Annotated in this window: 45 protein-coding genes and 4 tRNA genes (1 of these 49 running past the window's edge); 12 read left to right on the top strand and 37 right to left on the bottom strand. The window is 49.7% G+C overall.

From position 1 onward, the window contains the following. On the top strand, positions 1-448 hold a 448-nt coding region (locus DHN43_RS25380; RefSeq protein ID WP_159096987.1), incomplete at its 5' end, for an integrase core domain-containing protein. A 727-nt stretch (positions 449-1,175) separates the two neighbouring features. Then, positions 1,176-6,218: an autotransporter domain-containing protein gene (locus DHN43_RS25385; RefSeq protein ID WP_108820513.1), complete on the top strand. Its 5,043-nt coding sequence runs from the start codon at positions 1,176-1,178 to the stop codon at positions 6,216-6,218. Between the two features lie 428 nt (positions 6,219-6,646). On the opposite strand, the gene DHN43_RS25390 is transcribed toward DHN43_RS25385, so the two are convergent. The 5 genes from DHN43_RS25390 to DHN43_RS25410 all read right to left on the bottom strand — a co-directional run bounded on the left by DHN43_RS25390 (position 6,647) and on the right by DHN43_RS25410 (position 13,264). Further along, positions 6,647-7,252: an IS5 family transposase gene (locus DHN43_RS25390; RefSeq protein ID WP_159096988.1), complete on the bottom strand. Its 606-nt coding sequence runs from the start codon at positions 7,250-7,252 to the stop codon at positions 6,647-6,649. 4 nt (positions 7,253-7,256) lie between these two features. After that, on the bottom strand, positions 7,257-8,030 hold the full coding sequence (locus DHN43_RS25395; RefSeq protein ID WP_057465624.1) for a slipin family protein: 774 nt from the start codon (positions 8,028-8,030) through the stop codon (positions 7,257-7,259). After that, positions 8,027-9,454, bottom strand: a complete 1,428-nt coding sequence (locus DHN43_RS25400; RefSeq protein ID WP_108820515.1) for an NfeD family protein — start codon at positions 9,452-9,454, stop codon at positions 8,027-8,029. The genes DHN43_RS25395 and DHN43_RS25400 overlap by 4 nt, the downstream gene beginning before the upstream one ends. 727 nt (positions 9,455-10,181) lie before the next feature. After that, the gene (locus DHN43_RS25405; protein WP_108820516.1) at positions 10,182-12,011 is read right to left on the bottom strand and encodes a M10 family metallopeptidase C-terminal domain-containing protein; all 1,830 of its coding nucleotides are present in this window, start codon (positions 12,009-12,011) and stop codon (positions 10,182-10,184) included. A gap of 203 nt (positions 12,012-12,214) precedes the next feature. Beyond that, on the bottom strand, positions 12,215-13,264 hold the full coding sequence (locus DHN43_RS25410) for an SDR family NAD(P)-dependent oxidoreductase (protein ID WP_108820517.1): 1,050 nt from the start codon (positions 13,262-13,264) through the stop codon (positions 12,215-12,217). Positions 13,265-13,298: 34 nt separating this feature from the next. Here DHN43_RS25410 and DHN43_RS25415 point away from each other — a divergent pair, with 34 nt between their 5' ends. After that, positions 13,299-13,886, top strand: a complete 588-nt coding sequence (locus DHN43_RS25415; RefSeq protein ID WP_108820518.1) for a TetR/AcrR family transcriptional regulator — start codon at positions 13,299-13,301, stop codon at positions 13,884-13,886. 411 nt (positions 13,887-14,297) lie between these two features. Continuing rightward, a complete protein-coding gene (locus tag DHN43_RS25420) occupies positions 14,298-14,705 on the top strand; it encodes a VOC family protein (protein WP_108820519.1) in 408 nt (135 codons plus the stop codon). Positions 14,706-14,771: 66 nt separating this feature from the next. On the opposite strand, the gene DHN43_RS27320 is transcribed toward DHN43_RS25420, so the two are convergent. The 14 genes from DHN43_RS27320 to DHN43_RS25490 form a co-directional block, all read right to left on the bottom strand. Then, on the bottom strand, positions 14,772-15,338 hold the full coding sequence (locus DHN43_RS27320) for a hypothetical protein (protein WP_208995628.1): 567 nt from the start codon (positions 15,336-15,338) through the stop codon (positions 14,772-14,774). Beyond that, on the bottom strand, positions 15,335-15,637 hold the full coding sequence (locus tag DHN43_RS27325) for an Arm DNA-binding domain-containing protein (protein WP_244277342.1): 303 nt from the start codon (positions 15,635-15,637) through the stop codon (positions 15,335-15,337). The genes DHN43_RS27320 and DHN43_RS27325 overlap by 4 nt, the downstream gene beginning before the upstream one ends. Positions 15,638-16,311: 674 nt before the next feature. After that, on the bottom strand, positions 16,312-17,610 hold the full coding sequence (locus DHN43_RS25435; RefSeq protein ID WP_108820521.1) for a hypothetical protein: 1,299 nt from the start codon (positions 17,608-17,610) through the stop codon (positions 16,312-16,314). A gap of 1 nt (position 17,611) precedes the next feature. Beyond that, positions 17,612-18,169, bottom strand: a complete 558-nt coding sequence (locus tag DHN43_RS25440; RefSeq protein WP_108820522.1) for a hypothetical protein — start codon at positions 18,167-18,169, stop codon at positions 17,612-17,614. A 10-nt stretch (positions 18,170-18,179) separates the two neighbouring features. After that, positions 18,180-19,571 (bottom strand): FAD-dependent oxidoreductase, encoded by a 1,392-nt coding sequence (locus tag DHN43_RS25445; RefSeq protein WP_108820523.1) that lies wholly within the window; start codon positions 19,569-19,571, stop codon positions 18,180-18,182. Continuing rightward, positions 19,555-20,373 (bottom strand): FTR1 family iron permease, encoded by an 819-nt coding sequence (locus tag DHN43_RS25450; RefSeq protein WP_108820524.1) that lies wholly within the window; start codon positions 20,371-20,373, stop codon positions 19,555-19,557. The genes DHN43_RS25445 and DHN43_RS25450 overlap by 17 nt, the downstream gene beginning before the upstream one ends. Then, on the bottom strand, positions 20,373-23,783 hold the full coding sequence (locus tag DHN43_RS25455; RefSeq protein ID WP_108820525.1) for a multiheme c-type cytochrome: 3,411 nt from the start codon (positions 23,781-23,783) through the stop codon (positions 20,373-20,375). Before DHN43_RS25455 ends, DHN43_RS25450 begins: the two co-directional genes overlap by 1 nt. 142 nt (positions 23,784-23,925) lie before the next feature. After that, positions 23,926-25,959, bottom strand: coding sequence for a hypothetical protein (locus DHN43_RS25460; RefSeq protein ID WP_108820526.1), 2,034 nt, complete (start codon positions 25,957-25,959; stop codon positions 23,926-23,928). Between the two features lie 316 nt (positions 25,960-26,275). Further along, positions 26,276-27,034, bottom strand: a complete 759-nt coding sequence (locus DHN43_RS25465) for an iron ABC transporter ATP-binding protein (protein ID WP_108820527.1) — start codon at positions 27,032-27,034, stop codon at positions 26,276-26,278. Beyond that, the gene (locus tag DHN43_RS25470; protein ID WP_063292107.1) at positions 27,031-27,990 is read right to left on the bottom strand and encodes an iron chelate uptake ABC transporter family permease subunit; all 960 of its coding nucleotides are present in this window, start codon (positions 27,988-27,990) and stop codon (positions 27,031-27,033) included. The genes DHN43_RS25465 and DHN43_RS25470 overlap by 4 nt, the downstream gene beginning before the upstream one ends. Then, positions 27,965-28,918 carry an ABC transporter permease gene (locus DHN43_RS25475; protein ID WP_108820528.1) on the bottom strand — a complete coding sequence of 318 codons (954 nt, stop codon included), beginning with the start codon at positions 28,916-28,918 and terminating at the stop codon, positions 27,965-27,967. Before DHN43_RS25475 ends, DHN43_RS25470 begins: the two co-directional genes overlap by 26 nt. A gap of 59 nt (positions 28,919-28,977) precedes the next feature. After that, positions 28,978-29,886 (bottom strand): siderophore ABC transporter substrate-binding protein, encoded by a 909-nt coding sequence (locus tag DHN43_RS25480; protein ID WP_108820529.1) that lies wholly within the window; start codon positions 29,884-29,886, stop codon positions 28,978-28,980. Positions 29,887-30,042: 156 nt separating this feature from the next. Then, positions 30,043-31,599, bottom strand: coding sequence for an alpha/beta hydrolase (locus tag DHN43_RS25485; RefSeq protein ID WP_208995629.1), 1,557 nt, complete (start codon positions 31,597-31,599; stop codon positions 30,043-30,045). Between the two features lie 108 nt (positions 31,600-31,707). Beyond that, on the bottom strand, positions 31,708-33,744 hold the full coding sequence (locus DHN43_RS25490) for a TonB-dependent receptor domain-containing protein (RefSeq protein WP_108820531.1): 2,037 nt from the start codon (positions 33,742-33,744) through the stop codon (positions 31,708-31,710). A 263-nt stretch (positions 33,745-34,007) separates the two neighbouring features. Between DHN43_RS25490 and DHN43_RS25495 the strand changes: the two genes are divergently transcribed. From DHN43_RS25495 to DHN43_RS25505, 3 genes are all read left to right on the top strand, one after another. Then, on the top strand, positions 34,008-34,868 hold the full coding sequence (locus DHN43_RS25495) for a helix-turn-helix domain-containing protein (protein ID WP_208995630.1): 861 nt from the start codon (positions 34,008-34,010) through the stop codon (positions 34,866-34,868). A 145-nt stretch (positions 34,869-35,013) separates the two neighbouring features. After that, a complete protein-coding gene (locus DHN43_RS25500) occupies positions 35,014-35,508 on the top strand; it encodes a ferritin (protein WP_108820532.1) in 495 nt (164 codons plus the stop codon). Between the two features lie 306 nt (positions 35,509-35,814). Beyond that, positions 35,815-37,761 carry a TonB-dependent receptor plug domain-containing protein gene (locus tag DHN43_RS25505; protein WP_108820533.1) on the top strand — a complete coding sequence of 649 codons (1,947 nt, stop codon included), beginning with the start codon at positions 35,815-35,817 and terminating at the stop codon, positions 37,759-37,761. Positions 37,762-37,794: 33 nt separating this feature from the next. On the opposite strand, the gene DHN43_RS25510 is transcribed toward DHN43_RS25505, so the two are convergent. The 3 genes from DHN43_RS25510 to DHN43_RS25520 all read right to left on the bottom strand — a co-directional run bounded on the left by DHN43_RS25510 (position 37,795) and on the right by DHN43_RS25520 (position 39,716). Next, a complete protein-coding gene (locus tag DHN43_RS25510; protein ID WP_108820534.1) occupies positions 37,795-38,253 on the bottom strand; it encodes a MarR family winged helix-turn-helix transcriptional regulator in 459 nt (152 codons plus the stop codon). A 108-nt stretch (positions 38,254-38,361) separates the two neighbouring features. Beyond that, the gene (locus DHN43_RS25515) at positions 38,362-39,123 is read right to left on the bottom strand and encodes an anti-sigma factor (protein ID WP_108820535.1); all 762 of its coding nucleotides are present in this window, start codon (positions 39,121-39,123) and stop codon (positions 38,362-38,364) included. Further along, a complete protein-coding gene (locus tag DHN43_RS25520; RefSeq protein WP_244306974.1) occupies positions 39,120-39,716 on the bottom strand; it encodes an RNA polymerase sigma factor in 597 nt (198 codons plus the stop codon). Before DHN43_RS25520 ends, DHN43_RS25515 begins: the two co-directional genes overlap by 4 nt. A 25-nt stretch (positions 39,717-39,741) precedes the next feature. Here DHN43_RS25520 and DHN43_RS25525 point away from each other — a divergent pair, with 25 nt between their 5' ends. Next, on the top strand, positions 39,742-40,677 hold the full coding sequence (locus DHN43_RS25525) for a c-type cytochrome (protein ID WP_108820537.1): 936 nt from the start codon (positions 39,742-39,744) through the stop codon (positions 40,675-40,677). Positions 40,678-40,733: 56 nt separating this feature from the next. Here DHN43_RS25525 and DHN43_RS25530 read toward each other — a convergent pair whose 3' ends face one another. From DHN43_RS25530 to DHN43_RS25560, 7 genes are all read right to left on the bottom strand, one after another. Continuing rightward, positions 40,734-41,726, bottom strand: coding sequence for a beta-ketoacyl-ACP synthase III (locus tag DHN43_RS25530; RefSeq protein ID WP_108820538.1), 993 nt, complete (start codon positions 41,724-41,726; stop codon positions 40,734-40,736). Beyond that, positions 41,713-42,972, bottom strand: coding sequence for an adenosylmethionine--8-amino-7-oxononanoate transaminase (locus DHN43_RS25535; protein ID WP_108820539.1), 1,260 nt, complete (start codon positions 42,970-42,972; stop codon positions 41,713-41,715). Before DHN43_RS25535 ends, DHN43_RS25530 begins: the two co-directional genes overlap by 14 nt. Then, positions 42,972-43,610, bottom strand: a complete 639-nt coding sequence (gene bioD, locus DHN43_RS25540; RefSeq protein WP_108820540.1) for a dethiobiotin synthase — start codon at positions 43,608-43,610, stop codon at positions 42,972-42,974. The genes DHN43_RS25535 and bioD overlap by 1 nt, the downstream gene beginning before the upstream one ends. After that, complete coding sequence (locus DHN43_RS25545) at positions 43,607-44,746, bottom strand: 8-amino-7-oxononanoate synthase (RefSeq protein ID WP_108820541.1); 1,140 nt, start codon at positions 44,744-44,746, stop codon at positions 43,607-43,609. Before DHN43_RS25545 ends, bioD begins: the two co-directional genes overlap by 4 nt. Continuing rightward, complete coding sequence (bioB, locus tag DHN43_RS25550) at positions 44,730-45,722, bottom strand: biotin synthase BioB (RefSeq protein WP_057465384.1); 993 nt, start codon at positions 45,720-45,722, stop codon at positions 44,730-44,732. The genes DHN43_RS25545 and bioB overlap by 17 nt, the downstream gene beginning before the upstream one ends. A 267-nt stretch (positions 45,723-45,989) precedes the next feature. Next, positions 45,990-46,066 (bottom strand) — tRNA-Arg (locus DHN43_RS25555). A 79-nt stretch (positions 46,067-46,145) separates the two neighbouring features. After that, positions 46,146-46,451 (bottom strand): ETC complex I subunit, encoded by a 306-nt coding sequence (locus tag DHN43_RS25560; RefSeq protein WP_057465385.1) that lies wholly within the window; start codon positions 46,449-46,451, stop codon positions 46,146-46,148. 586 nt (positions 46,452-47,037) lie between these two features. Here DHN43_RS25560 and DHN43_RS25565 point away from each other — a divergent pair. Further along, complete coding sequence (locus DHN43_RS25565) at positions 47,038-48,528, top strand: inorganic phosphate transporter (protein WP_193775952.1); 1,491 nt, start codon at positions 47,038-47,040, stop codon at positions 48,526-48,528. A 354-nt stretch (positions 48,529-48,882) separates the two neighbouring features. Here DHN43_RS25565 and DHN43_RS25570 read toward each other — a convergent pair. The 4 genes from DHN43_RS25570 to DHN43_RS25585 all read right to left on the bottom strand — a co-directional run bounded on the left by DHN43_RS25570 (position 48,883) and on the right by DHN43_RS25585 (position 50,443). Beyond that, positions 48,883-48,959 (bottom strand) — tRNA-Pro (locus DHN43_RS25570). A 22-nt stretch (positions 48,960-48,981) separates the two neighbouring features. Continuing rightward, positions 48,982-49,058 (bottom strand) — tRNA-Pro (locus tag DHN43_RS25575). 21 nt (positions 49,059-49,079) lie between these two features. After that, positions 49,080-49,156 (bottom strand) — tRNA-Pro (locus DHN43_RS25580). A gap of 390 nt (positions 49,157-49,546) precedes the next feature. Next, positions 49,547-50,443 carry a tetratricopeptide repeat protein gene (locus tag DHN43_RS25585; protein WP_208986665.1) on the bottom strand — a complete coding sequence of 299 codons (897 nt, stop codon included), beginning with the start codon at positions 50,441-50,443 and terminating at the stop codon, positions 49,547-49,549. Between the two features lie 593 nt (positions 50,444-51,036). Between DHN43_RS25585 and parE the strand changes: the two genes are divergently transcribed. The 3 genes from parE to DHN43_RS25600 all read left to right on the top strand — a co-directional run bounded on the left by parE (position 51,037) and on the right by DHN43_RS25600 (position 55,937). Further along, positions 51,037-53,127: a DNA topoisomerase IV subunit B gene (gene parE / locus DHN43_RS25590; protein ID WP_063296834.1), complete on the top strand. Its 2,091-nt coding sequence runs from the start codon at positions 51,037-51,039 to the stop codon at positions 53,125-53,127. 207 nt (positions 53,128-53,334) lie between these two features. Beyond that, entirely contained in the window at positions 53,335-54,768 is a 1,434-nt protein-coding gene (locus DHN43_RS25595) for a DEAD/DEAH box helicase (protein WP_057465156.1), read from the top strand. Between the two features lie 110 nt (positions 54,769-54,878). Further along, positions 54,879-55,937, top strand: coding sequence for a GGDEF domain-containing protein (locus DHN43_RS25600; protein WP_108820542.1), 1,059 nt, complete (start codon positions 54,879-54,881; stop codon positions 55,935-55,937). Between the two features lie 13 nt (positions 55,938-55,950). Here the strand turns inward: DHN43_RS25600 and DHN43_RS25605 are convergent, their stop codons facing one another. From DHN43_RS25605 to DHN43_RS25620, 4 genes are all read right to left on the bottom strand, one after another. Beyond that, positions 55,951-56,361, bottom strand: coding sequence for a TfoX/Sxy family protein (locus tag DHN43_RS25605; protein ID WP_108820543.1), 411 nt, complete (start codon positions 56,359-56,361; stop codon positions 55,951-55,953). A 115-nt stretch (positions 56,362-56,476) separates the two neighbouring features. Next, positions 56,477-57,136, bottom strand: a complete 660-nt coding sequence (gene tenA, locus DHN43_RS25610) for a thiaminase II (RefSeq protein WP_108820544.1) — start codon at positions 57,134-57,136, stop codon at positions 56,477-56,479. 42 nt (positions 57,137-57,178) lie between these two features. Further along, on the bottom strand, positions 57,179-57,556 hold the full coding sequence (locus tag DHN43_RS25615) for a HesB/IscA family protein (RefSeq protein WP_057465160.1): 378 nt from the start codon (positions 57,554-57,556) through the stop codon (positions 57,179-57,181). A 65-nt stretch (positions 57,557-57,621) separates the two neighbouring features. Continuing rightward, positions 57,622-57,671 carry the end of an SUF system Fe-S cluster assembly protein gene (locus DHN43_RS25620; RefSeq protein WP_063288640.1) on the bottom strand. The gene runs 346 nt beyond the window's last position, so 50 of the gene's 396 nt are visible here — the last part of the coding sequence; the start codon falls outside the window, past its right edge — the gene reads right to left on this strand; it ends in the stop codon at positions 57,622-57,624.

Consider the following 57,671-nt stretch of genomic DNA (forward strand, 5'->3'; position numbering starts at 1 on the left):
GGCCAAGGATGTCACCGCCACGCTGCAAAAGGCACTGGACACCTCCGGCTGTGAGAGCGCTAAAGTCATTCACAAGCCCAGACTGCTTTCTGACAATGGCAGTTCGTATGTCTCATCAGACTTGGCCAAATGGCTCCGGGACAAGGATATGGCCYATGTTCGTGGCGCTCCCTATCACCCGCAGACACAGGGCAAAATCGARCGTTGGCATCAGACTTTGAAGAACCGCATCCTTCTGGAGAATTATTACCTACAAGGGGATCTGGAGCGGCAAGTTGAGGCCTTCGTTGATCATTACAACAACCATCGCTACCACGAGAGCCTGAACAACATTACCCCTGCCGATGCTTATCTGGGACGGGGCGACAACATCTTACAACATCGCAGTGAGATCAAACGTAAAACTCTGCTCAATCGCAGCTTGAACTACCACGCAAAAGCGGCATAACATCAAAACAACAACGGGCCAAGCATTCCATTATTCAAAAGCCTAATCAGTTCCACTTCATTTGACGACGGACACATGAACGGACAGCTGCATGACGCTATTGTAGCGGCCTATCCCAAAATTGATTTTCGATTTTCTAAAGCCCGTAATGTTTAATTTTTTATCTGATTTGGAGTTGAGGCAATGAGCATTTTCCGCGGTCGTCTTTTTGGCTTTGAAGCACAGCACATCATTCCGAAAGAAGCTGTGAATGGCCTATGAAACAATTGGTTTCAAACGCAATGGTTCCTTTCCCTTGGCTCTCCTAAAAGAACCAATGGAGTTAAAGGCACTCGCGTTAACATAAATCGCCGAGCATCAGCTTTGGTTTGACAGACTCTCCGACACTGAAACTCAGCTTCGTCTGTCAGACCATGCCAATAGCGCACACTTCAATCCCTGATAGAATTTTGTGACTGGCTGCAGTTGGCACGACTTCGCCGGATCGAAGTGTACGGCGAAGGTCGTCTTTGTCCGCTTCGTTGTCGTAGGTTCATAGCCAATTTGTGGGTTTTACTTGTGAATGCTCGATCACCAATCCTTCCCGATTAAAGTCATCCGGAATAGCGAGTGTGTGAAACCGCCTGCCATCGTCTAGCTGATCTGGTATTCTGACTTAAATTTGCATTCACCTTCATCAATTTATCTGCTAATTGCATACTAAATGTTGGGGTGGGCAATCTTTAATATGCAAATAAAGCGTTTGTTTTCTACGACTGCGTTGAGCGGTCTTCTATTTGTTGTGGTTCAGACCGTTTCTGCTGAACCAATTGACAACAACACTACATTGCAAGCGCCTAATGATGCCTACGCGGGGTTTGATGGGTCAGCCAGTGATAAACGGTCGCTGTTTTTTCGCAGGACCTCAGGCTCAACAGATGTACTGACTGGCAGTATCGAAGCGGGAACAACCTCTTCCTTTGACATTGTTCAAAGCTGGAATGGCGTTGATGCTTTTGATGCCTTGACCGGTAAACTGTATCTGTCAGCGCTTTCTTCTTCTGCCTCGATCAACTCCAACGTAGATATCACACTCTATCTTTCACGCCAGACTTCCGCTGCAGCAGAAAACCTGTCTATTGATGCTGTTGGTTTGTGGTCTGAGACAGATGATCAGATTGCCAACTCCGGGAGCATTCTCATTGACTCCGCTGCTGGTGACACGACTTCAAGCGGTGACGCTTCCTCGTCTGCATCTGCAACGGGTATACAGGGCGGAGAAATCCAGAACTCCGGTGATGTCACGCTTTGGGCGCGGGGCGGAAATGGTGCCACCGATGATGATGCAGATGTGTCAGCCGAAGCAACTGGCCTTCAGGGAACGATCGTCGAAAACTCAGGCAAGATTTCTGTTACAGCAATTGCAGGTACGTCCACTTCCACCTCGGCTGGTACAAGCGCCAATGCGCAGGCCTATGGAATTCGTGGTGAGCAGATCACCAACAGGGGTAAACTGAATATAACGGCTTCCGCTGAAACAGGACCTGTTAAAGCCTACGGGATAAGCAGCCGGACCATTGACCTGAACACCGGCGGGCTCAAGGTAAGCGCCAAGTCCACCACACAAAATGCAAACGCTTATGGCATTTCAGGTGCAACGGAATCCAATAGCGGCGACATTCTCATTTCCGCCACATCTCAGCAACGTTTCGCATACACCTATGGAATTCAAGGGAATGTGGGCACCAACACGGGCGTTATTGACGTCGAGAGCACGTCAGTTGATAGCTTCGCCTATGCCCATGGCATTCAGGGAAATACTCAAAAGAACTCCGGTAGAATAAGAGCTGAAGCAACAGCAACCAATGACTTTGCCTATTCATTTGGCATTCAAAACGGCGCCGCTGAAAACACAGGTGATATTCAATCAACTGCAAGAAGCACCAAGGAACAAGCCTACGCCTATTCGATACAAGGGGATGTGGGGAATAACACCGGTGACCTGAGTTCCACCAGTGTCAGTGAAGAAGCCTACGCTTATGCCTACGGCGTTCAAGGTAATGTCACCGCCAACAGTGGTGTTATGGTGATCTCGGCAACTGCATCTGAGCATGCCTATGCCTATGGTGTGCAGGGGGACACTTCCACTAATTCTGGAGCGCTTACTGTTTCAGCGACCTCGACAAATGATTATGCTCAGGCCTATGGCATCAGTGGTGCCGTTAACATCAACGAAGGTGCCATCACGGCCGAAGCTAATGCAGGTACCGACAACTACAGCACATTCGCTCGTGCTTATGGCCTGCATAGCTATCAAAGAGATTCTGTCCCTGACAATATCTCCAGCAACAGCGGCAACATTAGTGTCGCAGCACAAGCTGGCGCTACTCATGATATGAACGGTAATATTGAAGCCTCAGCAAAAGCCTATGGTATCTTTCTAGAGGCTTACAACTCGGATGATCCGATTTACGGAACTATTGCTGAGAACCGAGGCGATATTACAACCACTGCAACTGGCGCGCAACTCACTGCTTCGTCGGAGACCAACACCGAAAATGGCCGCGTGGAAGCGGTTGGTATTCTTGCAAATGTGGGTGATAACATCGGCAATATTACGGTGACGGCGAACGGCTCTTCGGTCACAGGTGCTAGCAACGCTGATCTGATCACCAAAGCCTATGGCATTCAGGGGGATGTCAGCACCAATTCCGGCAGGATCTGGGTTAAGGTAGTTGCAGGAACCAGTGATGGCAGCACCGTCAGATCTTATGTCCAGGCCACGGGCATCAGGGGTGAAGTTGGCATAAACAACGGCGACATTATCGTTCACGGTGAATCTGCAGAGGATTATGTTCAGGCATACGGCATCGATACTTACAAAGGAGACTTGACCGCGAATACTGGCTCCATTGATGTGACAGGGATCTCGGTTGCTGACTCTGTACAGGCTTCAGGAATTGACCTTTTTGAAGGTGACATTGTCACCAATAGCGGAACCATTAATGTCTATGGTCAATCAGAACAGCGCTATGTTCAGGCGACTGGTATTGATGTGTATGAGGGGTCAATTGAAACCAACACGGGAGACATCAGTGCCCGTGGCGTCTCGAAGGAGAGCTACGTCCAGGCAACCGGTATGGACATCACTGGCGGCAACCTAGGAGAGAACACCGGAAAAATTTTTGCCAAGGCTGTTTCCGAACAAGATGATGCGCGTGCAAAAGGTATCGATGGTAAAGTTGACACCAACCGCGGAGATGTTACGTCCATTGCAGTCTCTCAAGCGGATTACAGCCGTGCCTATGGGATCTATGATTACAACGGCGGTTCCACTCCAAGCACTCTTTCTGAAAACACAGGCGATATTCAGGCTTTAGCCCAATCTGGTGATATCACTGAAACAGATAAGGACATTGATGGCACTGCAGATGCCTACGGCATTTACCTGGCAGCTCACAATTCCAATGATCCGATTTACGGTAGTATCACTAAGAATTCCGGCGATATTCGCGTCATCGCAAATGCCGGTGTAATTACGGGGACGTCAAATACTCATAATGTGGATGCAACGGTAAAAGCCTACGGTATTCAGGCAAGCACCACCGAAAACACTGGTGACATCTACGTGGAAGCCAACGGGGCAACCGGTAAAAACCTGAGTGATGGCTCGCTCCTCGCCAGAGCCTTTGGTATTCAGGGGGATGTAGGTGTAAACTCTGGCAATATTACCGTTCTTTCACGTGCCGGGACAATTGATACTGGTGCAGGTAATACAGGCGCTTATGCCTATGGCATTGATGGCGCCACGGGCTTGAACACAGGTCAGATCCACGTTGAGAGCCACTCAGAAGACTTTGTTTATGCAACGGGCCTTAATGATGCCGTTTCACTTGTGAACCAGGGCAAAGTAACCGCTCTTGCAGTGTCCAAAGGCGATTTCGTCTATGCGACTGGCATTGAGGGTGCAGAGGTCACTGAAAATACTCAGCAGGTCAAAGCCCTGTCTCTTAGCGAAACTCGTTTTGCATATGCTTATGGCATCCGCGCAAATGTCGGACAAAACAGCGGCAACATTATTGCCCAAGCGATTAGCGGTACAGCGGATGGCAATTCTTTGGGTGATTTTGTCTATTCTTATGGCTTGAACGGTAACCTTGGAAGCAACAGTGCTACCATCACGGCACAGGCAACGAGTTATGGAGACCGAGCAACGGCCTATGGTGTCGAACAGGCATCTGGAACGCTCACAAACACTGGTACCATTTCTGCGAGGGCTCAATCAGTATTGAATGGTGGCACCAATGCAAAAGCGCGGGCTTACGGTGTTTATCTCCAGAATGACCTGATCCTAGACTCTCAAGGACTTATTCTCGCCAGCGCATCAGGCGATGCAGACAGTGAAGCCTATCAGGTATACACCGATGGTTTTGATTTAAGCATAACCAACTATGGCGTAGTTCTGGCATCTGATCTGCAGCTCACTGATTATGAAGGAACAATACAATCAAACACTGGTGACAATGTTACCTTTGATGACGCGGCTCTATATGTATACGTTGACCCTGCTGATCTGCAGGAAGGCGGTTACACTCTGCCAAGCCTGGTAGAAAACAAGACACTGACAGAAGGTCAGTTTGAGGATCTCGCGAACATCAACCTACTACGTGCCCAGCTTGGCTCTGACTGGACTGTTGAATTTGAGGACCAAACGGCCACAGCAGGTGAACAGAAAATCACGTTTAACTTTACACCAGAAAGCTCCTCCGCACTTATTTCAGCTGTAGCAACACGGCAAATGGCTTTAAACCTGCAAGATCAGATTGATGGACAAAAGCAGCATCTCAGGCTCAACGGCTTGAAATCACCCGCTCAATCAAAGCAGGATTACAACAGCTATGCCTCGGTCCCCAAAAAAACCGAGGGTCAAACTAAAATTGCTAAAGTTGCGCCATCAGATGTGTTTGGTGATGGGTTTGAAAAGACAACGCAGCTGTACATGCAAGGTTCCGTTTCCCAGCAAGCAGCCACTTATGATCCTGTTGGTTATAACTCTCGTTCTCAGGGATTGCTGATTGGACTGAACAGTTCTGTAACTGACAACATTTTTGTTGGCGTAAGTGGTTACTACGGACATGGGAAACTGGATTTCGCAGGTGCAAGGCTTGACGATGGATCTGAAGACATAAAAAGCTATGCCGTTGGCACTCAGATTTCCTATCACTACGGTTCCACACTGCTCGGCCTGAGCTCTCTTTATACGCACTCCGATAACGAGTTTGCCAACACCACAAGTACTGGTTCCAGAGCAGGGGAATTCACAACGAGCACACTCTCCACGCGCTTGTCAGTGATGTACGACGCAGAGCTTGCTGGTAATCATTTCACCCCTGAAGTTGCTTTGACGCACGTATGGCTTAATCAAGATGGTTTCGCCGCATCAGGCACAAGTAGTCTTGATACCCGTTACAGTGCTGTGAATGACAATGATCTCTACCTTTCTGCAAACCTCGCCTGGGCCCACAACTTTGATCTGGGAGATTGGACAGTGCAGCCCAACGCAAAAGTTGGTGTCCTTCACGCTCTGACCGACAACGAAGTTGAAGGTGAGATTTATCAGGCAGGCGGTAATGAAGAACTCAGCTTCGGGGCAGACCGTACATACCTGAATACCTCTGTTGGCTTCACCCTTTCCAGAGGAAACCTAACTGCATCAGTAACCTACGCAGGGAGCTTTTCAGGCAACACCTCGCGTGACACAGTGCAGGGGCGAGCCAGTTACAAATTTTAAGAGGATGCTGCTGTTGGAAAATTTCTTCGTAAAGATGAAACTATTACTTACGACTGATTTTCCAACATGAGTTGACCAACTACAGATTTTCTCTGTTTTTCTGTAAAGGGTCTAAATGAAGTTCCTTTTGGATTTTACGTTCCGCACAAGGTCGTTGGATCCCGCTTAAGTGGATTATCGTCCTCACTAGGCCTAGTGAGGACGCACACAATTAGAAATAGCAAGAACATAAAACTGGTGGGAACCCTGCACTGAACCGAATATCCAGTAATGGTCATAATTTTCCAGATCGCTCATATCTGCTACTGAAGAAGCCTACAGGTGAGCGCGATTCAACTCATAATGGGAACGTCCGATGGTCGAATTCTAGCTCATTCTGAATTGCAGGGCTCATAATTTCTTTACCTCGAGAAGCTCTTAGAGTCTGTTCAAGAATAGCCATATCGAGCAATTCTTCGAACCATCAGCTTGATCATTGCAACGTTCATTAGAGCTTCTGTGGTTTTTGCATATCGTTCCAAATCCTTTGACAACCTGCGGTTTATGCCAAGCCAGGCGAACGTGCGCTCTACGATCCAGCGTTTTGGAAGTACTTGAAACCCTTTCTGGTTTGGCTTGACGATTTGGAGCGGCCGCGGGCTCGCCTTTGCTGCAATTTTCCCCTGATATCCTCCATCAGCACAGATTACTTCAAGAAAGGGAAAGCGGGATGTCACCTTTTGGCAGACACTGGCGAGGCCATCGCGGTCCTGAATACCCGCTGAATGGACCTTGCTATTCAAAACAAGTCCAAGAATATCAACGAGGATATGGCGCTTGCGCCCTTTAACTTTCTTTCCGGCGTCATAGCCGACATCGCCGCGGGCATCCGGGCCGGTTTTCGCTGACTGACTGTCAATAATTGCGAAGGTTGGACTGTCCTCACGCCCTTCCAGCTGGCGAGTTTGCTGATAAAGAGCTTCATGAGCCCGTTTCAGAGTGCCATCACAGGAGAAACGCTTGAAGTAGTAGTGCACGGTGCTACTCGGAAACACTGCCTCATTTTTGCTCTTCGGCAGGACTCTTTGCGATTGGTCGGCCTATCAGTTCCATTGGCATTGGAAAGACAATCGTATTACTTCTATCGCTCGCGATTGTCTGCAGGGTTGTCAGATAACGCAGCTGCATGGCTTGATCGTTCTGAGAGAGAATTCCGGCGGCTTCTAGAAACTTTTCCGCCGCTTGCTGTTCGCCCTGCGCGTCGATGACCTTGGCGCGGCGTAGCCGCTCAGCTTCCGCCTGCTTTGCGATTGCCCGGATCATGCGGTCATCAAGGTCAATGTGCTTCAACTCCACATTTGACACCTTTATACCCCAGGTTTCCGTCTGTTCATCCAGAATACGCTGAATGTCAGCGTTTAACCGATCTCTCGATGCGAGCATTTCGTCAAGCTCATGCTGACCTGCAACCGAGCGCAGCGTTGTCTGGGCCAGTTGGGTGGTCGCCTGAAGGAAATCCTCAACCTGTATAATCGCCCGTTCAGCGTCCACGGCGCGAAAATACACGACGGCATTGACTTTGACGGAGACATTGTCGCGTGAAATTACGTCCTGCTCAGGCACGTCTAAGACGCGTGTGCGCAGATCCACCCGAACCATCTGCATTATACCCGGAAGAACGATGATCAAACCTGGACCCTTTACTTTCCAAAAACGCCCTAGCAGGAAGATCACACCTCGCTCATACTCCCGCAAAATCTTCAATGACGAGAAAACAATCAAGAGTGGAATCAGTACAGTCAAAGTCCAGGAATAATTAAGCAGTTCGTTCATGACTGGTCCTCACTTTTAAGGGGAGAGACGGTGAGGGTTAACCCCTCAATAGCCGATACTTCGACGGTGTGGCCCAGCATTAAAGGCGTTGTACTTGTTGCTTGCCATACTTCACCATGAACTCTGACGTGCCCCTCTCTTCCATTCCAGTCCAAAACCACGGCTTTACTGCTGAGCATTTCTTCCCGCCCTGTTACGACGGCCCGGCCCTTGGAGCGCATAAGAAGATAAAGAATGACGAGAAAAACGCCGGCACTAACAGCTGCGATCGACCCAATCAACATAGGAGATACCTCCAGTTCTGGAGTGTCACTGTCGATCAGCATGATTGAACCCAGCACAAAGGCGACGGCACCACCCAGTCCGAGCACGCCAAAGCCAGGCGCAAGTACTTCAGCGATCATAAGACCAAGCCCGACAAGAATTAAAGCCAGTCCGGCATAGTTGACTGGCAGCAGCTGAAAGGCGTAGAGCGCCAAAAGCAGGCAGATCACACCGGTAATCCCTGCGATGAAAATACCAGGGCTGTAAAATTCCAGAACGATGCCATAGATGCCGATAAGAAACAGGATATAGGCAACACTCGGTTTAGTGATGACAGAAAGAAACTCGGTCCGCCAATCTGGTTCCACCGGAATAATCGTCAAATTATCAGTTTTGAGCGTAATCTGCCCTTCTGGCAACTCCACGGACCTCTCATTTAATTGCTGAAGAAGATCGGTTTGACTATCGGCAATAAAGTCGATGACCCCTTCCTCAAGAGCATCGACCGCCGTTAGGCTGGCAGCTTCGCTGACCGCCTTTTCCGCCCACTCTGAGTTTCGGTTCCTCAACTGGGCAAGGCTCTTGATATAAGCCTTTGCATCGCTGATAGCTTTGTCGGAGGAGGACGGAGCCGCACTTGTCTCTGCGTCCTCGTCGTTGTCAGAGCCTTCTGATCCGGGAAAACCACCACCTACCTGAACCGGTGTAGCTGCACCAAGATTGGTTCCCGGTGCCATGGCAGCAATATGGCATGCGTACAGAATATAGGTTCCGGCACTGGCCGCACGGGCACCGCTCGGTGCAACATACCCAACAACTGGAACCGACGATGCCAGAATGGCATGGACGATGGTGCGCATTGCAGTGTCTAGACCGCCAGGGGTGTTCAAAGTGAGAATGACAAGCGTGGCTCCATCTTCCTGGGCGGATTGGAGGCCACGTGTCACATAGTCAGCAGTGGCCGGCCCTATAGCGCCTTCAATACGGATAAGTGGGGCGGTCCGGTCCGTTTGGGCGTTACAGTAGCTCGTAGCAAAAAGCGCAAAAATGAAGAAGCTACCGATTAGAATTGCCAGAAATACGACACATTGAATACAGGCAAATCCTAAACCTTTAAGATTTGCAATCTGCCATTCCGTTCCTGTTGCCGCCAATCGCATTTTAAGGTGCGTTCTGTTTTTAGTTGGTTACAGATGGATCACTTCACTAACTACATAAGGGAATGTGATGACTAACGTAATCAAGTAAGAATTGCTGTTATAAGTCACAGCCAATTATCGGTATCTATACTGACACAAGCCGCGTGTAATGGGGACTTTGGTGAATAAGACAGTTTCTAAGAGCTTAAGGCACCTCCAAGCTGCTTGCATTTAAAAAGAAAATTACTTGTTCGCGAGTCTGCTTGTTTGAGAGCGTTCGATGAAGGCGACCAAAATCTTGCATTAATAATGGGTGGACTGTCAAAAATTACATGCGACATTTCAATCATTGCTACAAATGAGTTCGGTGAAATATCAGAGCCTCATGGTCATCATAGAGGGGCATCCAGCACCATGCCTCAAAACACAATTCTATATCTTGTGAGCTAATTTTGACTGCAGCAAAGATGCTACGATCCCGCGCAAGTTTAATGACTGACGCAATGCAGCAGGATTTTGAACAGGCTACCGGGCCCTGGCATTTGGAGTAGGCGGCTTTACTTGAATGCTTTGCGTTAACCTCGGAAGCTCTCGTGCAGCCAGCTGTTTTCTCTCTTCATCTGCTCAAAAATAGCGCAGACATGACAGTAGCTCCTCAGATGCTGCCGCACTCTATGCATAACAGCCTGACGTTGAACTGTGCTCCAAGAAAATTGTAAGAAGAACAAGCGCTTGGAGCACACTTTATTTACACGAACATAAAGTCATCAGCGCTGATTAGATCAGCACCGATATCGGACAACACGATGGAACCACCTTGGTAGGAAATGAGCGCGCCATCCTCTGAAGCCAAAATGGTGAGTTCTTCAAGACTGGTGACGCTATTCTTAATAAACTTGATGACATCTAGCCCGCTCGAAAAGTCGGTAATCCTGTCATCTCCAGAGTTAGCCGCAAAGATGAAAGTGTCTTTGCCTTTACCACCGGAAAGTATGTCATCACCGATGCCTCCTGTTAGGAGGTCACTCCCCTTTCCACCATCAAGCTCGTCATTGCCTATGCCGCCATCTAAACGATCGTTTCCATTGCCTCCAAGCAGGTTATCATCGCCTTTCCCGCCGTAGAGCCTATCGTTGCCCACTCCTCCATCCAGAGTATCTCGACCATCTTCGCCGTAAAGCCTGTCCTTGCCTTTGCCACCTTTGAGCTGATCTATCCCGCTGCCGCCATAGAGCCAGTCATTGCCACGCCCACCATCCAGCAAATCGTGACCTTCATTTGCAAAAAGCTTGTTGTGAGCGTCGTTGCCAATCAGTTCGTCATCCCCAGAACCGGTATATGCATTTTCAATCACGGTTCCACGCATAATGGCAAGATTGCCCTTCAAGCCCTGAACATCTGAATAGGTTTCCTCGACAAGAGAAATCCGCTGATCACTAGTCACAGAGCTGAAGTTGATGCTATCGTTGCCACCATCATCCAGAATGGTGAAGGTCACCGGAACCATGCCAGCGATATCATCGTAATATCCTCCAGCATTGGAGTTTTCGCCATAGATGGTGTCGTCAGTACGCAAGTTACCTGCCGTTCCATAAAGATCTTGCATAGCAAGAATGTCGGCGATCATAGGCGTGACCACATACGCATAACTGGCATCGATGTTCGTGTTTCCCTGCTGACTAAAATATGACATGACTGTCGCTTGCCAGGAATCATTGGAATAATGATTGTCTACGCCGAATGTAGCATCTCCGTTATAATGGCCGGCATGCCCCAGCCCCAGCTCATGTCCGATTTCGTGAATATATGTCTGATAGGAGTACGAGTTTAAGTCCGCTCCATATCGATCAACCCAGTCCGCGCTAACATTGACGAATGATCGCTCAATTTCACCATAAAAGGTGTTGGAGCTTGCATAGGCTCCTCCATAATTGTCGTCGAAGTTTATCTTTGCATAGGTATCTGTAAATTCGAAATTGATGCCAGTCATCATTGACCATGCGTCAAGAGCATTCTTTGCCAGGTATTGGCCGGTATCTGTCAAACCAGAAATATTGACCGAGATCGCCTCTCCAGGTTCCACATCAAATGCCCGGCGATATCCCCAATATGCATCAGACAACTGATGTGCAATCTGGTCATTTGAAAAAGCGTCTGGATCTACCGGCACTTCAGTAGAGCCAGCTTCCTCGGTTATACTAAGCTGATAGTCTCCAAAAGAATTTCCCTCTGCACCAATGGTAGCCAAAACATAATAGGTGCCGCGTTCCTCAGGTGTGAAAGTGACTTCGGATCTACTACCATTCCCATTTTCAGTGTCTGACGCGACAGGCCTGGAGTTGGGATCGAACAGGACCAAACTTGTGTCCGATGGCCCATTGGATCCTTCATTGTCCATGGTGATCGTGTACTCAACCCCCGCCTCAAGGACAATCGCAACAAAATCTGAATCTCCGCCTCTTTTCAAAGACCCATAGAAAGTATCCTTCGGGGTAAGAGTGTACGGAGTATCAAAGTGGGCAGGAGCATCTCCCTTTTCCACTAATATAGATTTATTGGAGTTATATCTGGTAGACATGCGAATCTTTTCCGATAATTGAAATTATCGAATTACGATATACACTATCCACATACTATCAATATTCATATGTACATCTTGCACAAGTGATGTATTTTGATTTATACTATAATTTTACTAATTTAGTGCGGAAATCTCAGCCAATATTGCTATATTATAACAAAATTTATATCTACATCTACTTCACTGCAGAGATTGACGGATCATTTGCAGGCTTCTGATAAAGATGCTCTCCATCTAGCCGTTGAAGCATCACTTATCTGCATAAGCTTTGTTCTGATACTTGTGTCTTTCGCTTCCGGATTGGGCTCAGAAATCTTGTCTTCATCTGTATAGGTGCCAGTTACACTGCTGTATCGCGACGAAATAGCGAGCCTTACTATGCGATCAGCTCCTACTTCCGGTGGAGAGGCAAAAATGCGCATGATGAGCCGAAAAATACCTGGAATGCCTTTTAGATCCCGCAGCAAGTTGGAACGAATGAAGCCGGGATTAAGCGCGTTTACAGTGACTCCTGAGCTTTCTAATTGCTCAGCCAGCTCAACTGTAAACGCATTGAGCGCGAGCTTTGCCTGAGCATAGGGTTTTAGCGCATCAAAGCCGTGTTTCGTTTGGAGATCTTCAAAATTAATATGGCCTAGTGCTTCCGTTTCGGAGGAAACATTCACAATTCTTGACGGTGCAGAGGTTTTGAGACGCTCTAGCAAAAGGTTCGTAAGCAAAAAGGGGCCAATATAATTAATCGCCCACATCTTCTCCAACCCATCTGCTGTGATGGTGCGTTTTGGGACTTGAGCACCTGCGCAATTGACTAGGACGTCTATGCGCTTGTGAGTGGCAATGATACGTTCAGCACAACAGCGAATGCTCTCCATTGATGCGAGATCACAGGATAGAAACTGCGCAAACCCTCCATCAATGGCATTTAGCTCGCGTGCAACTGCCATCCCTTTTTCTTCATTGCGACCTAAGATGATCAGGTTTGCCCCGAGCTTATGCAGTGTACTAACAGCGGCTCGCCCCATACCATCAGTTCCACCCGTAAACACAATTGTCTTACCTGATATGTGCTTGTCTTCTTCAGGGATTGCATAGACGGGACTTGGTTTCCTTCGTTGTGGTGTGAAAGTGTTGAGCACCATACTCGCTTGCTTGATAATTGAAGCTTTTTTAGAACTCATGGCCACTCCTATTCGGAAATATATAATTCCGGAATTGTTAGTTACCGAATAAGCGATATAGAAGTTTGACATGGAAATCAACCTTTGCAGTAATTAGGAAGTCTTCATGAATAAGAGATCAGGCCAGCGAGCTGAGCTTACCCGCGGTCGTAAGCGGGATCGTAACAGGACCGACGCTATTCTTGCTGCAACGGCTGAGTTAATTATCGAACATGGGTTTGATAAACTTCGAGTTCAGGATGTGGCAGAAAAAGCCGGAAGTGGGCTCGGTACGATATACCGAAGGTGGGAAACAAAAGAAGCCTTAGTAACTGACGCTATTCGCGCTTTTCCTGACCCTCCACTTCCCTCCAGTGATGACGCCGCAGCGGATTTGGCATCTGTTATTCGGGAGAAAACTGAGTTTTATGCTTCAAAACCAGATTTACTTCCCGGAGTAATCTCAGCATTGAGGGAGGATAAGGGTATTGCTAACGCTATTCGTGATCGATATGACGATAAACCACTTCGCCAGCTTTTTGCCAGGCTATTGGGTTCTGATCATCCTCAATTGGATCTGCTAGCAGAGCTCGTACCAGCAATACTTCTCAACCGAACAGTTTTCCATAACCGCCCAGTTCAATCGGACAACTTTGCCGATGAGATCCTGGCACTTGTCAAAGCTTTATCAAGTGTTCGAGTTGAGAGCCCCTGATGTTACGAATGAACGCATGCAAGGTTATAAGGGCACCTTAGTTACCGGCAGTGAGAGGCTGAGCGAGTGTTCCATGTGAGTGGCTTCTGCCTTGCGAGGCATATTGATCTGATTTGAGCAATCATCATATGCGGTCATCTGTCCGGCGTGTTTAGACGGCAAACATGACTGTTGGTCTTGATGGTTACCGCTTACCAAGTCGCAAACCGGTAAACGAACGACGACGTATCCCAGACATTCCATAGATGTCTGGGTTAATCTTTTCTTTTGGCCGTGCAACAAAGCCATAACCACATAAGTTGATGAGCCAAGCAAGCTCTCTGTACGCACTTGGCTTTTCAGCTCACACTTGTTTAAATTATCGCCAATTTAGAAAGCTAACTCATATTGTAGTTTGATAAGAAGGTCGTTGTGGATGCAGACGCAAAGGATCTGAAGATGACGGTACTGCTCATGCAGCATTTCGCGCTGCCGATCCCACCCGATGGTGTTGAAGATGCGAGGCGGTTTTATGGCACCTTACTAGGTTTTAAAGAAATAGAACGCCCTCAAGAAGCGAGTAGCCATGCCGGTTGTTGGTTCTCATCAGGTTCGGTCAATTTGCATTTGCTCGGCAGTGAACCATTTGCGCCAGTAACAGTTGGCCACCCAGGACTTGTTGTCGATGACCTGGCAGCTTTGGCGAAGAACCTACGGGCAGCGTCTGTCACGGTAACGGATGACACAATCCTCTTCGGCCACGACCGCAAGAAGGTCCATGACCCCTTTGGAAACATGATCGAACTGCTGGAGCCTGTTGATGGCGGCCATAGTTTGTAAGTTCCAAACCCAACAAAGACGCTTAACCTGGCGCAGGCTCTGAAGCTTCACAATGTTAAGCGGACGTTACGTAAGTGGTGAGCTTGATGAATGCCGAAGCTTATTCTTCAGATTCATGCCAGGCACTGCCAACTTGTTGCTTCTAGCTGCCTCGGGCAGTTGATAACTATGCTCGATCTTGACACTTTTCCTCGTCTCAAAGGCTATCGTTTCCCACGCAGTATCATTGGCTAAGCGGTTTAGGTCTATCATCCGTTCGCCATAAGCCAGCGCGATGTTGAAGATCTTCTGGTGACGCAGGGAAGAGTGCTTAGCTATGAGACTATTTGGAGCGAGCTGTAGACGGGAATGGCGATAATCTTGATATCCTTTTGCAAGCGTGTCGCGACAAAAGTTCGCTTTATAAATTTTCAGGCGTTGGAGCATGCCACACGCTCTCATGACAGACAAGAGGTCGCACCAAGTCTTGACCAACCGAACCGGGTTGCTGTGCTCTGGCCTTAGGCCCCATACTTCAGCAAGATTGAACGCCTTTGATAAGACCGCCAGAACTTGATTGGCTTGACGTGGTGTTGCTCTCAACGCGTGATTCAGCTTTGCAATATCTTGTTGTCTGACAGAGCTGAGTTTCATGTATCCCAATCGTGAGCGAACACACCGTTTAAGGAGACGCTCATTGTCTTGGGTTTGTTTTGAACCCGCACATGTTTGCTCATGTAAACATCAAGAAGTACATTCACTGTGGGAGCAGCTCGTTTGTTCTCCCGCTTTAAGAGAGGATCATCTCCGTTACGGACCGTTGCTAGCACGTCGGTCGCCAAGTCCCTGGCTTGATCCGGTGTTAGCTCACCATACCTGCCAAGACTCATACGACGAGAGCGGCCTTCATCTGTGCGATATTGCACAAGGAGTGTTTTTGCACCGCTCTGCATCACTTGAAGGTCAAAGCCTTTGAGTTTGCTGTCCTAGAAGATTTGCTTTTTGCTTGTCGGCCTTACCGCATCCTCCGTTCGCTTCGTTATGTTCGGCATAGACAAACCTCTCCAGCTGACGGCTCCTGACAGGAGCCACCAAACATACAAAAATATCAGTTGAAGTACGTTCCCGATTGTCGCTGTTTCTGACGACCTTTAAGGTTTTCTTTTAGGACCTGTGTAAAACAGAATCTAAATCGTTATCGGTCAAAACCTATCTGCTTACCGTTCTGTGTCAGCACTATGTAAGCAAATGTATGAGATTGAGCGTGAAAAGCAAGGTAGGCAGGCGTAAATATTTTTCTACAACTCTTTGATTTATAGTATTTAATCGATCTTCAACGCAAAAGAGCGCATCCCTCTGAAGCGCTTCTTAATCCGTAGGTCCACGGTTTGAGCCCGTGTGGGCTCACCATTTAACCTCATGGTATATAAAGAGGTTAAGCAAAGCTCCCATTTGGGAGCTTTTGCATTTAGGCTTCGTGTCAGCACTATGTGAGCATTTGAAAACAAGTTCTGACCTTGCTTGTTCCAAGCCATATCTTCCAATTGATTCTGGAGAAGATCTGACTGACGTCACCAATCATGTCGACAGATACGTACTAGAGGTGCTTTCGAAAGTTCATGCGACATCAACGGCACTGCGTTTGTAAACTAAAAACTTTCTCACCGGGCACTCTTGCTGCAAACATCGTTTCTGAGTTGCACCACACATTGCTCATAGCCTTAGACCCGACCAATTTCCAGATTGGTCTATGCCTTTGGCTTTGCAAACCAGATTCCACACTGTCAAAAAAGAATGCATCATGAATCTTATGTTGTGGCAATGAGGCTCGAAGAAAGAAAACGGCTCTATTTGTAACAAGAGTTCCGGTCGGTTGTTGTCCTAAAAAGTCTGCTGCTTGCTTGAGAGGTGAGATAATTACGGGCTTGATTAGAAATTGCGGCCAGATGCCAAGCTGCAAAACGATGACAAGAACCAAAGCAGGTTTTGCCCACTTGCCAGAAGAATTCACTAACCAAATAACTAGCAAAATTGCAGGTAGGAGCACGTGGCGGAGATTTTCGGGATTTTGGGCAAGTAGTGTCCAGAGTACGGCAGCAACTGCTGCTATCAGCAAGGGTGTGAGTTTGGGGCGGGTTAGGAAAGCAAGGGCAGCTATGAAGAGAAAAGAGAGCAAGCTTGCGAGAGCTATGGGTTCTTTTTCAAAGGCATCCAACCAGCTTTCACGTTCGAAGGTTTGCTCAAATGACGTGTTACCCCAGACGGTGAAATGACCTTCGGTGAACCGCAGCGCTTCAATCAGGTAAGCCTCGCCTTCCAGCAGGAATACTCCTCCGAAGAACACGAGCAATGTGCCGGCACTTGCGATAAAGAGTTTTGTGCGAGCCTCTCTTTTCAAATACCACTCAGTGATTAAGGCCAGAGCAACTGGAACAATGAAAGATGGCCGGCAGGCCAGAGCAAACCCTGCAAAGCACCCTGCCCTGATGTGTTTGCCTCTACCCATAAAAGCCAGAGCTGCAAGAAAGAATGCAATACCTGTTGCATCGCTCATCATGCTTAATGCGACAAGCGGAAGGAAAGGCTGCGTCAAAACTGCGAAGAAGGCCAGCAGCACACCTCTATGAGATGCTCCCCAAGCTTGGGTAGTCCATGCTGCAAGAGGAGGTAAAGACAGTGCAGAAAATAGGCTCAGGTAGAAGACCGCTTGCTTCGCACTCAAGCCCATCAAAACAAGCAGTTTGCTCAGCACTATAAATCCCGGATACCCCGGAAAATGCGGTCTGAACTCAAGCACACTGAAGCGAATTGTGCCATTAACAAAGAAATAGGCATCATCACTTGGGATGCTTGGTGTGTGGCGGAGCAACCAAGTAGATAAAGTCACGTAGCAAAAGAGAGATGCGCTCCAGCCAAGTCGCAACATACTAGTTTGCCAACGCCTTTAAGACGTCCTCAACAGCTGCATTGTAAGCGGCAGGATCTGCCTCTCGCTTACCCACCCCAAAAACACCAGGGTTTCCGATGGCTTCAAGTGCTTGACGGAGGCTTTGATCGGCTGCTTGACGTTGCTTGCCCGGCAATTCACCGGCCATGGCATCGAAGAAGCGTTTTGATTTGACGACAAGAACCTTAGCGGTCTGATAGTCGTTCAAGTTTTCGGAACCAGCTTGCAAACGACGGGTAATCTCGGCAACAAAAACGCGATTGATAGCAACTGCGATTGTCGCTGTATCTTGAGAGGCTAAGGCCTTTTCAAATGCTTCAGAGAGCCCGCTGTCATAATCAGTCGTCAAATAGGCAAGTTCCTCTGAGATCTCGTTGGCAGCTAACTTCGCTGCTTCAAAGTCTCCGGCGTTCACAGCTTTATAGATGGCTTCCCGCGCATCAATCAGAGGCTCCTTGCCAGCAGCAGCATAAGAGTAAGCATGCGCCTGACCAGTAGTAAGCAAAGACATAAGCAATGCATAAAATATTCTCACCACGACTGGTCTCCTAAGCCACACTTTCCGTTTCAATAACGGTTCTTTCACTACGATGCTCATAGATGGTAGTGCGCTGATCCTTTTCGCTAATCAACGCATCAGCAGCCATCTGCCCCATCTCCATAGAGGTGTCTGTGAAGATGTAACGGAAGGTACCTTGCCGCCCACACTGGATCAGATTTTCAAACTGATTGAGGTGGGCAATTGCGTTAGCACGGTTCTTCTCATATCCCACTGTCATCAGCGGATAGGCCTGCCGCTGATAAGTAGAGAAGTATTCACCTGTGGCTGCTGCGCTATTGATGCCAAGCTTATTCAAGACACCACACGCTTGAGCAAACATCTGCTGGTTGTCCATCTCCCACAGCCCGCTCCCCGGATCACATGGGATCTCTAACATTGCAGAGGTGTGCCCCTTGGGAGCCATGAACGGTGAGCGTCGTTTTGGCTCCTGCAATCGCGTTGCTATTATGTCGGGATCTGACAGATACTGCCATGTGCAGTCTGAGAGGTTGTCCATTTCAAGAGGCATATTAAAGAACCGTAATCCTCTGAATGTTAACGCACTCTCGCCACCTGTCATGTTCACCATGTAAGGCAAAGAGAGCGTAGAGAGCACAGCATCTGCCGGGTAGGACAAGCCCCCTGCTTTCACGGCACTAATTTTATTTGCTGCGTAGTCAAAGCCATCGACAGCTGCATCAAAGATAATCTCGCCGCCAAGCGCTTCAACTTTTCGGGCCATGCGCTCAAAAATGGCACCGAACCCATGCTTAGGGTAGCGATAGCTTCTGGCGTAAGTGCGCGGAGTGTCACTCCCGATTGGCAAAAGGCGTTTGGCAACATCTTTCAAGTCCAACAGACTTATGCGCTGACCAGCCCAGTCTGCGGACAGGTCGACCGGATCAATACCCCAGAGTTTAGCTGTGTATCCTTCAAAGAAATTTTTGTAGAGCGTCTTACCAAACCGACTGGTAATCCAAGTTGCGAAGTTATCGTCCTTGGGCTTACCGAATGGCAGAAGTACCAAGTCTTTTACCGCACCAATCAATAATGAGGTTGGTGCCGTTTTCAGGATGTTGCTCATTGCTAATGGATAATCGTAGGTACGATCCTGAAAGCGAATGACGCTTTTGCGTTGGCTGGTCAACAGGTCATCGCCAACCAGCTCTTCAACCAGTTTTAGCAATTGCGCGTTGTGAGTGATAAAGCGGTGGCCACCGTAGTCAAAGCGATAGGTCCCATGGCGACCTTCAAACGTTGTTGTACCGCTTTGGCCCCCCTCTTTTGAAGCCTTTTCAAGCACGGTGACCTGAATACCAGCTTCCAGCAAGCGGATTGCTGCTGTCAGACCAGCAGGCCCCGCCCCCAACACCAAAACATGTTCAGGCTTTTTGAGCATAGCCGCGGCTCCAGAAACTCAGGAATAATCCAAGGTAAAGCACCCAACTGGTAAATTGGATTAGCGTTGGAGACGCGTTATATCCAAACAACGCCCGCATGAAAGTACCAAAGGTGCCCTGATCATCCAAAATAAACGAGATGTTGAAGATCTGTTCCACCAAAATCGGAACAACATCAATCGCCTGCAGCATATTGATGGCAGACGAGAACAATCCGGCTGCGATGATAATGATCAGCAAGCTGGTGTACTTGAAGAACGGAGCAATAGGAACTTCGCGGGTGCCGCGCATCATAATCCAAACCAGCAGGATGGATGCAACGAGACCGATAGTTGCCCCAATCAGACCGTTCTCCAATGTCACGCCCTGCCCTGAATACATGAGAGCAGAGAAAAACAATACGGTCTCAAATCCTTCTCGCAGCACCGCAATGAACGCAAGAAACACCATGCCCCACAGGTTGCCGGAGGAGATGTGGAACTTCAGCTTCTTTTTGACATTGTCGACCTGCGCCTTGGCCTGCTTGTGCATCCAGATCGCCATGTAGCTCAGTACCAGCGTGGCAAAGAGCAGAATGAAGATCATCAGCAGGTGCTGATAGTGTTGATTGGAAAACTGGTCAATCACCACCTGGAAAACAAAGGCCAACGCCAGTGATACGATCAACCCAAGTACAACACCAAGATAGACGTATTTGTTGAAATGCCGCACGCCAAGTTTGTGCATGTAAGACAGGATGATGCCAACCAGCAGAAAGGCTTCCAGCCCTTCGCGAAATGTGATCAGAAAACTGGCAAACATTATGGCCGCTCCAGTGTTTGAGTAAGTTCAGCCATAACAACAGCTTTTGGATTTGGTAGATCTGGGTAGGATTGGCGTACTGCATCGGTCACCCACTGCGGATAGATGCGGAACATCATCTTCACATCAACGCTGAGCGGATAAGTAGCTTCCTTTGGCAATGCAAAGGCTTCATCCCGATAACCATTCGCTGGGATCTTGGTATCTTTCAGCATTTTTTCATAACGCCAGAAGAGCAGGCCGACAGGCTTGCCATCCTTGTCGCCAAAGACCTTTTGGAACATACGAGCATCGGTTGGTACGACGCCCTTATCATCCATCTTGCCATCTTCCAGAATAACCTTGCCACTTGCGTCTTTCACGGTCACATCCAGCCAAAGCTGCCGGAAGTCAGCAACGCCGGTTGGCAAGGCATGCCCTGCTCCAACATTTTTGACACGAACGATCAGTTTCTCATTTTCGTCGATGTAGCTTTCCAACTCAGCAGCAGTTTGCAACAGCTCAATGCTCATGTCTGAGAGCTTCTTATTGCGCAGGCCGACAAGATGGTGATTGGCACCCGTGAATTGATGTGTCACCACATTCTCTTTCACCTTGCCCCCATCTGTAGAAATGCCTGGGACATTCTCACCGATCTTTCGCACGTCAGCCATCATGTGACAGCTGATGCAAGTGCGGTTCTTGGAGGGGTCCGCTGGATTGTTGTAGGAGGATTTTTCCCACTCACCGTAGGTGTTCACGATGACACTACCTGTGCCTGGAGCCACCTCATTATGGCAGGTGCTACACAGAGCAGAATCCTTGTAAAATGGCTGAGAGTACGACTTGGCATGCACTTCGGGCTTGGCGTTGATCTGACGGTTACCCACCCAGTGCAGCAGTGCGTTGTCGTTATCCTCAAAGATATACTTTTCTCTATCTTTCACATTGACGGTAAAGCTGGCGTTGGTGCCTGCCGTCTGCCCCATAGCTGCTTCAATACGAGTGATACGATGGCAGAATAAGCAGCCCGTGCCTTCATCTGAATCCGGTACGCCCGTCTCAAGGGCTTCAAAGAGACTGGCACCACCCTTCTCAAACATATGTCCTTCTTGCGGAACCGCCTTTGGCTCGGTGAACTGTTCTTGTGGCTCATGACAGCCAAGGCACCATTTGCCGAAGTCCTTACCTTCCGTCTGTTCTGCAACGGATTTCACGACCATGAAGTATGGGTTAGATTCTCCCATCAGACGATGGTTTGAATCTGCCCATTGCTCAAACATGTCAGAATGGCAGGATGCACAGGCGGCTGAGTTCACCCAATCCTTCTCATGTAGAACCTTCCGATCATCATCAAGGCGTATCCAACTTGCATTCAGCGGTAAGTTTCCACGTGATGTGATGAAAGCTTGCAGAGCCTCCATGTCGCGTTTGACCGGTTCTGACGGTTCATCCGGATTGATCTGCAAGGCTCCATCACGGTCGTCATGGCCCATACCACCTTGCGTCTTTTGCATGATGCGCAAGTAGTCGCCGATGAAGTTACCGGAGATCATATTGTTTAAGTTGTCGTGACCAATCGTGGCACGGTCAAACTTTTTGGTTGGTGTGGATCGGTAAAGATAGCCATTGGTGAAGTTGAAGCCATCCACATGGCAACTCTGACAACTCATCCAAAAGTCACCAGTGGTAGGCGTTAGTTTGGAATCATCCGTGTTGCCGCTGTTAAAAAGGGTTTTACCTCGGCGTAGCTTGGCCTCAACCGGATCGCTCTGCACTAGTGGAGCTGGAGCTTGCCCACCCAGAGTGACGCGCGCAAACGGGCCGTCCCCACCTCTCTTCAGTGCTACGAAATCAAGTGTCATTGCGTTTTGCACGAAGATGTCCTGCCCCGAAACGACTAACCCACGCGGATTGTTGCCCGGAATGTGGCGAAAGATCTGCATGACCTTTGCCCCACCTTGGTTCAGTTTGCCCTTGCGGCGCGCTCGGCGCTTCTTCTTGCTGGTCAGGGCTGTTCTGCGTGTCAGATCAAAGACCATCAAGTCTTCGCTTCCAGCCAATGTAACGTAAACTTTTTTACCGTCCTCGGAGAATTCAGCATCATGAGGGTTTGAAACAATGCGGGTGCGATTGTTGGTATCGATAATATTGATTTGCTTGAAGAGGTGCTTGCGGCGCTCAGCAACTTCTTTCTCTTGCCCTTGTTCAAGGCTCAACAATGAGACACTCGGAAACACGGTGGATTGAAACTGGAAAGGATGATCAAAGTTCCAAAGAACGTGTGGCAACCAGGCCTCGCTCTCATCTGGGCTTACTGCAATATCATCCAGAATGCGCGGGACACCCTGCGAAACAGCTTCGTCGTTGTCCTGAGTTTCAGCCAAACTGATCGTCTTCAGAAATGTAAGTTTAGCCCCTGAAGTATCCCAAATGGAGACCTTGCCAACCATGGCATGCGTTACGATCAGACGACCATCACTAAGCAAAGCAAGACCACGCGGGGTCTCTTCGCTGTCGATTTCCTGAGTGATGCCTTGTCTCGGATCAACTGCAATGATCTTGTGCGCTTCAAACAATGAAACCCAGAACAGGTTGTTGATCTTGTCATAGATAATGCCAAATGGACGATAGTCAGTCTTGAACTCAGAGAGAACTTTGCTTGTGTTCAGATCAATGAAAACCACACGGTCACCCGTGTAGTCCGTTACGCCTGCAATATGCTGTTTTTCATCCAACGCGATGCGGCGTAGCTCACCACCGATCTTGATCTCTTGCAGCACTTTGCTAGAGCTGCGGTCAACAACAGTGACACTGCCTGCATCAAAGTTTGCTGAGATGAGTTTTGTGCCCTCACTATTGAGAACAAGGGAGCTACTTTCAACGGCAGCATAGGCTGGCACCATGAGTGCGGCCAGCGCCAGAAGAAATGGGAAGATCCAAGCTGCAACCTTAACCATCGAATAGCGCTTGGCATGGTGAAACACCAATAACGAAACCGGCAGTGCTGGAACCAGATGGAGCCAATATGCGACCTGCCCTATCATGTTGCCGCGATTGCCAAAAAACGCGAGATAAATGCCACTGAGAACCAACAGTACCAGGGCAATCTCAATCATCTGGCCTGTTCTACGAAGAAACGGGCGTCCGTTCTTCTTGATCAGGTCACGATGAGAAAACCAGAATGGAAGAACAAACAATGGAAAGAGGATAAGGGAGACAATGAAATGAATGGCAAGTGAAGGTTGGATGAGCTGCCAAGGAAGGCCAACAACATCCCACAGCATCAACCCACTGATAGTGAGGAAGTAAAGCACAAACTCAGCATGTTTGCTCTTGTAACCGAGACGTTTCCAGAACAACTTTATTGCGCTGGATTGTGCTGGCTTAGGTCCAGTGACTGGTACGCTATTCTTGCTTGCATCATCCATGACTGCGGATCGATTCTTCGTCAGATTATTATGATTGTTGTCTCTATAGCTAAATGCGAATGCCTCGCATTTGACTTAGGTTAACAGGCAGAAGAAGCCGGGATGTTTTACACCCCGGCTGTTTCAAATCGCGGTAAACTACTTATTTCACAGCAAAAACTTTGACCTTACCGGCCATCACCATAGCTGTGCCAGCTTGCACAATCTGCGGAACACCATCTGCATCCGTGTCCAGATCTTCACTACCAGCTACAACGTTTTCGCCACTGTCTCCCAGCCATTCAGCAAGCTGCATGCCCTCGTTCACATTGCGACCGTTAATGACAGTGCGGAACCAGCTTTCATATCGGTGCGTCAGGCTTGCCAGGTCCAATAGAGGTTCATTCTCACCTTCACTGTTGCGCAGAATAAGCATTGCACTACGCAGTCCAGCACTGATTGCAGCAGCGGTGTATGGTGTGTGCTCAGTTGGTTGGCCTGGCACAGCAGCGTATGTGCCAATCGTCTTGTCATACATCTTCGCTTCAATGGTCAGGAACAGCTTACGTGCTGCTTCTTTGTAGCTCTCATCCTTTGTTGCAAGGAATGCCGAGGTTAACCCATGAACAACAGCGAACTGTGTACCCAGGCTTTGCTCCGTGCTCGCGCCTTTGCCAATCTCAAACCCATCAATTGCGAGGCCATTTTCAGAGATCAAATTCTTCAGAATAAAATCTGCCTGCGCTTTAATCAGCTCGAGCGCCCGCTTGCCGCGTGCAGTTTCCAGGCTCTCGCCCGCATCAGCGGAGGCATAACCAACGGCCAGTGCATCCTGAGAACGCTGAAAAATGTTCAGGGCCTGAAGAGCATATGCCGCATCATAAGTGGTAACTTTGGAGCCCTGCTTGCCATCATAACGATCAACCAGAGTGCCCGCTTCTTTGTTGAAGTGCAGTGCATCCAAGTTTTTGAAAGTGGCGTTTGTGAGAACACTTGCAGCGGAGAAGACATCATCAGAAGCAATGTCATTCACCGGATCATTGTCTTTGTTCAAATCAACAGCTGCAGCAAATGGTGCACCGTCAAACACGGCGATAAAAGCCGGATTCTGGTTTGTGTTTGCGATACGTTGGTCGCTATATGCGTAAATCTCAGAAAGCGGCCACAGCATCAACCATGTGTCACGCAGAGAGGATGCCCCGTCGATGACCTTCAAAGACCCGATGGCTTTCACGGCGTTCTCGGTCTTTTCAGTCACAGCGACCTTGCGCGGGAACCAGATTGGGCCCTGTGCAGGATCATAAGACGCGGTCAGCTTTGCGCCAAGCATCTTACCGTCATAACCAAACTGATCACGTAATGTTATCATGCGGTCATTGAGCATTTCAGTTAGAATAACGCCGTTGAAACCATCTGCCGTGGATACTCCGAGCGCGTGTACGCCATCCTGATCCATGACAGAACTTTCAGCCTCAACTTCCAGATCCTCTGCTATTGTGTGCATACCGCCGAGGAAATCCTGTGCCCACATGACATCCTTCAGCATAATGCCTGCCGCAGCTCCGGGATTGAAAGACTTGTCCATGCCTTCCTCTTTCCAGGAGAGCGAAGCATAATCGCGGAAGTACGCTGGAATATCGACTTTTACTGTTTTAGATTTTCCGTGAGCGGTCAGAATATCCGCCTCATCGCTGGAGACGACAGAACTGTCAGTTGCCTGACCAAATTCAGGAAGCGCTGAGATGTATGGGAAGGTGATCGGGTACATGTTGAGCGGAATTTCTTCCACTGGGAAGGCAACAGATCCAGCCAGTTCAATCACGCGCTTACCAAGGCTTTCAAGTGAACCGCCACGTGCTTTGTTTAGTGGACCGTTTACGATATGCGGGCCCATCTTGGACTGATAATTGACCGCATACATAGCCTCCTCAGAGTATTCATAACTCTCAATGCCGGCTGCGTAATCAAAAGCGGTTGGCTGATTGACGAGATTTGGGTCAAGAACATCAAGATCCAGCCCCAGACCTTCCGCTAAAGGTTCGCCAGAAAGCTCAAACTCTGTGTAAGCCAGAAAACCACCCGCTGGATCAAAAGTTTTGTCTAAAACCTCGACTTTAACTTCAGTAGAACCTGCAAGAGCTGCAGAGCTGATTGCCACTGCCGATGCGAATGATAGAAGTGCCGTTTTATTCAACATGCTTAAACTCGGAATCTCTTTTGAGGGGATAGCCCATCATGAGCAAACCTCCCCTATCCCTCTCCAATGCAATAGGATCACCAGGGCAAAACTGGCTGCTACTCGCAATTGAGAATGATTTGCAATCCGAGAAATAGAAAACAGAACATCTTTCGCAAATGACAAAAGTCAAATATGAATTAAATAATCATGTTTTATAATTATTCAAAAAATCAATATGTTATATGGACTTATGACTACATTACATATCCCGGCCAACTGTGCATTTCACCATTCTCAAAGCCGAAACAATTCGTTAGATCCCAAAGAGTACTGCCTACAAATGATGCAAGGCCACGAGTTGTCCCTGGTGTTGGGTTACTTTGATTTCCATTGAGTAGAGGGTCTGCAGGGCTTTTGTTTCCAGGACATCCTGCGGTGTTCCGTGGATGGCGAGGGTGCCGTCTTTCAGGGCTATGATCTCATTAGCGTAGGCTCCGGCGTAGTTGATGTCGTGGAGGACGATGACAAATGAGCGTTTGCCTGTGTCTGCTATCTCGCGCAGGCGCTTCATGAGGCTGCGAGCGTAGTACATATCAAGATTGTTAAGAGGTTCATCCAGTAGGAGGTACTTTGTCTCCTGACAAAATGCCATTGCGACTAGTGCTCGTTGTTTTTGGCCGCCAGAGACTTCATCAATGAACCTGTCGGACATAGTTTGCAGATCAAAATAATCTAAAGCTTCATCTACCGCTCTATGATCTTTGGCTGTTGGGCGACCTTTGTGGTGCGGGTAGCGGCCAAATCCAACAAGATCCCGCAGAGACATACGACTGCTGAGTGCATTATCTTGTCTTAAGATAGCAAGGGTCTTTGCAAGTTCTCTGGTGGGTGTTTGCGACACTGATTGGCCATCAAACGAGATGGAACCTGTCTGGAGTGGCTGCAAGCGGGTCATGAGGGACAAGAGCGTGGACTTCCCTGCCCCGTTTGGCCCAATCAAGGCAGTGATTCCGCTTTCTTTTATGGAAAGCGAGATGTTTTGAAGGATTTTGCTCTTTCCGTAACTATGAGAAACACCATTAATTTCAATCATCTCATTTTTCCTCGAAAGAGAAGCAGCAGGAAGAGAAGTCCGCCGAAGAATTCTACGGTAACACTCAGGGTAGACTGGCTTTTCAAAATGCGCTCAAAGACCGTCTGGCCGCTGACGAGAATGAGTGCAGCGATCAGAATAGAAGCCGGCAGCAAAATGCTGTGACGGTGGGTGTTCATGATAAAATGAGCAAGACTAGTCACCAACAAACCAAAGAAAGCAACAGGACCGACCAGCGCTGTTGAAACAGAAACCAGAGTGGCGACGAGGACCAGAACAGCGAAGCTTGCCCGCTCATAGTTTACGCCCAAATTGATCGCGTTGCTGCGTCCCAGTGCAATGACATCAAGGCTGTATCTAAGCCGCCAAATGATAAGGCAACACACTGAAACGAGCAGGATGCTGAGGCCGAGCAGGTCTTTGTCTACGCTGGAAAATTGAGCAAAACTTGCACCTTGCAAAATGGCGAAGTCGTTTGGATCGATAATCCTTTGCAGGAACCCTGTCAGACTTCGAAACAATACCCCGAAAATGATACCCACCAGAACCATACGATGAAGGTCCTGCCTGCCTTTTCCCATCACTGTTGAGAAGAGCAATACGGCTGCAAGCAACATAACACCTACTTCTGCGAGAAACTTGATTTGTCCATCAAGAGCGACGTAGGTGAACCCTCCGAGCATAAACACCAGCAGCGTTTGAACCAGCAGGTACAAGGCATCAAAGCCCATGATGGAGGGTGTTAAGATGCGGTTCCCGCTGATGGTTTGGAACAGAAGTGTTGCAACAGAAATTGAGACTGACACCAGCAAAAGTGCGAGTAGTTTTGTTCCCCGGAAAACAAGCAGGAAACTCCAGCTGCCTTTGGCGCCAAGAGTCATGAAAGCGATACAAGCAAGTGCCAGCAAAACGCTCAGGATAATGAGCTTTTTAGCGTGCATGAGCTGGTCTCGCATACAACAGATAGAGGAAAACGAAAGACCCGATGACGCCGAGTACCGTACCAACGGGTATCTCATAGGGGAAATGAACCAGACGCCCGATAAGATCGCATACAAGCACCAGAAGCGCGCCGAGCACTGCGACCCACGGCAAGCTGGCCCGCAGGTTGTCACCCATCAATCTGCGGGCGATGTTTGGCACAACCAGCCCCACAAATGGGATCATGCCCACAGTGACAACAACCAGTGACGTTGAAAGTGCCAATATAAACAGGCCGACAATCACGACTTGCTTGTAATTGAGGCCCAGATTGACGCTGGCATCTTTGCCCATGCCGATGATGGTGAATTGATCAGCCACAACATATGTGAGGATTGCCAGTACGCCACAAAGCCACAAGAGCTCATAGCGGCCACGTAAGATGCCGGAGAACTCTCCGCTCATCCATGTCCCCTGAAACTGCAGCATTTCTGTTTGAAAAGCGATGAAGATGGTCAAGGCTTCCACGATGCCGCTGAAGATCAAGCCAACGAGTGGCACGAGCAATGGAGATGTTACGGGCAATCTGGAGATCATCGCCAAGAAGACAGCCATGCCGATCATCGCTGTTATGGACGCGACAATCATCTTCACAATCAATGGGCTACCCGGATAAAGCAGTGTCACAAGCAAAATGCCCAGTGCTGCACTTTGAGCTGTGCCAACGCTGGAAGGCTCCACAAAGCTGTTTCGGGCGAGCATTTGCATGACAGCACCTGAAACAGCAAGGGATGCACCTGTCAAAACAACTGCCAATGTGCGCGGAATTCTACTGATAAAAAAGAGGTCAATGTTCTGAGGGGTTTGCCACCAGTCAGAGAGGGAGATCTCTTTGACACCAACGAATAAGCTGAAGCAGGAAAGCGCGAACAGAGCGACGATAGCAACGCCGATGTTTTTCATGGGACACCAAGGAAATGGCTAGAGCTGAGCAGCACTTGCCCAGCTCTTGGCGAGAACTATTATTTATTGAAGGCTTCAATCAGCTGTTTGAAGATGCGTGTGGTTGCCTGATAGCCACCTTGCGCGATGTAAGTCGCTGCCGGATCAAGGTAGATCACTTGCTCCTTCTTCCATGCTGTTGTGCTGGTCACAAGTTCATTGTCCAAGACCTGACGCGCGTTTTCAGCATCACTTCCAATTGCTGTTGCGCGATCCATCACCAGAAGCCAGTCAGGATTGGCCTTTTGAATGTATTCGAAGGACACCGCTTCTCCATGAGATGCAACGGCAACCTCAGCCATTGCCGGTTCAATTTTCAGTTCATCATGGAACCAGCCGAACCGTGAGCCCGGGCCGAATACGGAGACTTTAGGGCCGTTGGTGAGAACGAAAAGCGCCTTGCCCTTGCCTTTAACTGAAGCTTTCACTTGTTCTAGCAACTTGTTGTAATTACTAGTAAGTTGCGTTGCTTCCTTTTGCTTGTTAAAGACTTTTCCGTAGGCTTCCAGATGCGCGAGCAGCGTTGCTGAAACCTCTGAAGAACTTGGCGTCATATCGATGGTTGGCGCGAGTTCAGACAATGGCTTTGCCTGTTTACTGGAACGGCCGCCAACGATGATCAGTTCAGGCTCAAGCGCATTGATTGCCTCGAAATCGGGCTCAAACAGAGTTCCGATGACGTCTGCCTCAGACTGAACGTTATCAAGGTAATCGACATACATTTTGTTGACGACGCCTGCTGGTTGAACACCAAGTGCATTCAGGTTGTCGACCGCTCCGATGTCAAACACAATCAGATTTTTGGGCTCAACAACGACGCTGGCTTTGCCATTGGCGGTGTTGATTTCGACCTGATCTGAAAGGGCTGGAGAAGCTGCGAGGGCGAGGCAGGCGAAAGCGGCAACCGATCTCGTTACACGATGAAACATTTCTAACTCCGTTGGATAGATGTCTCATGGCTTGGCATCAGAGCCTGGCTGTTGAGCTTTGTCTCTATCTAAAATCAAAAAATAAGGATGTCCAATAATACCTGAAGTTTACACTCAGATTTTTATGCGATTGCATCTAAACGAGATTTCAACCCGTCATGGAGCGCCCTTCCCGATCAAAAAAACAAGGCCATCACTGAGAATGGTTTGCCATGAGAATAAGTCGTGGCCTGCTGCATAGGCTTCCAGCTTCACCTCATAATTCCTGGCAAGCAGAACGTCTCTAAGATGCTGATTGGACTGTAGTATCCCTCGATCTCCGCCGACTACACTCTTTTCAAAGAGCCCCGCGCTGAGGAAAAAACGGATATCTTGACGGGGAGTATTTGCAATGAGGTTCGCGACGTAATTCTCTTCATTCTCCTCTGAGTACCAATAGGATCCGGAGATGGAGAGAACATTTCCAAAGTGTTGCGGATAGCGTAGAGAGATGGTGCTGGACGCAAGGCCTCCAAAACTGGAGCCTGCCAAAATGGTTCTTTCTGGTGTAGCGGATATGCCAAGCTCTGCCTCTGCAAATGGCAATAGTTCTTCCGCCACAAACGCAGCGAACTGAGCGTTGTTAGGCAGCTCCTGAGTTCGTGTTTTTGAATCTATATGAGATATAAATACGGCTGCTAATGGCGGAATTGCGCCGTCTGCGACCATGTTATCCAGAATGTCCGGAACAGAGATACGGCCTTTATAGTGTTCTGCATCAAACATGATGAGCAGCGGAGCAGTTGCTTTTGATGCTTCATAGCCGACAGAACGATATAGCCAAATATCACGTTTGTTCCCAAGGGTTTTGCTATCAATCTTGGAATGTGTGACCTGACCTTTTGCGACTGTCTGATTGCCGAGAAAATGGCCAGGTTCAGCTGCTGGCAAAAGCACCGTAGAGTGTTGACTATAAGGATCAATTGCGTCTGCTGGCCAAGGGTGCTTGTTGAGCGGGTCTGCTGCCAGAGTTGCCAGAATCGCTCTCCGTCGTTCCATCCAAGTGCCTGAAATCACCGGCACATCAACAGCAAGTTGATAGGAAAGCCGCGTGGTGTTGGGAACGACAAATGATTTGAACCAGACGTCACTGCCTGCAAGCTGCTCAAGTTCCTCATGATTGCTTGTTGGGGCACCAAGAAGGCGGACACCAGTTCTGGCGCCTCTGGCAAGAAATGTCAGGATACTCTTGTTGTTCCCGTTGTCTTCAATGAGCGGCGTGCCTTTTTGTTCAATCTCAGTCCAGAAGACATCCGTTGAGTTGCCTGATTTCAGGTGATCTGCAAGGTTGGCAATACGCGGGCTAAGGTATTCATTTTGTTCTATATTCTGATGCTCAGCACCAACTTGTTTGATGATAGACAGCGTGTAGTGCCCGGTTTCAATTGCAGAGACTTTAAGATTGATTGGCGCATCCTCTACGACGAGCAAGAATGGTGAACGGCCAGCGTTTGAAAAAACAAACCTGCGGATGTGAGCACCAGTCAATCGGTTGATACTGTCCAGGTTAAAACGGCCAGAATTCACTTGCCAGCCAAGTTCTATGTAGTCCCCGGTTTCCGCCTGCAGCTCAAAGACTTCCTCTCGGCCTTGCTGAAGAAACCGTGTTTCAGTCGTACTTTCCGTTTTTGAAAGGTCGAGTGCTGACCCTGAAGACACAGTTTGAGACATCATAAAAACCACTAAGCTGATTATCGGTTTCTTAAATGAAAACATAGTGATACACCTCTACGCATTGAAGGTGAGCGTGGGCCCACCTCCTTGCTCCTTCATTATTAGAGATCAGAAACGAGTGGTGCCTGAGATGAAGTAGCGGCGACCGTCAACATTGAATTCATCCCAATCCGTTTTCAGGATCTGATTGTCAGCAATGTTTAGAACGCCAGCGCGCAACGTGAAGTTCTCATTGACGTCATAGCGACCTGTGAAATCTGCAGTGATGTAACCGTCTACTTTGCGGGCAAATGCCATGTCACCGTTGGCGGGAACCGAGGTGTATTGTTCGCCTACGTAGTTGGCAGATAACGCGAAACTGAGTTTTTCACTGAAATTGTAATCCAGTTTAACGTTTGCGGTATGCTCTGGCTGGAAGGCAAGCGGTGCATCGTTGGCGCTTGTGTTTTTTGCATCCAGATAGGTGTAGTTGGCAGAGACAGTCAGCTCATCTGTTGGACGCAGGGTCAGGTTGGCTTCTATCCCCATTGTGCGAGCTTCTTCAATGTTTTCAAACTTGAAGATCGGTTTGCCATCTGCAGTGAGACCAACATAGTTGGAATAGGTCTGAGCAACCGCAACATCAGCTGTTCTGGCGGGTGGAAACTGGATCATGTCTTTGATCGTATTATGGAAACTGGTTAGCCCAACACTCCATTTTGCTTCGTCATATTTGAAGCCAACCTCAAAGCTACTGCCCAGTTCCGGGTTCAAATCTTCAGCGCCTTCTAAGAAACAATCCCCTCCGCATGAGACCTGTTTCCAATTGGGGGACAGCTGCAGAAGTGTTGGGGCTTTGAAGGATGAGGACCAGCCGCCTTTGAATGTCAGGGCTTGTGTGAGGTGATAAACACCGTAAACGCGGGGGCTGGCGTTCCAGCCGAATTTTTCGTGTTTGTCCAGACGGCCTCCGAGTGTAACCTCGAAATCCTCTGTGATTTCAAGACGGTCTTCAATGAAGGCTGCGGCTTGCCAGAGGGAACTGTCTGACCCGCCCTCGCCTACAAGTACATACTTGTCTTCGAGGGATTGATGTTGGTAAGTCGCGCCGACGGTGATGAAGTTCGGGACCAGAAGATCTGCGTCAAAGCTGACTTTGCCATCGCCATTGAAGTTATAGGCTGTGTTCGGCATATCGTCGCCAGCGGTGTTTCCGTGGCCGTAGGAGTTGTCGATACGGTCACCAAAGACACGCAGCTCAGTCTCACCAAACTCGTAGGAGCCGTGATGAGTTATGCCCGCTGAGTATCTGTCCAATGTTGTCTTATCGTGTGTGCGCTTGCTGTAACCTGCGCTAAAATCAACGGAATTTTCTTGGTTTACATCCCAGGTCACAGTCGTATCAAGGTGTTTGTTATCACTCTTGGCAAAGCCTGCATTAGCCCGCCCGCTTGCACTGTCAGGGTTCAGAGAGCTTGAATCTTTGCGGCGAAAATCCCAGCTGCCGTAGGTTCGCATAAAGAGTTTGTCTTTGAGGATTGGACCTGAAAGATTGAAACCCGTACGGCCATAATCACCGGATTTGCGGTTTTCCTGAAGGGTATATTCGTTGGTAAGTGAGCCGTGCCACTCTTCGGTTTCCTTCTTGGTGATGATGTTGACAACACCACCGATTGCATCTGAACCGTAGAGTGAGGACATAGGACCGCGAACGATTTCAATACGTTCGACGGCTTCGAGTGGAACCCAGCCGGAATCGTAGTCGTTTCCGCGGAAGGCGTTTGGAGCGGAGGTGACGCGTTTTCCGTCTATCAGAAACAACGTGTAATTCTCGTTCAGTCCGCGGATCTGCACTTTGCTTTGATTACCTGCTCTGTTGAACGTGAGACCTTCTACACTTTCCAGAAGGGAACGAACGTCACGAGCCCCCTGATTTTCCAAGTCATCTGCGGTGATAACGGAGATACTTGCTGGCGCGTTCTTGTAGGTCACTTCAGAAGCTGAGGCTGTGACGACCACTTCATCCAGCAGTTTATTCTCCTGAGCGGACGCCGCTGAAGCGCAAGTCAGCGCGGTGGAAACCAATAAAAGGTTTAGTGCGTTCATTTGCGTTTTTTGCGTGAAACGGGCGTTCTTAAGTGCTCTATCAACGTCGCGGCTAGACATCGAAACATTCTCCAATCGTATCCGCGCGACAGCACAACACCATGAGCGCTCGCAGTGTGTGGCGAGCACTTTGGGCACCTCTTTACCGAGATGTTCGTGAGCTGGAAGGTCGCGCTGGACTTACTTCATTTATACGAAGTTTTAAACTTGACTTCAAAACTCATAATATATTTATGAGGGGGCGTTCGTCGATTGGAAATGCATTGGCGTGTGCGCCAAAAACATATCCATTCGCGCCAGTGAAAAGTCAGGGAGCACTTTCTGTGCAGATTGAGCAGCAGATCCGAGTCAAAGTCCTGGATGAGACAATGGGCCATCATGAAAATGAAAGTTTGGTGGAGCTCTCACCTATTTTCCAGATTTTCATTTATCTGGAAGGTCAGCAGCAGTTTTACATTGATGATGTTTATTTTGATCTGGATGCCGGGGATCGCGAAACACCCAAGCCTCAGGCTCTGCTGTTCAACCTGCGAAAACCTGCCAATTTGCGCCTGAAGCCGAGTGAGGCCGGGCACTCGCTGCGCAAGGTTGGCATTGCAGCTCAACCGGACTGGTACGGTGCAATTGGGTTTCAGGCCTCTGCTCTTTCTGCGGAAGTGCGGAGTTTTATGAATGGCCACCTGAACTACTTCATCTGGCAGCCGGATGAGCGTATGGTGGACTGTGCTGCGCGGATTTTGGCTATGACGAATGATGGGGCTGATGAAATCGGTGGCCTTCAACGGCAAGCCGAGGCGTTTGGCTTGATGTCTCAGAGCTGTGCTCACTTGCAGGGGGCCGTCCAGGCCGAGAAGCGGGAAGCGGACAGTCAGTTACGGATCAAAGGATTGAAGGTGCGGGAATTTCTGCTGGAGCATCTGGAGGAAGACCTTTCCATCGAGCGGATCTCTAAAGAAACGGGCCTTAGCAAACGAAGCATTCAGCGCCACTTCAAGGAAAAGTACAATCTGACTGTCTCTGATTTCATTCGTAAACAGCGTTTGGAGAAGGCGCGGCAAGCCATCAACAAAGGCGGCATTACTGTTTCTGAGGCTGCCTATATGGCGGGATATAACAGCCCGTCCAGCTTTAGCAATGCCTTTAAGCGGATCTATGGATCAGCGCCCAAGACCTGGCGAACATAGGGCCTGAGCTCCCAAAATGGTCATTTGTGAAACTGCTAATCACTTGCAATTGCTAAGATAATTCTTCTCAAATTGACTTTGGTCAAAGCGAATAGTTTGTAGCTCTTCAAATCTGTCTCCACAAAACTACTGATTGGAGAATCCGATGAAGCTCAACACCAAAGTCGCAGAAGCTCTTAACCAGCAAATCAATGCTGAGCTGAGTGCCTCTTACGTTTATCTCGCTGTGGCTGCCTACTTTGATTCCATTGAGCTGCCAGGTTTTGCAAAGTGGTTCCGTCTTCATTCAAAAGAAGAGACTGACCATGCAATGCGCATTTATGACTTCATCGTGAAACGGGACTCCCGCGTTACTCTGGAAGGCATATCTGCTCCTACTGTTGAATTTGATTCAGCACAGGCAGCTATTGAGCTGGCCATGAAAATGGAAGTGAAGGTCACGTCGCAAATCCATGCTCTGTTTGATCTCGCCCATGATGAAAAGGAATATGGGACGCAGAACATGCTGCACTGGTTCCTTGAAGAGCAGATTGAAGAAGAAGATCTGTTCCGCCGTGTTCTGGACCAGGTGAAAGCTGCTGGTGATGACCGTTGGCACCTGCTGACACTTGATGATCAGATGGGCCAGCGCCAAGCTTAAATTTCTTTTTATTGTAAGCCCCCGCTATGCTTTTAGCGGGGGCTTTTTTTGTTTTGCGCCCGGTGATCTTTGAACACTTCCTGTCAAATTCAGCGGATACACACAGATCAGATTTTGATAAAAATTACATAACACATTGCATTTTATGGTGATTTCAATTCATTAATCGTGTCGCAAACGTTTATGTATATAGATGCACTTGCATCTATAATTACGCTCCAATATACCCTCGCGCATAAACATGAGTAATTATCTCATATTTGATTCGCCGTAGGTAATACGGCCAATATGTGGGTGGGGATCCTAATGAAGAAACTTCGGTGGCGCTTGCTTGTTTCCGTTTGTGTTTTAAACGTTGCTTATTTTTCTACCGGGGCTGCAGCGCAGGATAGTGTGGATGCCAGCGAGGAGCTGGACCCTGTTGTTGTTTATAGTTTCAACAATGATCGCTTTGCAGTGGCTGCTGACAGAAACACCTCAATCTACGTTTCAACTCAAGCGATTGAAGCCGCTGAGATGGGTGATCTTCGTGATGTGTTTGCTGAGAATGCCTCAGTAACGGTTGGCGGCGGTATCCCTATTGCCCAGAAGATCTTCGTCAATGGTGTGGATGCTCTCAACCTGAACATGACTATTGAAGGCGCGATGCAGAACAACCGTGCGTTCCACCATGTAACAGCCAATGCCATTGATCCAGCGTTGTTGCGTGCGGTGCGTGTGGATGCGGGTGTTGCCGCTGCAGATTCTGGCCCGAACGCTCTGGGCGGTTCCATCGCCTTTCAGCTGATTGATGCATTAGACCTGCTGGAAGATGGCGAGACCATGGGCGGCAAAGCCACGCTGAGTTTTGATACAAACGGCAATACATTCTCCCAAGCTTTGACTGGTTTTGCTGAGCATAACGGCTTTGATATTCTGGCCTTCGCTAAAAACGCTAAGGGACAGGACTACACCTCTGGCGGTAACTGGGAAATCCCGGGTACCGGAGCAAACTTGCAGACTGGCCTACTCAAAGCCGGTTACACATCTGAGACCGGACATCGCTTTGAGGTTTCTGGCATGATGCTGAAGGACAAGGAAGAGCGGGCATTTCGTGCAAACATTGGTTCATTGACCTCAAAACCAAATGATACAACGCGGCTGTATGATACCCTGCGAAAGAGCTTCTCATTCCGTTATGAGCACCTCGAGCCAACAGATCTTGTTGATCCTGAAGTGGTGCTCGGCTTCAGCGAAAACAATATCGACGTGCCTGTGCCATATGGAAGTAACGGGACTTCCAATACCTTGAACGGCAAAATTGCAAACACTTTCCGGTTAACTGAGGATATTGGCTTCACTACCGGATTTGATTTTTACAGGAAGACCGCAAACTACGATGATCCATCCTCTGATTTGGAAGAGGTTGCTCATAACTTCGGCAGTTTCGGACAGGTACGTTGGACACCATCGTCAGCGTTGAAACTGTCCGCGGGCTTACGCCTTGATCATCAGCGCTTTGAAGGTCTTGGAGATTTCGATACTTCTGTCACTGGTCTGAGTGGCAACAGCTCGGCATCCTATGAGGTCTTGGAAGGCCTCAAACTTAAAGCCGGTTATGCTACTGTTTTTGGTGGGATAGCGCTTGAGGACAATTATACCTTCAGCTCCTCATGGGATTACTCCGATATCAAGTCATCTCGTTCTCACAACGTGACTGCTGGGCTTGAGTTTGAACGTTCCGGCTTTTTGCTCTCCGGTGAAATCTTCAGAACTGACATTAGCGATGCTCGCTCGCGTGACGCAAATGTGGATGTTCTTACCGAAGGCTTCAACTTGGCTGCGGGCTACAAGTGGACCTCAGGTTCGGCAAAAATCACCTATTCCAACACGCGTGTGGAAGTTGATGGTGATGCCGCCGATTCCTATGTTGCTCAGGACTTTGCTGCCCCACTGGGACAAGTCATTGCTTTCAACGTTTCTCATAAATTGGAAGACTACGGTCTGATAATCGGCGGAGATGTGCAAGGGGCATTCGATTATGACACAGGATCTGGTGACTCCAATCGAACACTGGATGGCTATGCAGTTGTCGGGTTGTTTGCGGAATACGAACCAGAGCAGGTTGATGGTTTGAAGCTTCGACTTGAGGCAAACAACATCTTTGATGAAGATTATTCAGATCGAGGAACGTATGGTGGTGACTACCAGTCAGTAAACACCCTGAAGGAACCGGGGCGTTCCTTTAGCCTTACGGCAAACTACAGGTTTTAAGAGATATTGGGGTCGCTGTTTAGCGGCCCTTTTTTATTCGTAGAGCTTGGTCAGCAGTTTGAAGAGTTCAAACGCCTCTTTCTTGGTGAGACGTTCTCCGACTTCCTGCTGGATGATTTTGAAGTAATGCGGCCAGATTTCCTCGTGGGCATGGGCCGCTTGAGGTGTCAGGAAAATCAGCTGCGCGCGTCCGTCCTCTTTATCTGGACGACGCTCAATCAGCCCCTTCTTTTCCATACGGGCGATGTGCCGTGACATGCTGAACTGCGCCATGTGCAGATGGTCTTGCAAGTCAGAGGCCTTTGCCCCCTGCTCTCCGGCACGTTCAACCTCCAGCAGAATTTCATACCAGACCGGGTTATCAATGCCATGCGTTCGCAAATTGCGCTCAAAGCGTGGGTAAAGATAGCGGTGGGCCCGCATCAGGTGAAACCAGACACGGCTTGCAAGCTTATCTTCAGTCTCCGTTTCAATCTCGTCGTATGTTTTCATCAACGCAAAGTCCCAGTCAGCAATCCGAAAGACCTAGCATACTGATCCTCCCTGCGGCGCTCACTCTGACAGATACTGACAGAAAGATTTGTGTGAGGCTCTCCTTGCCTACAAAACGCGGGAGTGGATTTGCTCGGCGACGGTGTCGATGCGGCTTTGGTTTTGGCCTCCAATAACGAGGTAACGATAGCCGTTGCCGGTCCAGTCTGCGGAGGCCATGCCTTTGAGGCTGGTGGATTGCATGATGGTTCCGGCGGCATCGGTGTCTTTGAGGATGCAAAATGCAACCGGGGCACCGTTGGGGTCTGCAAAGACGATCTGGATGAGTGGTGCGCCTTCATGGCCCAGAACCTGGGTTCGCAGTAGTTTCAAGCCTTCCAGATCATTGAGGTCTGAAAGGTTCAGCTGCTGGCCTACAGCGGTGGAGGCTTCAGCCAGCTCTTGTTTCAGTTCATCCTCGGACCTGTTCAAGGATGCGATTGTCTCTTTGACGTATAGCGCCTGATAGCTTGCGACTTCCTGCCGCCAGTCAGTTGCGTCATCTGCCCAGTACATGAAGCCTGTTCCGATGGCCAAGCCAATCACAAGCGTTGCTGCGCGGGTGCTCCATGTGCGGACAAAGGTTGGAGCGGCTGCATGATCGTTTGCAGGGGTTGGCTGTGCGAAGATCTTGTCTTCCAGCTGTTTCAGGTGATCTGCGTCAGGGATCTCTGCAAAGCCTTGCTGGACGACGGGGAGCAGACCTTCAAGTGCCAGCAGGCGTTGTTCCAGGATCGGATCGCTCTCCAGATCCGCTTCTATTTGCTGTGCGGTTTCTGAGTCCAGAGAGCCTGCCAGATAAGACCGTAGGTGTTCGTCAGTGTACGTCATGCCAGCTCTCCCTTCTTCATCTGCTTGGCTTGTTCCTGCTTTAAAGGTGCAAGCGTTTTTCGGGCTGCAGATAAACGGCTCATGACCGTTCCAATAGGAATACCTAAAATTGCGGCTGCTTCGCGATAGGTGAATTGCTCAACAAAGACAAGTTCCACCACAGAGCGCTGACCTTCTGGCAGTCGCATCACCTGTTTAAACACTTCAGCGGCGAAAATATTCGTTTCAGGAGATGGAGACGGGTCGATGAGGCTGGATTCGATGGCGGTGTCGAGCTGGCCGGTTTTTCTCAGGTGTTGGCTGCGCATCTCGTTTAACCAGATGGACCGGCAAATGGTCATGGTCCAGGCGGCAAAGTTTGAACCTGCCTGAAACTGGCTTTCCCGCTCCAATGCCCGCAGACATGTGGCCTGCACCAAATCGTCCGCCAGATCCTTTTGCCCTGCAAGCGAAAGTGCAAAGCGCCAGAGCCGGGGCATGATGGTGATTAGGTCACTTTGAAAACGTTTCTGATATTTTTTTCCAAAATACATCGAATAAAAGCCAGCTGTCGTGTGTTCCTCAATTGATAGCAACCAAAAATCGTCAATCACATCAAATCACGAAGGCGACATACCTATGGTAAAAACCCTTTTCCGCACCTCTGCGATGCTTTTACTGTTGTCTGGCAGTGCCCTTGCACAAACCTGGAGCGTGGACAGCGACAGCTCACGCCTTTCATACGGCACCATCAAGAAAAACTCCGTGGGGGAAGTGAACAGCTTTGAGAAACTCTCCGGCTCTGTCTCAGAAGATGGCAAGCTGCAGCTGACAATTGATCTGGGTTCTGTTGAGACCAACATCGATATTCGCAATGAGCGTATGCGCCAGATCGTGTTCCAAAGCATCGGGTCTGCTGATCTGACTGCGCAGCTGGACACTGCTGAGCTGAACCAGCTTGCAGTTGGTGCAACCACTGTTGTTGATCTTGAAGCCACCCTCAATTTGCTGGGCACCGAAATCCCGGTAGAGACAGAGGTTTTTGTAGCGCGTATTTCCGACAGCAAAGTTCTGGCGACTACCAATGACATGGTGTTTTTGGGAACTGAGGAAGCGGGTGTGAATGCAGGTGTGGATCAGCTGAAAACACTTGCCAAGCTGAACGGGATTACACGGACGGTACCGGTTACTCTTCGCCTTGTGCTGACAACAGACGGGAATCAAGCTGCAGCTGAACCAGTTGCGGCTCCTGTTCAGGTGGCGTTTGCGGGTGATGTGAAGGCGGGCAAGAAGGTTTTTAAGAAGTGCAAGGCATGCCACAGCGTGAAGGAAGGGCAGAACAAAGTTGGCCCGAGCCTGCATGGTGTGATTGGCCGTCAGGCCGCTGCTGTTGAGGGCTTCAAATATTCCAAGGTTATGGCAAGTGCTGATGTGACGTGGGATACAGAGTCTCTGACAGAGTTTCTCGCCAAGCCGAAGAAATTCTTGCCAAAAAACCGTATGGCATTTGCCGGTTTGAAGAAGCCAGCAGATATCGAGAACCTGCTGGCTTATCTGGACAGCGCATCAAAATAACTGCGGTTTGATGTGCACGCGCCCGCTCGTCTTTCCACCACGAGTGGGCGCTTTTGCTACATGCCGATCAACAAGGACCCGCTGACGAAGCCTGCGCCTATGGCGGACAGAAGGATTATGTCACCCGCCTTATAGCTTCGATTTTCCCGACACTTGGAAAGGCTAAATGGGATGGTGGCTGCAGAACTGTTACCGTACTCACCCAGAGTCATCAGTGTTTTATCGGCGTTTATTCCAAGATTGGTTCCGACAGCCTGAATGATCCGGGAGTTGGCCTGATGGGGTGCCCAGTGGTCCACCTCTGACGGTTTGATGTCTGCTTGCCCCAGAATCTTCATGGCTGAATCTGTGAGCGTGTTGACCGCTTTGGCGAAGACTATCTGCCCACCTTGCAGGCTCATCAGGTACTCATTGGGGTTCATATCCGGTCTGTACGGATTACGACTGCCACCACCTGGGATTTTGATGAGGTCGTAATAAGCACCATCGGATGCCAGATCGGCAGCAAGGATGCCCTGCTCTTTATGTGCTGGTGGCAGAACCACAACGGCACCTGCAGCATCTGCGAACAGCACGCGACTGGCGCGTTCTGCCGGGTTGATGCGGCGGCTCAAGATATTGGCTGCGACGACGAGAACCGCAATGCCTTGCGCTTTGGCATAGGCATCGGCCATGGCCAGTGCGTAAAGGAACCCTGCGCACGCTCCTGCCATATCGATGCCGCCGGAGTTTGGCAGGCCCAGTTTGTGCACCAGCAGAGGAGCTGAGGGCGGTAACAGGTGGTCAGGCGTGCTGGTTGCCAGCAGTGTCAGTCCGATTTTAGCCGGATCGATACCAGCGTCCTCAATCGCCATTTGAGCTGCTGGCAGCGCGATGTCTGTGAGAGCCTGATCAGAGGAGACATAGCGGCGCTCACGAATGCCGGTGCGGCGTTCGATCCAGCCCTCTTCCAGTCCCAGATCCTGTTCGATCTCCGCATTGAACACGCGGCGTTCTGGTGCGTAATGTCCGAAGCCGATCAGCCCACCACGGTCCTTAGAGGAGTTCATCAGCAGCCTCAGCTATCGCATCGTAGATCTGGTCAATATCGCCCTGAGTGACGCAGTATGGTGGCATGGAATAGAGCGTGTTGCCCAGTGGGCGCAGCAGCAGGTTCTTTGACTTGAAGAACTCATAGAGGCGCGGGCCGACATCAGACAGATATCCGTGATCCTTCACGTTGATATCCATGGCCGCGATGGTGCCCGTCTGACGGATGTTGGTGAAACGATCATCGTCTTTGAAACGCGCAAGGCCAGCGGATTGCATTTGCATGAGCTTTGCTATGCGGTCATAGACCGGCTCATTCTCCCAGATCTCCAGATTGGCGACCGCAGCGGCGCAGGCGATTGGGTTTGCTGTGTAAGAGCTGGAATGGAAGAAGGTTTTGCTTCTGTCCATGGAATAATGCTCATCATAAATTGCCGAGGAGCACATGGTGACGGCAAGCGGCAAAGAACCACCAGTCAGGCCTTTGGAATAGCATGCGATATCCGGCGTGATCTGTGCATGTTCACAGGCAAACATCTTGCCTGTACGGCCCCACCCCGTCATCACCTCATCAGCGATGAACAGTACATTGTGCTTCTTGCAGATCTCATGGAGCGCCCGCAGCGTTTCAGCGGAATACATGAGCATGCCACCAGCACCCAGAACGAGCGGTTCTACGATAAACGCTGCGACATCTCCTTGAGCGCAGAGTTTTTCAAGCTCATCTAGTGTGTTCTGCTCATTGCCAGCGGTTGGGAACGGGACTTTGGCAACATCAAACAGTAGCGGATTGTAAGGCTGGTTGAAAACACCGCGCTCGCCAACGGACATGGTGCCGATGGTGTCGCCGTGATAGCTGTTTTCCATAACGACAATGCGCTGGCGTTTTTCGCCCAGATGATGCCAATAGCCGAGCGCCATCTTGAGCGCCACTTCCACACTGGTAGAACCGCTGTCTGAGAAGAAGACATAATCCAGCCCATCAGGCGTGCAGCTCAACAGCTGCTGCGCAAGTCGCTCCGCAGGCTCATGGGTGTGACCTGCAAAGATCACCTGATCCAACTTTTCAGCCTGCTCCTTGATCGCGCCGATGACGTGCGGATGGCAGTGGCCGTGGGTTACGACCCACCAGGAAGCAATGGCATCAAGCAGTTTGTCGCCGTCATCCTTTGTCAGGTATGCGCCAGAACCGCCCGTAATCTTGGTCATTTCCGTCAGCACAGCGTGCTGGGTGAATGGATGCCAGATTGGTGAGTGCTTTGACATTATGCGTTCTCCCCGTTTTGCAGGCAGAAGTCTTCCAGACGGAAATTCTCTGCAAACGCTGTTCTTATTGTTTCTGGGGTGATTTGTTGCAGCAGTGGCAAGCGGCCAAGCTTCTTGACGCCTGCGTACTCTGCGATCGTACGTTCTGAATCTGCTACTTCCTCACCGATAAATACGATGCCGAGCAGGTTGCAGCCACGGGTACGCAGCGCTTCAATAGAAAGCAGGCTGTGATTGATGGTGCCAAGGCCGGTGCGGGCGCACAGCACAATCGGTGCCTGCCATTTCCTGAAGAGGTCGACGTAAAGCGTCTCGCGCGTGAGCGGAACCATAAGACCGCCTGCCCCTTCAACGACCAGCGATCCATCGACCTGAGGTAAGGCCAGGCTCTCCGTATCGATCAGGACATCTTCTGCTTCCGCTGAGAAATGCGGAGAAGCGGGAACCTGCAAACGGTATGTCTCTGGCAGTGTTTTGCAGCCTGTCAGACGTATTACTGCCTGTGTGTCGGTTTCTTCTTCCAGTCCGGATTGAACGGGCTTCCAGTAGGTGGCAGCTAAAGCTTGCGTCAGCGCTGCAGAGAAAATTGTTTTGCCAATACCGGTGTCGGTTCCGGTAACTACGATTGGTTTTGTCATGAGCGAACCAGCCCCATTTCTTCTGCAAGCACTTCAAACATATTGGATACATCGGACTTGCTGGCATGCAAGGTCAACGCAATGCGCAGGCGGGATGTGCCCCGTGGTACGGTTGGTGGGCGAATGCCGCGGATGTCATAGCCGCGTTCTTGCAGTGCTTTTGCAATCATCATGGTGCGCTTGTCATCGCCAATGAGGAACGGGAGAATATGCGTTCCGCTGCCCTTTTGTCCGCATAAACGGTCCATCTCAGCATTTGCATGTTTTACAAGGTCAGCAAGCTGGTCCCGCCGTTCCGGTTGATCCTGTACCAGTTTTAGCGATGCACGCACAATGGCTGCGACCAGAGGAGATGGTGCTGTCGCATAGATGAACCCGCGCGCGCGGTTGATGAGATAGTCGATCAGAACAGCTGGCCCGCAGACAAGTGCGCCGGAGGCTCCAAGAGCTTTGCCACAGGTATGGAGCGAAATGACGTTCTCCCGGCCTTCAAATTCCGCTACCAGGCCTTTGCCGCCCTCACCCAGCACGCCTGTCGCGTGGGCTTCATCGACCAGTAAAAACGCATCGTGCGTATCAGCGAGGTCCATCAGGTCCCTGATAGGTGCCTGATCACCATCCATGCTGTAAAGGCTTTCGCAGGCGATCCAGATGCGCCCTGTTTCGCCTTGTTGGCGCCACTGGGTAATACATGCCTGCGCATCCTCAACCTGATTATGTTTGAAGGCCATGGACTGGGCTGCACCCAACTTCATGCCGTCATGTGCACTGGCGTGGATGAGGCTGTCGTGCAAAACAAGGTCGCCCTGCTGCGGCAGGGTTGAGAACAGCGCCATGTTGGCGTTGTATCCACCACCGAAAAAAAGGGAGCGCTCAGTGTTGAACAGTTTTGCTGCTTCCAGCTCAAGCGCTTCATGCTCAGGATCATTGCCGCGCAGGAGGCGCGAGCCGCCAGCACCCAGACCGACACCACGCGCAAGCGCATGTTCTGCCGCCAAACGCAATTCTGGCGCTGTTGTCAGCGCCAGATAGTCGTTAGATGAGAAATCGCAGCCATGCGCTTTGAGCAGAGAACGGGACCTGCCCCGTTCTGCCAGACGCTCGAGCGCTCCTTGGTGCTTATTCAGCAGGCTCATGCTCAGCCGCACAGCTTTTCAGCCCCATAGGGCGGATACCAAGGCGTTTGAACAAAGCTGCGTCCTTGGAGTCTTCCGGGTTGTCTGTGGTGAGCAGTGTTTCGCCTTTGAAGATGGAGTTTGCTCCAGCAAAGAAACACATTGCCTGCGTCTCATCAGACATTTCTGTCCGGCCTGCTGACAGGCGAACATGAGATTTTGGCATCATGATGCGTGCAACGGCAATCAGACGAACAAAGTCAATCGGGTCAACCGGTTCAGCATCCTGAAGCGGCGTACCTTCAATCGGGATAAGCATGTTGATCGGCACGCTGTCCGGATGCTCTTCCAGTGTTGCCAGAGAAACCAGCATGTCGAGACGATCCATATCTTTTTCGCCCATGCCGACGATGCCGCCAGAACAGACTTTGATACCGGATTCCTTGACCAGATTCAGGGTGTCGATACGATCAGAGAACTTGCGAGTTGTAATAACCTCGCTGTAGTAGCGCTCTGAGGTATCGATGTTGTGATTGTAATAATCCAACCCAGCATCTTTGAGGCGCAAAATTTGCTCGGGTGTCAGCATGCCAAGCGTCATGCAGCTTTCCATGCCGAGCTCTTTAACGCCTTCCACCATCATTTCAATGGCGCGCATGTCGCGATCTTTAGGAGAGCGCCAGGCTGCGCCCATGCAATACCGGGTTGCGCCGCCTTCCTTCGCCTTTTTAGCTTCTTCCAGCACCATTTGGACTTCAAGAAGCTTTGAGGCGGACAGCTCGGTGTTGTTGCGAGCGGACTGGCTGCAATAAGCACAATCTTCCGGGCAACCGCCTGTCTTGATGCTTAAGAGCTGGCTTTGCTGGACCTCATTGGGGTCAAAATGCTCGCGATGAACGCAGTGAGCTTTAAACAGCAGGTCATTAAACGGCAGGTTGTAAAGAGACTCAGCCTCTTCACGCGTCCAGTTCGTACGGATGTCAGATGATTTTTGCACGCAGTTCAACTCGTTGATTTCCCCTAGGGCGTGTTTTGCCGTCAATTACAGCAAAAATGTGGCGTGCACAATGATCTATTAGAGGAATTTATTAAAACTGCCACTGATTGAACACCTTACATCCCCTCAGTTTCGCTGGGATTTTGAGCATTTTAAAACTGCACTACTCAATTGATGAGATAAATTTGCTCAAAAGGGGCGAGAATGCAGGAAACTACTAGTTTTAGAGGGAGTTGAGTTTTCGCTCAATGAATTGGGAGAGAAGAATGGCGATCCCTGCAGGATTCGAACCTGCGACCGTCGGCTTAGAAGGCCGGTGCTCTATCCAGCTGAGCTAAGGGACCGCTTTTGCAAGGGCGAGTGGATCGCCCGTTGCGTGGGATGTTTCATAAGGCCGTTAGAGAATAATCTCAATGCTGAAACTTAATGTGTCCACGGAGATAATCTGTCAAAACGGAAATTATCTGAATAGGATGCGCGGCGGTGCTTGCGTTTGCTCTCTTCGTCAACACGGTATGCAACATTGTTGCGTGTTGCGTAGGCGACCGCTTCTTCCTTGGTCGGGAACTTCAGCTTTACCTGCTGCTTCATATCACCTGATGACGTATAGCCCATCAGCGGATCAATGGATTTTGGGGACTGTGGATCGAACTCCAGCACCCAGTTGTTGGTTTTGGCTGTTCCGGACTGCATTGCAGTTTTGGCTGGATTGTAAATGCGAGCTACCATGTAACCTCTCTTTTTCGCATTGGATTCGGAAACACACTCTCCAACGCGATATACCAGTTTTCCTGTTTCTTCTCCAATTATGCCATTGGTGTCAATGCACTTGGTCAAGCTATACCGATTTCTCTTAGTAAATAGCTATAGATGCACTCATTGCGGCCTTAAGTGCAATAATTGCGCTAGCTGGTGCAATAATTGCGGTTTTATTTCCAGTATTACCGGACTTGACGTTGGGCGATTTTTAATTAAGAAATTGCGAAGCTTTCGTGATATTTCTGTGACTAGTTACTTCTCCAAAGTTTATAGGTAATTTTAACTTGAAATATACCGGAGACAAAACTAGTTTGCGCGCGAACTGAGCGTTCACTGGAAATAAAAGCGCTTGAAGGTAACTTTAATACACAAAGTTCCTCGAGTGCTTTTCTAGTGCCCGCTCATTTGAGGGCAACACTGCCACATTCAATGATGTGCGCTCGCCCGCCTTTGTCCTGTGATGAAGGGTGGGTGCAAAATTGTAGTCAGGTGTTATGCCTGCTGCCAGGTGCATGAGAAACTACGCGAAGAAGACGCGGCGAAAAAAGTATACAGCATGTCTAACCTTAGAAAAAAGCCTACTCTAGACAAAGACTTAGATAAGTTTTCCAGGCTAGAGCTGGCCGGCAACGCAATGGCACGTCCATTGGTTGCTCCTGCGGTCGCATTTGTTTTTCTAATGTTCGCTATGGCGATGGCTGGTTTTTATGTCTCTGACCATCCAAACGCTATTATTATTGTTGCTGCTGCAGGTATTGGTGCCTATCTGGCGATCAATATCGGTGCAAATGATGTAGCCAACAATGTGGGCCCATCTGTTGGCTCTAAAGCTCTTACCATTGGCGGCGCCTTGCTGCTTGCTGCCATTTTTGAGAGCGCTGGCGCTTTGATTGCCGGTGGTGACGTCGTGAAGACGGTCTCCAAGGGCATTATCGACGCAACGCAAGTGACAGATTACACAGACTTTGTGAAGCTGATGCTCGCGGCGCTGATCTCTGCGGCTGTCTGGCTGAACCTTGCAACATGGATCGGCGCTCCCGTCTCCACCACCCACTCTATCGTTGGTGGTGTGATGGGCGGCGGCATTGCTGCTGCTGGCTTTGGCTCTGTCAGCTGGGGCACAATGTCCGGCATTGCCGCAAGCTGGGTCATCTCCCCGGTTCTTGGCGGTATTATTGCGGCCTTGTTCCTGGCCTTCATCAAATCCTTCATTATCTACCAGCAAGACAAGATTGCCGCTGCCCGTCGCTGGGTGCCGCTGCTGATCGCAATCATGGCCGCTGCGTTTGCTACTTATCTGGCAATGAAGGGTCTGAAGAAGATCGTAAAGATCGACATTGAGGTCGCTCTGCTGCTTGGCGCAATTGCCTTTGTTGCTGCATTGGCTATTTGTCGTCCGTTAATCCGCAAGCAGTCTGAAGGTATGGAAAACCGGAACCAGTCTCTGCGTATCCTGTTCCGCTGGCCTTTGATTTTCTCCGCAGCACTTCTTTCCTTCGCCCACGGTGCGAACGATGTTGCAAATGCGATTGGTCCTCTTGCTGCGATCGTGCACACCGTTCAGGAAGGTGGCATTGCGAAAGCTGTGACAATTCCTCTCTGGGTTATGCTGATCGGTGCGTTTGGTATTTCTTTCGGTCTGATGCTGTTTGGTCCTAAACTGATCCGCATGGTCGGCGAAAAGATCACCAAGCTGAACCCGATGCGCGCTTATTGTGTCTCCCTATCTGCTGCGATAACAGTGATCTTTGCTAGCTGGCTGGGACTTCCGGTGAGCTCTACTCACATTGCAGTTGGCGCAATCTTCGGCGTTGGCTTCTTCCGTGAGTGGTACACAATGAAGTCCAAGCGCCGTATTGCTTTCGTGAAAGAAAGCACCGGCATGGAAAGCTATAAGCAGAACACTGTGAAAGAAGACGAAAAGCGCCGCATGCTGGTGCGTCGCTCGCACTTCATGACCATCATTGCTGCTTGGGTAATTACGGTTCCGTTGGCCGCAATCCTGTCAGCTGCTCTGTTCTACGTGCTGGATCTCTTCGTGTTCTAAGCAGGTTTCACAGTTGTACGATTTAAGAAGCCCGGAGGCCCTCGCCTTCGGGCTTTTTCTATGTGCGCATTGGCTGCAGTTTTATGGTGAGGATTGCAGCTTCTCAGTAGAGCATTTTAAAGGGACCGTAGAGCGCTAGCTTGCACTTAGGGTGACCTATGTCGAGACTGAATGAGGAGCGCTGCCAGCAACCTTCCCTGCACGTTTTAATCAAAGAGCGGTGCAGCTGAATGAGACGTGTGACAGTAGATGCAAATGGAGCGCTACTTTGTGCAGATTTGAGGGCACAAAAGCATAAAAGGCAGCGATGCTGACTACTTAAATTATTAAATTTTGGGGAAGAAGAAGGGAAGATGGTCGGAGCAGCAGGATTCGAACCTGCGACCCTCTGGTCCCAAACCAGATGCGCTACCAGGCTGCGCTATGCTCCGAACTGATCTTCGGGTCGATAGATGGTCGGAGCAGCAGGATTCGAACCTGCGACCCTCTGGTCCCAAACCAGATGCGCTACCAGGCTGCGCTATGCTCCGATCTATCTTCGTGTTGATGAATGGTCGGAGCAGCAGGATTCGAACCTGCGACCCTCTGGTCCCAAACCAGATGCGCTACCAGGCTGCGCTATGCTCCGATCTCATCAACGTGACGCCCCGCGGCGTCTTGTTGAGGCAGGTATATAGGCAGAGTTTTAAAGCTTGGCAAGCGTGTTTTATAGTTTTTCCCAAATCATGCGAGAAAATTTCGAAAACTGCATCCTGCTGTTGAAAAGACTGAAATTTCAGAGGCTTAAACAATGTACGTGAAGACTGTGAAAATTTTAGCTTTTCTGCGACGTGCAGACAAAAAAAGAGGGTGAGCGCAAAAGGCTCACCCCAAGTACATTCCAGAGACCCGCAATCGGGGTCTACAATCGCCAAACAGAGGTCAATAACAAAACTTGAATATTGAACTCATGTTTTAAATCGCAGAAATAACCTGAGTGGTCAAGTCATATTTTAAAAGAAAATCAGAAGAGAGTGGATTAGTTGCTTGAAGCAATCACGTGGCCGCGCTTAACCAGCCATGCGTCTGCCCATTCAGCAGAATTGCGACGCTCTTTTTCTGAGGCGAGAGAAAATGCCTTCTCGTGGAGAGAGACGATCCAGGCGTCATTATCACCGCCAACCACTTGCCGGCGTGCCAGGGTCATCCATTTGAGACCTGTCATGCGTGCGGTTGTCAGTTCTTCTGTAAAGTACAGCAGTTCACCAAATTTGGCCTGCGCTCCGACATGGCCTTTTACGGCTGCGAGCTTCAACCAACGGGCAGCCAATCGGCGGTCATAATCTGGCAGCTTATCGTTGAGATACATGATGCCGAGATTGTACTGCGCATCCGCATCGCCAAAGTAGGAGGCAGCGTAAGTGAACACCTCACGTGCTTTGTGCGTGTTCTGTTTAACCGGGCTGTCGCCAATACCTGTCAGGAAGTAGCGACCCAGTTCAACAAGAGCGCTTGCGACAAATGGGGCTGAACGTGCTTTGGGGCCATCGGAAGAGTATTCGCGCACGACCTGGGAAAAATACTGAAACGCCTGAAGATCATCTTCCGGCACACCGTCTCCTTGCGCGTACATCCTGCCGAGCTTCCAGGCTGCCATAGCCTGTCCGTTTTCAGCAGCGTAGCGAAGTGGAGAGAGTGCCTTGTCTTTTTCACCGGAGTAGTAAGCGCGGGCCCCTTCCCTCAAGGCTTGCTGAGGTGTGACATTTGCCATCTGATTGACGGCAGCCATTGCACTTGCGCTTTTGTTGGTATCCAGAGCATGTGCACTGTTGAGTGCGAGAAGAGTAAGAACCGAGGCGCAGCTCAAGCTTGTTACAAGACGCGTCAACGCATTGTGGTGCGTTCCCATTTCATCTTTAAACAGAGCTTTTATCAAAGTGCCTCACTTGACCACTGCCTACTTGTCAGTGGTTCTGACTTCTTATCTTTTCATACCGTCGTTGTGTGATCAGGCTATGAAAGGAAAAAATGTCAATTTTGTTTCCAAAGGTGACATACCTTCAAATTGTCACAAATGATCTTACAAATGCCTAGCTTTCTATCTGATTGACAAAAATCCTACACAGTTCGACCATCTCTCAAACATGGACAAGGCAAACTATCCAATTTGCCATTCATGAACCAGTGTCAGTTTCCACCATTCGGGTCAGCGCAAAATGCTGTTGCATGCTCGCAACAATCTGCAGCAGATGACGTAACTGCCGTGTGTATGTCCGGTGTAAAGTTTTGATCACAGGCCTTGGGGCAATCACAAATGCTATTTGTATTTTCGCCGCGAATGGCGCATATGGCATCAGATGCCCGCTTTTGGTGGGGGTCGGCACATTCAGGTAAGCGAAAAAGCGTATGTCTGGCGCTTACCCACAAGGAACAAGAGTAGAACTCCGGCAGATCTTTGCCCTTTTCTCTCAGTCCTGCAAGACTGCCGTTTGATTCGAGACTATTTAAGCGCAAGACCAAAGAGGTACGATGAGCACGCCTGATGATCTGTTTGCAGATGTTACCAAAAGCATGGATGAGCTGACATCCTCTTCTGGCAGCACTGAGAAGAAACAAGCACCAGCCGCAAGCGCACCGACCTCACCTGCAAAGCCATCATCCGCAGGCAAGGCCGCTCCTATCGGCGCTGAGGGTGATTACACAGCAGCTGACATTGAAGTGCTTGAAGGTCTGGAGCCTGTGCGTCGCCGCCCGGGAATGTATATTGGCGGCACGGATGAAAAGGCGCTGCACCACCTGTTCGCTGAAGTGATTGACAACTCCATGGATGAGGCCGTTGCAGGCCACGCCAGCTGGATTGATGTCTCTCTGGGCGATGATGGCTACCTGACCATTACTGATAATGGCCGCGGTATCCCGATTGATCCGCATCCTAAATATAAAGACAAGTCCGCGCTGGAAGTCATTATGACGACCCTGCATGCCGGCGGTAAGTTTGACAGCAAAGTCTATGAGACCTCTGGTGGTCTGCATGGTGTGGGGATTTCCGTTGTAAACGCGCTCTCCGAAGAACTGGTCGTTGAGGTTGCGCGTAACCGCAAGCTGTATCGCCAGACGTTCCGTCGTGGCCTTGCTGATGGCGGCCTAGAGCTGGTGGGTGATGTTCACAACCGCCGTGGCACCATGGTGCGGTTTAAGCCGGATGCGGAAATATTCGGCAAGACACTCAAGTTCAAACCCGCCCGTTTGATGAAGATGGCGCGGTCCAAGGCCTACCTGTTTGGTGGTGTGGAGATTCGTTGGCGCTGTGCCAAGGCTCTTGCCGATGAAGCCAATGGAGTGCCTGAGACTGCGACTTTCCATTTCCCTGGCGGCCTGAAGGATTATCTGGAAGAGGCTCTTGGTAAAGAGCGCCGCGTTACTGACGAAGTTTTTGCAGGACGGACACAGGCGACAGGTAAGCATGGCTCAGTTGAATGGGCTGTTGCCTGGTTTGCTGGCGACGGGTTCGTCAACTCTTACTGTAACACTGTTCCAACACCTGAAGGTGGAACGCATGAAACGGGCCTGCGCTATGCCCTGCTCCGCGGCCTGAAGGCCTATGGCGAGCTGATTGGCAACAAGAAGGCTTCCATTATTACGGGTGACGACGTTTTAACGTCAGCAGCTGGTATGCTTTCCGTGTTCGTGCGCGAGCCTGAGTTTGTTGGTCAGACAAAAGACAAGCTGGCCACGAATGAGGCAACCCGTATTGCTGAAAACGCCGTCCGCGATGCGTTTGACCACTGGCTGACCGCTTCTCCTAATCAGGCAAACAAACTGCTTGAGTGGGTCGTTGATCGTGCTGAAGAGCGCTTGAAGCGTCGCCAGGAGAAGGACGTCGCGCGTAAAACTGCAGTTCGTCGCCTTCGTCTGCCCGGCAAGCTCGCAGATTGCTCAACAAGCAAATCTGATGGCACTGAACTGTTTATCGTGGAGGGTGATTCCGCGGGTGGTTCAGCGAAACAAGCTCGTAATCGTGCAACACAGGCCGTTTTGCCATTGCGTGGTAAGATCCTGAACGTTGCGAACGCTGGCCGGGATAAGCTGGTCGCAAACCAATTGCTGTCAGATCTCATTCAGGCACTTGGGTGTGGGACGCGATCCAACTACGATGACAAAGATCTGCGCTATGAGCGTATTGTTATCATGACTGATGCGGACGTAGATGGTGCGCATATCGCAGCCCTTCTCATCACATTCTTTTATAAAGAGATGCCGGATCTGGTCAATAACGGTCACCTCTACCTTGCTGTTCCTCCGCTGTACCGGATCAGTCAGGGTGGTAAGACGCTTTATGCCCGGGATGACGAACATCGTGAGCAGCTTTTGAAAACCAGCTTCAAGAAGAATGGCAAGATCGAAATTGGCCGCTTTAAGGGGCTTGGTGAGATGTTGCCTGCTCAGCTGAAGGAAACCACCATGGATCCGAAGCGTCGGACGCTGCTTAAAGTGGTTGTTGGCGAGGATGAAGTGAGTGAAACCCGCAATGCGGTTGAGCAGCTGATGGGCAATAAACCTGAGGCACGCTTCAACTTTATTCAGGAGCGAGCAGAGTTCGCGACTGATCTGGATATTTAAAAGACCCTTAATTCTGAATAGTTGCTGAGTTTTGCGTAGGTTATAACTCGGCAACCTTGGCATAACTTGAAGGAATATATCGGTTATACCGCAGAATTTATTGACAACGCTGCTTAGAAATGTAGTGTTCCGCCAAACTGGTTGGAGAAACCTGTAACTCATACGGCTTCCAGCTTCTCTCCTCAATTATCGTAAAGAACATGAAATATGTCGTTTTCCACTCTCGGACTTAGTGAGAAAGTTCTCGCCGCTGTAGAAGCCTCTGGCTATACAGAACCGACTGCCATTCAGGCAGGCGCCATCCCTTACGTTCTCGAACGTAGAGATGTCCTCGGGATTGCTCAAACTGGAACCGGGAAAACGGCAAGCTTTACGCTGCCGATGATTACTCTTCTGGAAAAAGGCCGTGCGCGCGCCCGGATGCCAAGAACTCTTATTCTTGAGCCGACCCGTGAGCTTGCAGCGCAGGTGGAAGACAACTTCAATCGATATGGCGTCAATCACAAGCTGAACGTCGCACTGCTGATCGGCGGAGTTTCCTTTGCTGAGCAAGACCGCAAGCTTGAGCGTGGCGCTGATGTTCTGATTGCAACACCTGGCCGCCTGCTTGATCATTTCGAGCGCGGTAAGCTGCTGTTGCAGGGCGTTGATATCCTCGTGATCGATGAAGCCGACCGCATGCTGGATATGGGCTTCATTCCAGACATCGAGCGCATCTGTAAGCTTATCCCGTTCACGCGCCAGACCCTGTTCTTCTCAGCAACTATGCCGACTGAGATTCAGCGTTTGACTGACACGTTCTTGCAGAACCCTGCAAAGGTGGAAGTGGCGAAAGCTTCTACAACTGCGGATACTGTAACGCAGCGCATTGCGGCGGCTGATGCGGAAGACTACGAGAAGCGCGCGAAATTGCGCGAGCTGATCGAAGGTGCTGAAGATCTGCAGAATGCGATCGTGTTCTGTAACCGCAAACGCGATGTAGCTACCCTCTTCCGTTCGCTTGTGCGTCATGAGTTCTCTGTTGGTGCACTTCACGGTGACATGGACCAGCGCTCTCGCATGACCATGCTGGACAACTTCAAAAAGGGTCACATCAAGGTTCTGGTGGCCAGTGATGTTGCTGCACGTGGTCTTGACATTCCAACCGTGAGCCACGTCTTTAACTTTGATCTTCCTATTCATGCAGAAGATTACGTCCACCGTATTGGACGTACCGGGCGTGCGGGCCGTGAAGGTACTGCGATTTCCATTGTGACGGGCAAGGACCAGAAAGCATTGCAAGCGATTAACGACGTGATTGGTAAAGAGCTCGAGTGGGTCGGAGAGCCGGTTGATTTCTCCAAGCCTGCCGATGACAAAAAGTCTCGCCGCCGCTCTACCCGCACTCCAAAAGAAAAAAGCCGCTCACGCAAGCCTAAGGCTGAAGTTCAGGAAGCAGCAGTTCAGGAAACCGAATCTGTACCAGCTGGCCTTGAAGAGCAACCTGTGGTTCCAATGCACGCTGAGCGTCGTGCTGCTCCACCTCGTCCAAGAGGCGGTCGCCGCGCTAATCAACCTAAAGATGATGCAATTTTCCGTAATGCAAGCCACGTTCCGGCCTTCCTGCTGCGGGAAACTCGTTCCAAAGTTCAAAGCCGATAGCCCATTTTCCTGAGGTTAACCACTGGTTAGGTATATCCCATTAAATAAGCTAATGTTAAATTAGCTTATAAATTATGGGGTAGCCCTTTCCGTGACGCGGTGATGCAATCATGAGTCAAGAAGACGAGTTCAAGCGTACGATTGTTTATGCAGACAGTGCGCTCGATTACATCAAGACGAATAAGCTTCCAGCGTTTCCACGCAACTATGAGCTGTGGTATTCTTACGCTTCCGGGTTTAACCGGGCCCTGAACCGGACCATCAATAAGATTCTTGCCCGTGATGGCAAAATTTCTCCTGAAGAGACTCAGAAGATCTATAACCGCTTTTTGTCGCCGAACCGTTTGGGTGAGCGCATTGACGAAGTTGGCGACAAGATCTCTGAGGAAGTTCGGGAACTGATTTCGGCGCTTGATAAAGGAACACTCAAAACCACCGAATACGGTGAAGAGCTGGCCCGTACATTGAGCGCTCTTGAGAACGTCAGTGATCGTTCTCAACTTTCCCAACTTGTCATTCATCTTGCAAAACTGACCACTGAAACCGCTGAAAGCAATCAAGAGCTTCGCGAACAGCTGGTTGATTCTCGTCGTCAGATCGGCGTCTTGCAGGAAGGTTTGGAGGCGATCCGTTATGAATCGCTCACCGATGAACTGACCACACTGAACAACCGCAAGCATTTCGATCAGAGTCTTGTGCGTGCGGTTAAGGAGACAGAAGAGAGCCATGCTCCCCTCTCCTTGTTGATTTCAGATATCGATCACTTCAAGCAGTTCAATGACAACTACGGACACCAGACCGGCGACCAGGTTCTTCGACTTGTGGCGCTGGCGGTGAAGCAGAATGTCAAGAACAACGATATTGCGTGTCGTTATGGTGGTGAAGAGTTTGGCATCATTCTGCCAAGAACTACCATTGAAGATGCCAAGGTGATTGCGGAGAAGATCCGTAAGAACGTTGTGGCGAAAGAACTCGTGAAGCGTTCCACCGGTGAGAACCTTGGTCGCATCACAATCTCTATTGGCATTTCAACTTTCCGGTCTGGCGACAGTGCAGAAAGCATGGTGTCTCGTGCGGACCTTGCGCTTTATGCTGCCAAGAAAGCTGGCCGCAACCTCGTGAAAGCTGAGGAAGAGAAGAAGATCCCCAGCGTGACACAGGTTGCTTGAGCAGCGCTAATTTTTAAAATAGAAACGTATTCGAGACGGCAGACCGTATGACTGCCGTCTTTTTTTGTCGGCTATCCAAGGCCGAAGAGGCTTTCGCACTCTCCTTGGCTTGAGCAAGTTGGCGTATTGCCTTTGCAATCCATCGTGTCAACTGGACTTCATCCTCGACAATATTCAGCGGAACCGAATAGAAGTTCGTCGGGAAATACTCTCCAAAACACTGATGAATGTAAGGCAGCTGACCAGTCAGCAAAAAGTCGGCCACGTTATTGGATCCCGCTTTGAGATAGAGTGACTTTTCACGAACGAGGGCAAACATTTTGCCATTTATGTAATATCCGTGTCCGCCAAACATGGGGCGGCAACGGATATTCTTCAGGAATACAGGGCGTTTATCAGATAGAAAGAATGAGGATAAAGACATAAGCAATCACCAAAAGATATAAATATATTGAAAGCTTGCAATATTCAGTCGAAGATCGACAAGATTATTGCTCGTTTCATCCACTCACAGAAATGTGATGTGTTCTTTTAAGTGATTATAGCTCGAGGCCCATCTGCCAGAAATTGGCCTCAAGTCTAGTGGCCTCTCTAAATATTCTAGACAATTTGGCGTAGCGTGCCTCAGTTGCGTAGAGCGCGCCGAGATCATCGATTTCCTTCACCGCATCAGCGGCGAGTTCCTGATACTCATCACTGGAGTATTCTTTGATCCATTCTGCATATGGATTGCTTGGATCTAGTGCCCCATCTTGCTTTGCCAGCTCGGCACCAATTTCCCCATAACCAATAGCGCAAGGTGCGAGTGCAACTTTCAGGTCGAGCATATCGCCCTTCATTGCGGTGTCGAGAACATACCGGGTGTATGCAAGATTTGCTGGCTCTTCCGGAGTTGCGACAATCTCGTTTTCAGACAGCCCCCAACTTTCGCAAAGGCGGATGTGAAGGCTCATCTCTACTTCAAGAATGCCCTTTGCGGAGGAAAGACATTTTCGCATCTGAGCAAGGTCAGTGGACTTGTACATGCCAAGCGCATAGGCGCGTGCGAACTCAATCAGGAAGAGATAGTCTTGGACGAGGTACTTCTTAAACGCTGCAATTGGCAGAGTTCCATCGCCAAGGCCCTGGACAAATTCATGTTTAGTGTAGGAATGCCACGTCTCGAGATTATCGTTTTTCAATGAATTAAAAAGAGACACGGCATCCCACCTATTGCCGTAGCTGCTCAGACTTGAGCGCTACTAGTTTTTCTGAGCAAACTTTGAAAGATCAGCTGGCAGCAGCTCTACGGATTCACCGCAACCGCATGCAGAGACTTCATTTGGATTTTTGAACGTAAAACCTGAGCGGAATTTCGTCGTTTCAAAACCCATTTCCGTTCCAAGCAGATAAAGCGTAGCTGCTGGATCGACAAAGACTTTTACGCCTTTATCTTCAACAACATCATCGCCGGACTTTGCTTCTGTTACCAGATCCAGTTCGTACTCCATGCCCGCACAGCCACCTGTTTTTATGGCGACACGCAAACCGAGTGGATCGGCATCACTTGCTTCAAGCAAAGTACGAATGTAATCAGCTGCTTCGTCCGTCAGCGATAGTACCTGAAATCCTGAGGCCATTTTGCACCCTCCATGGGCACCTCAACACTGTCGAGGTGCCATACATTGTAAGCGCTATTCGAACCTTAGAAGAAGTTCAACGCAACGCGAGCTTCGTCAGACATGCGGCTAGGAT

The sequence above is a fragment of the Pseudovibrio sp. Alg231-02 genome, assembly GCF_900143565.1.
GTDB lineage: Bacteria > Pseudomonadota > Alphaproteobacteria > Rhizobiales > Stappiaceae > Pseudovibrio.

Bases quoted from the DNA above. Each gene is read 5' to 3' on its own strand.
- DHN43_RS25505 (WP_108820533.1), top strand. From the start codon at position 35,815: ATGAAGAAACTTCGGTGGCGCTTGCTTGTTTCCGTTTGTGTTTTAAAC.
- DHN43_RS25445 (WP_108820523.1), bottom strand. From the start codon at position 19,571: ATGCTCAAAAAGCCTGAACATGTTTTGGTGTTGGGGGCGGGGCCTGCT.
- DHN43_RS25510 (WP_108820534.1), bottom strand. From the start codon at position 38,253: ATGAAAACATACGACGAGATTGAAACGGAGACTGAAGATAAGCTTGCA.
- DHN43_RS25475 (WP_108820528.1), bottom strand. From the start codon at position 28,918: ATGAAAAACATCGGCGTTGCTATCGTCGCTCTGTTCGCGCTTTCCTGC.
- DHN43_RS25460 (WP_108820526.1), bottom strand. From the start codon at position 25,959: ATGTTGAATAAAACGGCACTTCTATCATTCGCATCGGCAGTGGCAATC.
- DHN43_RS25450 (WP_108820524.1), bottom strand. From the start codon at position 20,373: ATGTTTGCCAGTTTTCTGATCACATTTCGCGAAGGGCTGGAAGCCTTT.
- DHN43_RS25395 (WP_057465624.1), bottom strand. From the start codon at position 8,030: ATGAACGAACTGCTTAATTATTCCTGGACTTTGACTGTACTGATTCCA.
- DHN43_RS25545 (WP_108820541.1), bottom strand. From the start codon at position 44,746: ATGAGCCTGCTGAATAAGCACCAAGGAGCGCTCGAGCGTCTGGCAGAA.
- DHN43_RS25455 (WP_108820525.1), bottom strand. From the start codon at position 23,783: ATGGATGATGCAAGCAAGAATAGCGTACCAGTCACTGGACCTAAGCCA.
- DHN43_RS25615 (WP_057465160.1), bottom strand. From the start codon at position 57,556: ATGGCCTCAGGATTTCAGGTACTATCGCTGACGGACGAAGCAGCTGAT.
- DHN43_RS25600 (WP_108820542.1), top strand. From the start codon at position 54,879: ATGAGTCAAGAAGACGAGTTCAAGCGTACGATTGTTTATGCAGACAGT.
- DHN43_RS27320 (WP_208995628.1), bottom strand. From the start codon at position 15,338: ATGAAACTCAGCTCTGTCAGACAACAAGATATTGCAAAGCTGAATCAC.
- DHN43_RS25405 (WP_108820516.1), bottom strand. From the start codon at position 12,011: ATGTCTACCAGATATAACTCCAATAAATCTATATTAGTGGAAAAGGGA.
- DHN43_RS25490 (WP_108820531.1), bottom strand. From the start codon at position 33,744: ATGTCTAGCCGCGACGTTGATAGAGCACTTAAGAACGCCCGTTTCACG.
- DHN43_RS25515 (WP_108820535.1), bottom strand. From the start codon at position 39,123: ATGACGTACACTGACGAACACCTACGGTCTTATCTGGCAGGCTCTCTG.
- bioD (WP_108820540.1), bottom strand. From the start codon at position 43,610: ATGACAAAACCAATCGTAGTTACCGGAACCGACACCGGTATTGGCAAA.
- DHN43_RS25535 (WP_108820539.1), bottom strand. From the start codon at position 42,972: ATGTCAAAGCACTCACCAATCTGGCATCCATTCACCCAGCACGCTGTG.
- DHN43_RS25560 (WP_057465385.1), bottom strand. From the start codon at position 46,451: ATGGTAGCTCGCATTTACAATCCAGCCAAAACTGCAATGCAGTCCGGA.
- DHN43_RS27325 (WP_244277342.1), bottom strand. From the start codon at position 15,637: ATGCAGAGCGGTGCAAAAACACTCCTTGTGCAATATCGCACAGATGAA.
- DHN43_RS25400 (WP_108820515.1), bottom strand. From the start codon at position 9,454: ATGCGATTGGCGGCAACAGGAACGGAATGGCAGATTGCAAATCTTAAA.
- DHN43_RS25480 (WP_108820529.1), bottom strand. From the start codon at position 29,886: ATGTTTCATCGTGTAACGAGATCGGTTGCCGCTTTCGCCTGCCTCGCC.
- DHN43_RS25435 (WP_108820521.1), bottom strand. From the start codon at position 17,610: ATGTTGCGACTTGGCTGGAGCGCATCTCTCTTTTGCTACGTGACTTTA.
- DHN43_RS25525 (WP_108820537.1), top strand. From the start codon at position 39,742: ATGGTAAAAACCCTTTTCCGCACCTCTGCGATGCTTTTACTGTTGTCT.
- DHN43_RS25530 (WP_108820538.1), bottom strand. From the start codon at position 41,726: ATGAACTCCTCTAAGGACCGTGGTGGGCTGATCGGCTTCGGACATTAC.
- DHN43_RS25465 (WP_108820527.1), bottom strand. From the start codon at position 27,034: ATGATTGAAATTAATGGTGTTTCTCATAGTTACGGAAAGAGCAAAATC.
- DHN43_RS25410 (WP_108820517.1), bottom strand. From the start codon at position 13,264: ATGTCAAACTTCTATATCGCTTATTCGGTAACTAACAATTCCGGAATT.
- DHN43_RS25500 (WP_108820532.1), top strand. From the start codon at position 35,014: ATGAAGCTCAACACCAAAGTCGCAGAAGCTCTTAACCAGCAAATCAAT.
- DHN43_RS25605 (WP_108820543.1), bottom strand. From the start codon at position 56,361: ATGTCTTTATCCTCATTCTTTCTATCTGATAAACGCCCTGTATTCCTG.
- DHN43_RS25470 (WP_063292107.1), bottom strand. From the start codon at position 27,990: ATGCGAGACCAGCTCATGCACGCTAAAAAGCTCATTATCCTGAGCGTT.
- DHN43_RS25385 (WP_108820513.1), top strand. From the start codon at position 1,176: ATGCAAATAAAGCGTTTGTTTTCTACGACTGCGTTGAGCGGTCTTCTA.
- parE (WP_063296834.1), top strand. From the start codon at position 51,037: ATGAGCACGCCTGATGATCTGTTTGCAGATGTTACCAAAAGCATGGAT.
- DHN43_RS25415 (WP_108820518.1), top strand. From the start codon at position 13,299: ATGAATAAGAGATCAGGCCAGCGAGCTGAGCTTACCCGCGGTCGTAAG.
- DHN43_RS25485 (WP_208995629.1), bottom strand. From the start codon at position 31,599: ATGATGTCTCAAACTGTGTCTTCAGGGTCAGCACTCGACCTTTCAAAA.
- DHN43_RS25565 (WP_193775952.1), top strand. From the start codon at position 47,038: ATGTCTAACCTTAGAAAAAAGCCTACTCTAGACAAAGACTTAGATAAG.
- DHN43_RS25595 (WP_057465156.1), top strand. From the start codon at position 53,335: ATGTCGTTTTCCACTCTCGGACTTAGTGAGAAAGTTCTCGCCGCTGTA.